The sequence below is a fragment of the Ruegeria sp. CDSA034 genome, assembly GCF_059612275.1.
The window spans coordinates 55,722-112,654 of sequence record NZ_JBXWQH010000005.1 but is presented as its reverse complement, the minus strand read 5'-3'; the positions used below and the strand labels follow the sequence as shown (position 1 = coordinate 112,654).

General features: G+C 52.5%; 57 protein-coding genes and 1 tRNA gene (1 of these 58 only partly in view). 21 read left to right on the top strand and 37 right to left on the bottom strand.

Translation table 11 applies throughout. The features are described 5' to 3' along the window. Positions 1–117, top strand: the 3' end of a protein-coding gene (locus AC2FLJ_RS11200; protein WP_496705834.1) for a TniQ family protein. 1,713 nt of this gene lie to the left of the window's left edge; the window shows 117 of its 1,830 coding nt (coding positions 1,714–1,830); its start codon lies off the left edge, out of view; it ends in the stop codon at positions 115–117. Here the strand turns inward: AC2FLJ_RS11200 and AC2FLJ_RS11195 are convergent. From AC2FLJ_RS11195 to AC2FLJ_RS11180, 4 genes are all read right to left on the bottom strand, one after another. Further along, positions 114–3,482, bottom strand: coding sequence for a DEAD/DEAH box helicase family protein (locus AC2FLJ_RS11195; protein WP_496705832.1), 3,369 nt, complete (start codon positions 3,480–3,482; stop codon positions 114–116). The genes AC2FLJ_RS11200 and AC2FLJ_RS11195 overlap by 4 nt on opposite strands. Before the next feature lie 408 nt (positions 3,483–3,890). Then, positions 3,891–4,838, bottom strand: coding sequence for a PhzF family phenazine biosynthesis protein (locus AC2FLJ_RS11190; protein ID WP_496699576.1), 948 nt, complete (start codon positions 4,836–4,838; stop codon positions 3,891–3,893). A gap of 18 nt (positions 4,839–4,856) precedes the next feature. Next, positions 4,857–5,837, bottom strand: coding sequence for an alpha/beta fold hydrolase (locus AC2FLJ_RS11185; protein ID WP_281995597.1), 981 nt, complete (start codon positions 5,835–5,837; stop codon positions 4,857–4,859). A gap of 60 nt (positions 5,838–5,897) precedes the next feature. After that, a complete protein-coding gene (locus tag AC2FLJ_RS11180; RefSeq protein WP_281995598.1) occupies positions 5,898–6,524 on the bottom strand; it encodes a pyridoxamine 5'-phosphate oxidase family protein in 627 nt (208 codons plus the stop codon). An 82-nt stretch (positions 6,525–6,606) separates the two neighbouring features. Between AC2FLJ_RS11180 and AC2FLJ_RS11175 the strand changes: the two genes are divergently transcribed. Further along, positions 6,607–7,572 (top strand): LysR family transcriptional regulator, encoded by a 966-nt coding sequence (locus AC2FLJ_RS11175; protein WP_496705829.1) that lies wholly within the window; start codon positions 6,607–6,609, stop codon positions 7,570–7,572. 19 nt (positions 7,573–7,591) lie between these two features. On the opposite strand, the gene AC2FLJ_RS11170 is transcribed toward AC2FLJ_RS11175, so the two are convergent. The 4 genes from AC2FLJ_RS11170 to AC2FLJ_RS11155 form a co-directional block, all read right to left on the bottom strand. After that, entirely contained in the window at positions 7,592–8,161 is a 570-nt protein-coding gene (locus AC2FLJ_RS11170) for a carboxymuconolactone decarboxylase family protein (protein ID WP_496705827.1), read from the bottom strand. A 137-nt stretch (positions 8,162–8,298) separates the two neighbouring features. After that, complete coding sequence (locus tag AC2FLJ_RS11165) at positions 8,299–8,784, bottom strand: YHS domain-containing (seleno)protein (protein ID WP_170790462.1); 486 nt, start codon at positions 8,782–8,784, stop codon at positions 8,299–8,301. Between the two features lie 48 nt (positions 8,785–8,832). Beyond that, a complete protein-coding gene (locus AC2FLJ_RS11160; protein ID WP_058282012.1) occupies positions 8,833–9,699 on the bottom strand; it encodes a cysteine hydrolase family protein in 867 nt (288 codons plus the stop codon). 161 nt (positions 9,700–9,860) lie between these two features. Then, positions 9,861–10,871: an AraC family transcriptional regulator gene (locus tag AC2FLJ_RS11155; protein WP_496705825.1), complete on the bottom strand. Its 1,011-nt coding sequence runs from the start codon at positions 10,869–10,871 to the stop codon at positions 9,861–9,863. Positions 10,872–11,065: 194 nt separating this feature from the next. Here AC2FLJ_RS11155 and AC2FLJ_RS11150 point away from each other — a divergent pair, with 194 nt between their 5' ends. The 6 genes from AC2FLJ_RS11150 (at position 11,066) to AC2FLJ_RS11125 (ending at position 17,048) form a co-directional block, all read left to right on the top strand. Then, positions 11,066–11,938: a bile acid:sodium symporter family protein gene (locus tag AC2FLJ_RS11150; RefSeq protein WP_496705823.1), complete on the top strand. Its 873-nt coding sequence runs from the start codon at positions 11,066–11,068 to the stop codon at positions 11,936–11,938. A gap of 863 nt (positions 11,939–12,801) precedes the next feature. After that, positions 12,802–13,155, top strand: a complete 354-nt coding sequence (locus AC2FLJ_RS11145) for a hypothetical protein (protein ID WP_496696262.1) — start codon at positions 12,802–12,804, stop codon at positions 13,153–13,155. Positions 13,156–14,067: 912 nt separating this feature from the next. After that, a complete protein-coding gene (locus AC2FLJ_RS11140) occupies positions 14,068–15,267 on the top strand; it encodes an N-acetyltransferase DgcN family protein (protein ID WP_282119867.1) in 1,200 nt (399 codons plus the stop codon). Further along, positions 15,264–16,385: an alanine/ornithine racemase family PLP-dependent enzyme gene (locus AC2FLJ_RS11135; RefSeq protein WP_496696258.1), complete on the top strand. Its 1,122-nt coding sequence runs from the start codon at positions 15,264–15,266 to the stop codon at positions 16,383–16,385. The genes AC2FLJ_RS11140 and AC2FLJ_RS11135 overlap by 4 nt, the downstream gene beginning before the upstream one ends. Before the next feature lie 49 nt (positions 16,386–16,434). After that, a complete protein-coding gene (locus AC2FLJ_RS11130) occupies positions 16,435–16,647 on the top strand; it encodes a hypothetical protein (RefSeq protein WP_472723088.1) in 213 nt (70 codons plus the stop codon). Between the two features lie 119 nt (positions 16,648–16,766). After that, entirely contained in the window at positions 16,767–17,048 is a 282-nt protein-coding gene (locus tag AC2FLJ_RS11125) for a hypothetical protein (protein WP_176865828.1), read from the top strand. Between the two features lie 221 nt (positions 17,049–17,269). Here AC2FLJ_RS11125 and AC2FLJ_RS11120 read toward each other — a convergent pair whose 3' ends face one another. The 9 genes from AC2FLJ_RS11120 to AC2FLJ_RS11080 all read right to left on the bottom strand — a co-directional run bounded on the left by AC2FLJ_RS11120 (position 17,270) and on the right by AC2FLJ_RS11080 (position 21,745). Continuing rightward, positions 17,270–18,214: an aminotransferase class IV gene (locus AC2FLJ_RS11120; protein WP_496705820.1), complete on the bottom strand. Its 945-nt coding sequence runs from the start codon at positions 18,212–18,214 to the stop codon at positions 17,270–17,272. Between the two features lie 243 nt (positions 18,215–18,457). Further along, positions 18,458–19,045, bottom strand: coding sequence for a hypothetical protein (locus AC2FLJ_RS11115; protein ID WP_496705818.1), 588 nt, complete (start codon positions 19,043–19,045; stop codon positions 18,458–18,460). 13 nt (positions 19,046–19,058) lie between these two features. Further along, a complete protein-coding gene (locus AC2FLJ_RS11110; protein ID WP_496705816.1) occupies positions 19,059–19,247 on the bottom strand; it encodes a hypothetical protein in 189 nt (62 codons plus the stop codon). Positions 19,248–19,249: 2 nt separating this feature from the next. Further along, on the bottom strand, positions 19,250–19,735 hold the full coding sequence (locus AC2FLJ_RS11105) for a hypothetical protein (protein WP_496705814.1): 486 nt from the start codon (positions 19,733–19,735) through the stop codon (positions 19,250–19,252). After that, positions 19,728–19,892: a hypothetical protein gene (locus AC2FLJ_RS11100; protein ID WP_496705812.1), complete on the bottom strand. Its 165-nt coding sequence runs from the start codon at positions 19,890–19,892 to the stop codon at positions 19,728–19,730. The genes AC2FLJ_RS11105 and AC2FLJ_RS11100 overlap by 8 nt, the downstream gene beginning before the upstream one ends. Beyond that, positions 19,885–20,943 (bottom strand): hypothetical protein, encoded by a 1,059-nt coding sequence (locus tag AC2FLJ_RS11095; protein ID WP_496705810.1) that lies wholly within the window; start codon positions 20,941–20,943, stop codon positions 19,885–19,887. The genes AC2FLJ_RS11100 and AC2FLJ_RS11095 overlap by 8 nt, the downstream gene beginning before the upstream one ends. 3 nt (positions 20,944–20,946) lie before the next feature. Continuing rightward, entirely contained in the window at positions 20,947–21,126 is a 180-nt protein-coding gene (locus AC2FLJ_RS11090; protein WP_170334774.1) for a hypothetical protein, read from the bottom strand. Beyond that, positions 21,126–21,632 carry a hypothetical protein gene (locus tag AC2FLJ_RS11085; RefSeq protein ID WP_170334775.1) on the bottom strand — a complete coding sequence of 169 codons (507 nt, stop codon included), beginning with the start codon at positions 21,630–21,632 and terminating at the stop codon, positions 21,126–21,128. Before AC2FLJ_RS11085 ends, AC2FLJ_RS11090 begins: the two co-directional genes overlap by 1 nt. A gap of 19 nt (positions 21,633–21,651) precedes the next feature. After that, a tRNA-OTHER gene (locus AC2FLJ_RS11080) sits at positions 21,652–21,745 on the bottom strand. 465 nt (positions 21,746–22,210) lie between these two features. On the opposite strand from AC2FLJ_RS11080, the gene AC2FLJ_RS11075 reads away from it, so the two are divergent. Beyond that, positions 22,211–23,185, top strand: a complete 975-nt coding sequence (locus AC2FLJ_RS11075; RefSeq protein WP_496705808.1) for an adenylate/guanylate cyclase domain-containing protein — start codon at positions 22,211–22,213, stop codon at positions 23,183–23,185. Between the two features lie 85 nt (positions 23,186–23,270). Here the strand turns inward: AC2FLJ_RS11075 and AC2FLJ_RS11070 are convergent, their stop codons facing one another. The 6 genes from AC2FLJ_RS11070 to AC2FLJ_RS11045 form a co-directional block, all read right to left on the bottom strand. Then, positions 23,271–24,722 (bottom strand): DUF2779 domain-containing protein, encoded by a 1,452-nt coding sequence (locus tag AC2FLJ_RS11070; protein WP_496705806.1) that lies wholly within the window; start codon positions 24,720–24,722, stop codon positions 23,271–23,273. A gap of 129 nt (positions 24,723–24,851) precedes the next feature. Beyond that, a complete protein-coding gene (locus AC2FLJ_RS11065; RefSeq protein ID WP_170334779.1) occupies positions 24,852–25,628 on the bottom strand; it encodes a 2-keto-4-pentenoate hydratase in 777 nt (258 codons plus the stop codon). 209 nt (positions 25,629–25,837) lie between these two features. After that, positions 25,838–26,197: a cysteine hydrolase family protein gene (locus tag AC2FLJ_RS11060; protein ID WP_496705942.1), complete on the bottom strand. Its 360-nt coding sequence runs from the start codon at positions 26,195–26,197 to the stop codon at positions 25,838–25,840. Further along, positions 26,116–26,457, bottom strand: coding sequence for an isochorismatase family protein (locus AC2FLJ_RS11055; RefSeq protein WP_496705804.1), 342 nt, complete (start codon positions 26,455–26,457; stop codon positions 26,116–26,118). The genes AC2FLJ_RS11060 and AC2FLJ_RS11055 overlap by 82 nt, the downstream gene beginning before the upstream one ends. A gap of 276 nt (positions 26,458–26,733) precedes the next feature. Further along, on the bottom strand, positions 26,734–27,591 hold the full coding sequence (locus tag AC2FLJ_RS11050; RefSeq protein WP_496705802.1) for a DUF302 domain-containing protein: 858 nt from the start codon (positions 27,589–27,591) through the stop codon (positions 26,734–26,736). A gap of 16 nt (positions 27,592–27,607) precedes the next feature. Next, positions 27,608–27,982, bottom strand: a complete 375-nt coding sequence (locus tag AC2FLJ_RS11045) for a DUF4345 domain-containing protein (RefSeq protein WP_496705800.1) — start codon at positions 27,980–27,982, stop codon at positions 27,608–27,610. Between the two features lie 1,018 nt (positions 27,983–29,000). On the opposite strand from AC2FLJ_RS11045, the gene AC2FLJ_RS11040 reads away from it, so the two are divergent. Next, positions 29,001–29,132, top strand: coding sequence for a hypothetical protein (locus AC2FLJ_RS11040; protein ID WP_496705798.1), 132 nt, complete (start codon positions 29,001–29,003; stop codon positions 29,130–29,132). 305 nt (positions 29,133–29,437) lie between these two features. On the opposite strand, the gene AC2FLJ_RS11035 is transcribed toward AC2FLJ_RS11040, so the two are convergent. Next, a complete protein-coding gene (locus tag AC2FLJ_RS11035; RefSeq protein ID WP_170334787.1) occupies positions 29,438–30,982 on the bottom strand; it encodes a ShlB/FhaC/HecB family hemolysin secretion/activation protein in 1,545 nt (514 codons plus the stop codon). Positions 30,983–31,201: 219 nt separating this feature from the next. After that, the gene (locus AC2FLJ_RS11030) at positions 31,202–32,134 is read right to left on the bottom strand and encodes an SdiA-regulated domain-containing protein (protein ID WP_170334789.1); all 933 of its coding nucleotides are present in this window, start codon (positions 32,132–32,134) and stop codon (positions 31,202–31,204) included. 181 nt (positions 32,135–32,315) lie between these two features. Between AC2FLJ_RS11030 and AC2FLJ_RS11025 the strand changes: the two genes are divergently transcribed. After that, positions 32,316–33,074: a DUF4956 domain-containing protein gene (locus tag AC2FLJ_RS11025; protein ID WP_170520100.1), complete on the top strand. Its 759-nt coding sequence runs from the start codon at positions 32,316–32,318 to the stop codon at positions 33,072–33,074. On the opposite strand, the gene AC2FLJ_RS11020 is transcribed toward AC2FLJ_RS11025, so the two are convergent. The 7 genes from AC2FLJ_RS11020 to AC2FLJ_RS10990 all read right to left on the bottom strand — a co-directional run bounded on the left by AC2FLJ_RS11020 (position 33,075) and on the right by AC2FLJ_RS10990 (position 38,430). Further along, positions 33,075–34,016, bottom strand: a complete 942-nt coding sequence (locus tag AC2FLJ_RS11020) for a metallophosphoesterase family protein (protein ID WP_480793710.1) — start codon at positions 34,014–34,016, stop codon at positions 33,075–33,077. After that, the gene (locus AC2FLJ_RS11015) at positions 34,006–35,439 is read right to left on the bottom strand and encodes a hypothetical protein (RefSeq protein WP_496705796.1); all 1,434 of its coding nucleotides are present in this window, start codon (positions 35,437–35,439) and stop codon (positions 34,006–34,008) included. Before AC2FLJ_RS11015 ends, AC2FLJ_RS11020 begins: the two co-directional genes overlap by 11 nt. Positions 35,440–36,223: 784 nt before the next feature. Next, positions 36,224–36,397: a hypothetical protein gene (locus AC2FLJ_RS11010; protein WP_480691601.1), complete on the bottom strand. Its 174-nt coding sequence runs from the start codon at positions 36,395–36,397 to the stop codon at positions 36,224–36,226. Between the two features lie 42 nt (positions 36,398–36,439). After that, entirely contained in the window at positions 36,440–36,745 is a 306-nt protein-coding gene (locus AC2FLJ_RS11005) for a hypothetical protein (RefSeq protein ID WP_170334802.1), read from the bottom strand. Between the two features lie 52 nt (positions 36,746–36,797). Further along, positions 36,798–37,412 carry a hypothetical protein gene (locus AC2FLJ_RS11000; RefSeq protein ID WP_170575347.1) on the bottom strand — a complete coding sequence of 205 codons (615 nt, stop codon included), beginning with the start codon at positions 37,410–37,412 and terminating at the stop codon, positions 36,798–36,800. 55 nt (positions 37,413–37,467) lie between these two features. After that, positions 37,468–37,887 (bottom strand): hypothetical protein, encoded by a 420-nt coding sequence (locus tag AC2FLJ_RS10995; protein WP_170334806.1) that lies wholly within the window; start codon positions 37,885–37,887, stop codon positions 37,468–37,470. A gap of 243 nt (positions 37,888–38,130) precedes the next feature. Next, complete coding sequence (locus tag AC2FLJ_RS10990) at positions 38,131–38,430, bottom strand: hypothetical protein (protein WP_480433223.1); 300 nt, start codon at positions 38,428–38,430, stop codon at positions 38,131–38,133. A gap of 570 nt (positions 38,431–39,000) precedes the next feature. On the opposite strand from AC2FLJ_RS10990, the gene AC2FLJ_RS10985 reads away from it, so the two are divergent. Together AC2FLJ_RS10985 and AC2FLJ_RS10980 are read left to right on the top strand one after the other, a co-directional pair. Continuing rightward, positions 39,001–39,516 (top strand): DUF805 domain-containing protein, encoded by a 516-nt coding sequence (locus tag AC2FLJ_RS10985; RefSeq protein WP_496705793.1) that lies wholly within the window; start codon positions 39,001–39,003, stop codon positions 39,514–39,516. A 74-nt stretch (positions 39,517–39,590) separates the two neighbouring features. Then, positions 39,591–40,361, top strand: coding sequence for a hypothetical protein (locus AC2FLJ_RS10980; protein ID WP_496679732.1), 771 nt, complete (start codon positions 39,591–39,593; stop codon positions 40,359–40,361). Positions 40,362–40,449: 88 nt separating this feature from the next. Here the strand turns inward: AC2FLJ_RS10980 and AC2FLJ_RS10975 are convergent, their stop codons facing one another. From AC2FLJ_RS10975 to AC2FLJ_RS10965, 3 genes are all read right to left on the bottom strand, one after another. Beyond that, entirely contained in the window at positions 40,450–40,605 is a 156-nt protein-coding gene (locus tag AC2FLJ_RS10975) for a hypothetical protein (protein WP_170685155.1), read from the bottom strand. Between the two features lie 761 nt (positions 40,606–41,366). Beyond that, complete coding sequence (locus AC2FLJ_RS10970) at positions 41,367–41,786, bottom strand: DoxX family protein (RefSeq protein WP_496705791.1); 420 nt, start codon at positions 41,784–41,786, stop codon at positions 41,367–41,369. Beyond that, positions 41,735–42,760, bottom strand: a complete 1,026-nt coding sequence (locus tag AC2FLJ_RS10965) for a helix-turn-helix domain-containing protein (RefSeq protein WP_496705789.1) — start codon at positions 42,758–42,760, stop codon at positions 41,735–41,737. Before AC2FLJ_RS10965 ends, AC2FLJ_RS10970 begins: the two co-directional genes overlap by 52 nt. A 180-nt stretch (positions 42,761–42,940) precedes the next feature. Here AC2FLJ_RS10965 and AC2FLJ_RS10960 point away from each other — a divergent pair, with 180 nt between their 5' ends. The 7 genes from AC2FLJ_RS10960 (at position 42,941) to AC2FLJ_RS10930 (ending at position 51,216) form a co-directional block, all read left to right on the top strand. Beyond that, positions 42,941–44,332, top strand: coding sequence for a metal-dependent hydrolase family protein (locus tag AC2FLJ_RS10960; RefSeq protein WP_496705788.1), 1,392 nt, complete (start codon positions 42,941–42,943; stop codon positions 44,330–44,332). Between the two features lie 62 nt (positions 44,333–44,394). Continuing rightward, positions 44,395–45,747, top strand: coding sequence for a metal-dependent hydrolase family protein (locus tag AC2FLJ_RS10955; protein WP_282171050.1), 1,353 nt, complete (start codon positions 44,395–44,397; stop codon positions 45,745–45,747). A gap of 72 nt (positions 45,748–45,819) precedes the next feature. After that, on the top strand, positions 45,820–46,221 hold the full coding sequence (locus tag AC2FLJ_RS10950; protein ID WP_282022548.1) for a hypothetical protein: 402 nt from the start codon (positions 45,820–45,822) through the stop codon (positions 46,219–46,221). Between the two features lie 62 nt (positions 46,222–46,283). After that, positions 46,284–47,507, top strand: coding sequence for a carbohydrate porin (locus AC2FLJ_RS10945; RefSeq protein WP_496699910.1), 1,224 nt, complete (start codon positions 46,284–46,286; stop codon positions 47,505–47,507). Positions 47,508–47,658: 151 nt separating this feature from the next. Beyond that, on the top strand, positions 47,659–48,981 hold the full coding sequence (locus tag AC2FLJ_RS10940) for a mechanosensitive ion channel family protein (protein ID WP_282171048.1): 1,323 nt from the start codon (positions 47,659–47,661) through the stop codon (positions 48,979–48,981). Continuing rightward, positions 48,978–50,591 (top strand): mechanosensitive ion channel family protein, encoded by a 1,614-nt coding sequence (locus tag AC2FLJ_RS10935; protein WP_496705785.1) that lies wholly within the window; start codon positions 48,978–48,980, stop codon positions 50,589–50,591. The genes AC2FLJ_RS10940 and AC2FLJ_RS10935 overlap by 4 nt, the downstream gene beginning before the upstream one ends. A gap of 124 nt (positions 50,592–50,715) precedes the next feature. Beyond that, on the top strand, positions 50,716–51,216 hold the full coding sequence (locus AC2FLJ_RS10930; protein WP_496699909.1) for a hypothetical protein: 501 nt from the start codon (positions 50,716–50,718) through the stop codon (positions 51,214–51,216). An 11-nt stretch (positions 51,217–51,227) separates the two neighbouring features. Here AC2FLJ_RS10930 and AC2FLJ_RS10925 read toward each other — a convergent pair whose 3' ends face one another. Beyond that, positions 51,228–53,972, bottom strand: a complete 2,745-nt coding sequence (locus AC2FLJ_RS10925) for an AsmA family protein (protein ID WP_496705771.1) — start codon at positions 53,970–53,972, stop codon at positions 51,228–51,230. 112 nt (positions 53,973–54,084) lie between these two features. Beyond that, the gene (locus AC2FLJ_RS10920; protein ID WP_496705769.1) at positions 54,085–55,557 is read right to left on the bottom strand and encodes a L,D-transpeptidase family protein; all 1,473 of its coding nucleotides are present in this window, start codon (positions 55,555–55,557) and stop codon (positions 54,085–54,087) included. A gap of 381 nt (positions 55,558–55,938) precedes the next feature. Between AC2FLJ_RS10920 and AC2FLJ_RS10915 the strand changes: the two genes are divergently transcribed. Then, the gene (locus tag AC2FLJ_RS10915; protein WP_496705767.1) at positions 55,939–56,634 is read left to right on the top strand and encodes an alpha/beta fold hydrolase; all 696 of its coding nucleotides are present in this window, start codon (positions 55,939–55,941) and stop codon (positions 56,632–56,634) included. The last annotated feature ends 299 nt before the right edge of the window (positions 56,635–56,933 follow it).

Below are 56,933 nucleotides of genomic sequence, written 5' to 3'. Positions count from 1 at the left end.
TCTGATTTTGAGAGCAAAGGGATTGAGACCCATGGTGCGCAAATGGAAGGTAAGACGACGCGAGGACACTTGGTAAAACTGAGTGATCTGGCTTCGCTGCTGTCTGAGGCCGCCTAGTGCTCACCTGCACCATCCGAAAAGAACACCACTGAAATGCGCTGTCCAATTGCCGGTTCGTGGTCGCGTGAAACCTGCTCAGCTTCCTCGATGACCCGGACCATCTTTTCATGGATCTCAGCGGACGCCTGATGATCGCTTTCGAGCTTTTCCAGGATAACCTGAAGCGCGATGTACCCCTTGGGAAGATCCTCATAGGCGAAGCTGTCACGCACTTCGTGTTTCGCTTGTTCCCAGAAGGGATCAAGCTCACGGCTCCACGCCTCGCACACCATTTCAACGGCCGGCAGTGACAGATGGCCAAACCTCTCTTGATCACTGAGTTCGACGCCACCTTTGCGTCCCATGAACTCGGCGCAAGCTTTCATGAGGCTCTCAACGCGCGCCGGGCGCAAGTCCCACTCGGTCAGCTTGCCGATCTGCTCTGAAATCGTCTCTAGCGCTTCAGAGAGATCTTCCAGTGCCATGTGGGCGTGTTCCATGCCAAGGCTTCTGGTCCGTTCGTATGCAGTCTCCAGAGATTGCACGCAGGCTAGCTGGTCGCGTTCCAATATCAGGCCTGGCGCAGTATCCTTTAGAAGCAGCAGGCGAGGCGGAAAGAAGCTATTGCTCTTGCTAAGTCCTTTGAGATGTAGGGCCGTGAATTTCTCACGGGCCGATAGGAGCGCCAACTCGGCGCCCCAGGTTCCCTGGATTTTGGCTTTGTCGATGAGTTTGTAGCGGTCTTCGGGGATTGTTTGCTTGGTGCGTTCCAGGACGTCGTGAAAGTTGTTGTCGCGAAGCCGCCGCGGGGATCGCAGATATTCAACAACACTATCGAGGATCAGTTCTGCGTCTTCGGTGCTTTCTTCTAGGACGGCGTCGATTAACGCCTCCCCAGCCAAAGTTTTATAGTTCTCTATGCGCTGGGCGATTTTTTCGTCAGATGCAAACTGACCTACTGGCACATCAACAAGATGGTAATTGACGACCCCAAACTCACTATCGATCCGGTCGATCCTACCCAGACCTTGGATGAGCTCTTTCAGATTCGAGGTCAGGCCAAGCAACACCAGCGTGTCTGACGACTGAAGGTTGATACCTTCAGCCATCTTGTAAGTCAGAAAAACCGATGCAGATCCTTTTGGTTCGTTCTTTCCTCCAGGCCGGAAGTAAGACTCAACGGACTTTCCCTGTTTGATGCGCTTGAAGCTGTCGGAGCCATCTCCAAAGATCGCCTTCACGGCGCGATCTTCGCCCTTGGTTTGGTTTCCCACGACATAGTTGGTGTGGTGGCCTCTGCGCGACAGCGCTTCTGCAAAAATCTCGAGTGTGTCCGTCCGTTCTGCGAGAAAGACGACCCTGCTTTTTTCATTTTGTATTCTCAGGCACGCCTCATACCGCTTCTCATCAAGCTCCTTGAGAACACTGAGACCCAGTTTTTGGTTAAGAGTGTCGCATTCCTTTGTGGGTTCAGGCGCTTCTATTCCCAGTGCGGCGAACATGTCGGACTGGTCGCGGTGGGATATCTTTTTCTTCGATTTTCCACCACGCTCAAAGTCGCGAAGCGATTTTCCAATAGCTCCATGTGACATCTCCCAATGGGCCTGGGCGGAACTCACGCGCAGAATGTTCAAAAGGTTGCGGATGTAGAGTTGGTCCTGCGTGCTTTGTTGCGTGCTGACGTGTCCGAAGCGGCTTTTCTCTACAGCGGTCACCCGACCGCCTGGCGCAAGTTCTTTGCAGAGGGCCACAATCTCATCCAGGCGCGTTTGCTGAGGCTTTGTCACCTTCAATTTCTTCGGGCGCCCGTGGTTTTCTAGTCTTGGGTAGCTGTGTTTCTTGGGATCTTCGTCCTCGCCAATGCATCGCCTTTGTCTGCGTGTCAAAAACGGCGAAACCAACTTAGCGAGTTCGGTGCGAGCCTCTCGCGTGAGCGTCGTGTCAGGCTCTGATAGGACGGCCAGTTGCGCATCCTGGTTGAAGATATCCTTAGGAACTTGGGTTTCGCGCTCGAACAATTCACCCATGGCCTGAATGAAGTGCGGCGTCATGAAAATGGACGCCCGCTTCTCCTGCATATGGGTCAACCAGTCGACATCGCGGTTCCCGAGCAGCGTCGCCGATAGACAGACGTTCCAGCTTGGCGGGGCAAGCTCAATAGCTGAGGCCATTTGAGATGCTTGTTCAAAGCCCGGAGTAACTGTGTGGCTCTCATCGATTATCAGAATGCCAAACTGATCGAGCCTGAGCCCAGATTTTTCTTCATCGCCAGCGCCACGGAGGTGTTGTTTGGCAAGTTTGCTATTTGCGACAGGTTGGAGCGAGTTTGTCGAGTACTTGCGCCAACTGGGAATAACTTTGGGCGGGGCAATTACAGCTGCATTTTTTCGCGCAACGCCATGGACGGGAGAGCGGGGAACGACTTCTGAGAATGTTTCTGACAACGCTTCGGCCAGGTGACAGCCGATCTCTGTCTTTCCTGAACCGGTTGGCGCTTCTACAAAGGCGATCCCATGGTCATAGACGATGGAACACGCCTCATAGGTCAGGTCCTGTTGATACCCAAACAGCGTATGGCTCGTGATATCTTTTCGGTCTCCGGTGAGCCAAGGTTCGAACCCTTTTTGCTCGGAGATCGTACGCGCCATCGCATCTTCAGCGGTCACCGGTTTGATGAGCTTTTCGAGTATCTCCAGCGCTTCGGTATTCCAATCGACAGATACATCCCAAGCCTGCTCAGCGGCTTCTGTGCGTTCGACCTGAAGTTCATGAGTGCCCGCATCCAGGTCATCGGCATACTCGATGTTTCTGTAGAGCCCTGAGTAGGAAAAGTTTGCGGATCCGGCGACGGCACCTTTTGGCGAGCTGACGATTTTTGAGTGTAGCCGCCGGTCCCCGGTTATCCCTAACTTGCGTTTGGCAAGCTCCGGATCGAAGACACGCAAGTCAATTTTGCCGGTTTTGATGGCGTGTTTTGCCAGCACCGCGATAAGATCGTGATCCTCTTCCACTTGAAGCCCGGAGCGCTCCAGCCAGTAGAGTTTCATTTCTTCGGTGACTGGTTTGGGGTTGGTCAGCCTTTTGGTATTAGCCGTGTCGATCCCGAACGATATCCGGATCCGGATATCGCTGTCGTTTTCCAGATCCCTCAGTTCAGGCAACTCCTTCATCAAAATCGACAGTGAAGACAAGAAGTCCTGATACCCGGTTACAATCAGACAATCCCCAGAGGTGATATGGGGCCGATAAAGATTGATGACCGGCCGGTCGATATTGGTGCCGACCTTCGCAACCGGTTCGGCACCAAGCTCGTCTTCGGGCTTTTGATTTGCTTCGGTGAGCTGCTTTGGCTTGGAACGCAGCCAATCAGGGAGTGAAAACAATGAACAAGACTTGGATTTAGGACGCTTAGTCTAATATTGATACTGCGGGCATCGTCCTTCAAGACATCACCGAAAGAAACATTCGTTTTCCTGAAACTGTCGAAAACGCGCACCGGTTTTGTGGCAGAAAGCCGGGATATCGAGATTTAACATAAGTCGCGATTATGCAGCGTTTTCGCTCTCGTCAGCCAACCACCTGCTGCACCCGAACAACGGTCAGTCGTGAAATCTAGATCAGTTGTAGCGTTGAGCCGAGAACACAAAGTGCTTGTCCGTGCCGTAAGGTCAGCGATGCGCAGGAATCCGGACTTTGCAAAATTCAGCGGACGGCCCAATTCGGACGTGGCCCGATGGGCGTCGTTGCTGCGGTGCGGCCCGCCAAGCCAGCCATTCGCCGCGAGCGCAACGCTAGAAACTAATTCGACGCGAGCACATGACCTTGCCGAAACCACCTGCCAAGAGGCCAGAGATTGTTCCATTGTCGATTTCCAGATCGACTTTTATCAGGCTCGGACTCGCCGGGTTCATAAACACCCCTTGTTCGATTTGAAATGATCGTTGAGATGATACGACAAAGTCGTGCAATACACATGCTAAGGGCCCCGCAGCCATCCCCGTCGCGGCTTCTTCCTCAATCGCGTATCGGGGCGCAAACATGCGGGTTGTAGCGTCTCGGTCGGTCGCCGATGGGTCTCTTGTGAAGACGTAGTAGCCGATCAAATCCAGTCGTTCGCTGATTTGCGTGATTTTGGCAAAATCTGGTTTCACATTGGCAAGACCATCGGCATCAGCGAGGCCGATGACAATGAAACTGTTACCGGTATTGACTAAAACCGGTGGTATTTCCTGATCAAGATGATGTCTGTTGATCCCAAGGGAGTTCAGTACATCGTCGATGCTTACACCTTTTTCCACCCAGTCCTCTGGTATCGCGTATTTTGGGGCCAGCTGTTCCATATAGGCGGCACCCTCTTTCATTAGTATGCGCCTTGGCCCATCAACTGTCTCCTTCGAGGTGTTGGGATTGGGAATCCGGCCCAGCGCGTCAAGGTGAGAGAAGGCGGCAATTGTTGCATGACCGCAATGAGCGATGCGCCTGTTCGGTGTGAAGAAATCCAGTTTGAAGCCCTCTGTCTTGGACTGCGACACAAAGGCCGTTTCGGACAATCCAACCCTTGCCGCGACGGTTTGCATATCCTGTTCGCCCAATTCATCAGCATCCAGGACGACGCCTGCGGGATTTCCACCGGCGCCACCGTCGACAAAGCCGTGTACGATTTCAACCGTTACCTGTCTGACAGTATTTGCTTGCGTATTCATTGGTTTTCTCCATGCGTCGGCCGCACCTTTGAGCATGGTGCGGCCAGTTTTACGTCAGTTGCTGGCGGCGGTGATGCGGTTCAGAAAGGCGGTCATTTGCGCCGCAATCTCGGGCCCATATTCTTCCAGCGCGAAGTGACCCGTATCGAGCAGATGAAACTCGAGATCATTCAGATCGCGTTCATAGGGATAGGCGCCTTCGACCGGAAAGATGTGATCATTCTTACCCCACATCAGTAGCGCCGGGGGTTGATGCTTCCGAAACAGCGCTTGCCATTTTGGGTACTCGGCAACATTGGTGCCGTAGTCTAGGAAGAGTTCAAGTTGCACCTCTTGATTACCTTCGCGGTCGAGCAGGTATTGGACATGCCAATAATTGTCGGGACTGATCAGTTCCGGTTTTTTAACGCCGTGGGTGAACTGCCATTTGGTTGCATCCAGAGTGAGGAATCCACGAAGCTGGTCGCCGTTCTCTTGCGATGGCTCGGCCCAATAGGCTTTGATTGGATCCCAGAACTCGCGCAGCCCTTCCTCGTAAGCATTCCCGTTTTGAATGATGAAGCCGGTTACCCGCTCGGGCTGTTCCGCAAACATTCGGAAACCAACCGGGGCACCATAGTCCATCAAATAGACCGAGTACTGTTCGACTCCCTTCCGGTCGAGCAGCGATGTCATCATTTCGGAGATATTCGCGAAGGAATACTCGAAGCCTTCGGCCTTTGGCATCTCCGACGCTCCAAATCCGGGAAAATCGGGTGCGATCACGTGGTAGTGCTTGGCCAGTTCAGGGATAAGGTTGCGGAACATATGTGATGAGGTCGGAAAGCCGTGAAGCAGCAGGACAGTAGGTCTGTTTGGATCTCCTGCTTCACGATAGGCGATAGCGATGTCGCCGATTTCTTCCGTGCGGAAGCTGACAGCCTGCGTAGCTTCAATTCCAGTCTCTGCGGCGATTGCTGGCGCCGGTGTAAATGGCGCAGCAATGGAAAGTGCGAGAATGCTGGCGCTCAGGACGGATTTCAGATTGCGCGACATGGATGTTTCCTTTCTTCAGGTTACGGCGTGCGTTCTTGAACGCGCGGGGCTTGATATCGGTCAGTTTTGCTGACCCAGTGCCTCTTCGAGCCTTGCGTTTCGAGCTTTCAGTGCTTCCAGCTCAGTGCGAAGCGGGACGAGGTAATCTTCAAATTCTTCAAGGGTCAGGCGTTGGGGGATGTGCTGCGGGCAGTTCCAGTCCATCGCCTCAAGCTTGATCACAATCGCCCGCTCAGGATGAGCGCGATAGCCCGGCTCACTCAGGCGTTGCATCAGCGCCGGATCGGCATTGGCATCAATGAGTTTCGCCCGACCCCAGATCTTGAGGCGTCGCTGATTGGGATAATCCATTAGGATCAGCGAGATTCGGTCATTGCCCAGCAGATTCCCAGTGCTGAGATATTGCCGGTTGCCGAGGAAATCGGCGTAGGCAAGTGTCCGTTCATCCAACACTTTCAGAAAACCCGCTGGCCCACCGCGAAATTGTACATAGGGCCAGCCGGTTTCCGAGACTGTTGCCTGATAGAAGCCGTCTCTTTGCCCGATGAACCTGGCCTCGACCGGGCTGATTGAGTCCTCCTGACGCGTGCCGTCCAGAAACTTCGCGTAGCCGTTAGCTGACCCGTTTTTGGCCTGCGTTTCGCGAACGGAGGGCGTGAAGCTGATCTCTGCAAAGGGTCGTGCCATTGAATTCTCCATCTCGGCCTGGGCGATGCCCTGGGACTGAGGTGAAGTTAATTGGAGCTTTCAAGTTGCGGAATTTGGATACTTGGCAATATATTATTCAAAAATATGGAATAATATCTTGGACAGATTTCACGCGTTAAAAGTCTTTGTGAAGGTCGCCGAACTAAAAGGTTTCGCTGCTGCGGCCCGCGACCTCAACATGTCACCACCGACAGTGACCCGAATGGTTTCTATGCTTGAGGACAGCCTCGGGCTACGTCTTTTTGTACGCACAACGCGCTCAGTGATGCTGACTGATAGCGGGCAAAGGTTTTTTGAGGATGCCAGACGTATTCTGGCTGACCTTGAAGAGGCCGAGCGCGCCGCTGTCGGTTACTATGCCGAACCGACCGGGGAAATTAGTGTTACTGCATCTGTCCTGTTTGGCCGTATGTTCGTCACTCCAATTTTGGGCGAATTTCTGGATCTGTATCCAAAGCTCTCAGCGCGCACGCTCTATGTGGACCGAGTGGTCAATCTGATTGATGAGGGTCTCGACGTCGGGATCAGAATTGGCAACCTCGCTGATTCCAGTTTGATGGCTGTCAGGTGTGGTACGGTGAGGCAGGTCGCGTTTGCTTCCCGTAAATATCTTGACCAATATGGCGAACCAGATACGCCCGATGATTTATCCTGCCATGCAATCATTAATTCAACTGCCTTGAATGCATCGGCCCAATGGCATTTTCAACGGGGCAGAAAGACTGTCACCAAACGCATGAGCCCACGCATCAGCATGAACACAAATGACGCTGTGATCGAGTTGGCCTTGCAAGGTCATGGTGTCGGGCGGCTTCTGTCCTATCAAGTCGCACCCTACATTGCAGATGGGCGGCTCAAGACTGTTCTAAAGTCGTATGAACCACCCGAAGTCCCCATCCATCTTGTGCATCAAGAGGGACGAACCGTGTCTGCGAAGGTGCGCACCTTTGTTGACTTTGCTGTCGGACGTCTAAAATCAGATCCCCTTCTTGTCGGGAATCAAACACAGGTCCAAAAGCAAGATTAACAAATGGGCGGGCGTCGCGCTATTCAGCCACTGCCGCGACCGAGGCGATCCATGCATTTGGCACAAAGGCATCATCCAACGCGGTTTCCGCCACATGGTTCGTATAGTTCGACAGGGTTTTCAACGCTGTGCCGAGGATGACTTCCAGCATAGATCGGCGTGTGTAACCAGCCGTCAGAAACGCTTCGACCTGTGCGTCGCTGGGCCAGCCTCGGCTTTCGTTGATCACGATGGCGAATTCGCGCAGTGCTTCCAATTTGGGGTCGGCGATAGGGCTGCCATCGCGTAACGCTGCGATCACGTCTTCGGGGACACCGGCCATCTGTGAAAGAGTGGTATGGGCGGCCATGCAGTACTTGCACCCGTTCAACCGGTTGTTAGTCATAAGGATGATCTGGCGCTCAGTCTCTGACAGGCTGGTCTTTCCAAAGATGTTGGAAAGTGTCGTATAGCCTTCCAAAATTGCGGGCGCTTCGGCCATGGCCGCATAAAGGTTGGGCACAAAACCATATCCTTTCAGCGATGCTTCCAGAATTGGTTTCGCGGCATCAGGGGCTGAGGCGATTGTATAGGTCTCAAAATCAGTCATGTCTGGTTTCCTTTGGGAAGAGTTTTCGACGCACGCAAATTGTCATTGCGGACAGGGCGTCTTGGAGAAATGCCGGCCTTTTGGGGAGGGGAGAGGCAGCGGTGGCTCCGACCGGCAAAAGCCACCAAATTCCTCGATCAAAGGCTGCCGACAGGCGTGTGGTGGATGTCTGCCCACTTGGCATGGGCGCCTTGGATCACGGTCTCTTTGTCCTCAAGGTACTTCTTGAAGATTTCCTCATTCACAAAGAGATAGAGCTTGTCGTCCACGATATCGGCATACCGAACATCGCCATCAAGCTTCTTGCCTACATAGACACCAAAGGCGCAGAACCCGCCGAATTGAGGCAGATGTGCCGTCGGATCCGCCTCGAATGTGGCTTTCGCTGCCTGCGACGCAAAATAGTAGTCCACTCCATCATGGGCCGATGTAAAAGTGGCGTTGCCCATTTCGGGTATTTCGGCTTCAAACATCGATACAGGATCGACGCCATGCATGCCGAGGGGCTGCCCAGTCAAGGTAAGACTGTTCGAAACGTTGTATTCATCGTCAGCCAATGCCGCCGCCGCCAGGGCGAGAGTCAACGCTGTTGTAAGCGCGGGAAATGTAAAGATGCGTGTCATGATATGTCCTTTCAGGATGCTAGGATCAAATTTGAAGATCGATTTGGGTCAGGCCGATTGGCCAATGCGCTCAACCGCGTCGTCGGTCCACCAGACGCCGTTGGCGACCATGCGGAAGTTGATGATGGCGGCGAGATACCCGTCACCTTCAGGCACCTTGGCCCCGGCTGTGGCATCGCGAACGACAGCGACTTCGTAGCCCAGCTCCAGCAGCTCGTAGAGATGCGCCTGCGTACACAGGTTCGCCGACATCCCCGCGAGGATCACCTTGTCGATCTTGCGTTTACGCAATTGCAGGTTCAGGTCATTCTGAGCAGGGCTGTAAACCTTGTGTGGCGAGCAAATGATGGTTTCGCCATCCTCGATGTACTTCTTGTATTGCGGCATCCAGTCGGCACCTGAGCCCTCGAAGTTGTCCAAATTGAGCGGTCCCAGGCGGTCAAACATGCCGATGCTGTGCATCGTCGCTTCCAGAGTGCCCTCGAACTCCCATTTGTGGTCATGTGGGTAGTAATAGTGGGGCGAGATGAAGACCGGCATCCCCGCAGCCTTGGCGGCAATGAAAAGCCGTTCGATATTGTCGACCGTGCCCTGTTCGGTCACGCTTTCGCCAACGACGCCCCACGTCACACCGTCCTCTGACAAAAAATCAATCTGGGGGTCGGTCACCACAAGCGCGGTACGCCCCGGCTCGATGGTCATGTCGATTTGGGGAAGGCCTGGATTTTCCGGGTCAGCATAGTAGGCGCGTGCTTCGTCGGTCGCGGCAAGGGCCTGCCCGCCAGCCACTATTGTTGTACCTGCCGCGGCCGCACCGGCGGCTTGTTGCAAGAGTCGCCGGCGCGCCATATCAACGCGTTCGGGCGTGACGTCGCAAGCGCAGCTTGCTCCATGTTTGTGGTCATGATTGCTCATTGCAAATTTCCTTTGTCTGAAAGGGGCAAATGGGTTTGCTTTACTCGGCAGCGCCCCAGGTGGATCTGACAAAGAAGAAGTTATGCACCACATCGATTGAGGTATCGGCCCGCCCTGCCAAGGTTTTGGCCGAACCTGCCATGTGGTCTTGAGGTGTGTGCCTAGTCGGAGGTCGCTTGCTGCCTGAATCGTGCCGGAGCCTGGCCAACCCAGCGCTTGAAGGCGCGGGTGAACGTGCTCTGTTCCGAAAACCCGGTCATAAAGGCGATCTCGGCTATGGAAGCCTTACCGTCACGGAGCAGGTCACGAGCAAGTGCAACTTGTGCCTGACCAAGAACGTCGCGATAGGTCAGCCCTTCCTCGGCCAACCTGCGGTAAAGCGTGCGCTCGCTCATTCCCATCTCTTGTGCGACATGCGCTGCTTGCGGCGCGCCGTTACTCAGGGCCGGTGTAAGCCGGTGGACAATTGCTTGGCTCAGTGAGGTGTCGTCATCGCGAGAGTTGAACTCCTCATCCAGGTGCTTCGTCATGAAATCTGACAAGCCCGGATCGCCAAGACGATTTTCGCTTTCCAGCATAGCAGGGCGCATAGCAATGGCGTTGTGGGCGCTCCCAAATCGAACCGGGCACCCGAAATATTCGGCGTAACGCTCTGGTTCTTGTCTGCATGGATGCTGAAACGTGACATATGCGAGCGACAACCCATCACCCACAAACCGATGCATGTTCCTCGCAAAGGCCGCAAGCGCGCATTCGTTGCGCAGCTCCAAGGCAGCGCGATGTGATGTTTGTCCCTCAAAAATCCAAAGGACCGGATCGCCGGTTTCATCAAGTCTGTAAACTGCGGTGTCCGTTACGAGACGAAAATAACGCTCGATCCGTTGCAAAGATTGCCGCAAGGTCGGAGCTGTCTTTACGGCTAGGCCAAGGACGCCGAGATCATCGGTCGCAATCGCGTTCGCATAGGCCTCAACCAACGCGGCCTCGTCCGCTTGTTGCGCACGAATCCAATCGATCAGATCGAAATACGCATCATCCGCCAATTGGCCGTCTTGAGCTTCTGGTAGACGCAGCACGACAGCGCCATTCGAAATCAGGGCGCCATCGTCGTTTAGCGTCATCCCGGCGGCGTTGGCCATCGCGCGGGCGAATGCGTAAGTTACACTTGCCATACAGTGAGATTAGCACTGGAAAGCTCTTTCACGCCAGATCGTCCAACCCTGTGATAGGAATAATAAATAGAGACAGCCTCGATCTTCGGGCGCTTGAGGATAAATGCGCCAAACTGATAACACTCGTCATCAGGTTTTCTGAACGGTATCGTCCGAAAGCGTGCGGAAGCATGCAGCCATAGAGGTCATGGTAGATGGGCGAAATTTTCATATCTGTGCTGCTGCCGCTCGCAGTTGTTGTCATCATGTTCTGCCTTGGCCTCGGACTCACAGCGGCTGACTTTCAACGCATCGGACGACGTCCACGGGCCTTTTGCGTCGGCGCTCTCAACCAGATCATTTTGCTGCCTTGCATCGCTTTGATGGTGACTTTTATCTTTGGGATTTCCGCTGAGGCAGCCGTTGGCATCATGATTTTAGCGGCCTGTCCGGGCGGGGCGATCAGTAACATCGTGACCAAGCTTTCGAATTGGGATGTCGCTTTGTCCGTTACTCTTACAGCAGTCTTCAGTCTGACTTGTGTCGTTACCGTACCGCTCATCCTGGGGTTTTCGATGCAGATGTTCATTGGGGCAACGGCGCCCGCTATCGACATTTCTTCGACGGCTTTAGCAATGTTTTTTTTAACAGCTTCACCGATCCTAGCCGGGGTGATCGCGCGATCCTTGGCGCCGCGAATTGTAGCTGCGGTCGAACCAATCTTTAGCAAGGTCTCTATGCTACTTTTTGCGATGGTCATCGGAGGCGCTATCATTTCAAACTGGGTGGTGGTCGCGGAAAACTACCTTAGGCTTGGACCCGCACTTTTTGTTGTAGGTGCGTCACTCACGTTTATTGGCATCATGAGTTCAGGGATGCTCGGATGCACAGACATCGAGGCGAAGACGATTTCAATTGAGACCGGCGTTCAAAACGGAGCTTTGGGAATCGCAATTGCCACTTTGCTGTTGCCTAACACCAATGGGTTAAGCGAATATGCCATACCATCCGCAATTTATAGCGTGGTCTGGATCGTAACAATGTTGCCTGTCTTCGCCCTCCTTGCGCGAAGAAGCCCAATTTCATGATCCTGACGCCTATTCTCTAGCTTTGGTTATGCGCTGAGCCAAGCCCCTTTGTTTCCATGCCAGAGCGCCGTCTGGTCAAAGAGCGATCAAGGAGCTCCAAAGCCCGTTGTGGAACGGCCGCTTTGGCGATTTTCCCTGTTGAAGGGAAGAGCTGTTGCTGCCAGTGCGGTGGATCCTGCGTCAGCGAAGGTGTAGACGCTAAGGTCAGTTTTGTCCGCAAGTCGGAATTGCAAAGTCTTGGATTAAGTGTCCGGATTGGGCTGGACCTGCCAAACATGCAAGCCGCGGAGAATGGCCGCATCGAGCCCAAACTACATGTTTCTGTGATGCAGCGAATGTCGGCTTCAGAGTGGCATACTAAGAAGGTTGCATAAGTGGCTACGGATTTGCCTATACACAAGGCGAAGGCTGGGTTGTAACCAATTCTTTCATCTGTATCGGGGCCGTGAAATAAGCGTTAAGCCCATGAACGTTGTAATACCGTCGCCAAGTGGTTATATACACCCCACTAAGGTTCTGGTTTTCTGCGGCCTAGGCGTATCGCCTGCCAGAGTAAACTAAGTTCTTCCATCATGAAAATTCAGCTGTCACGTCCTCTACTTGGATCTGATGTTTTGGGAAGGTTGCCGATGTTTTCGCGCACAACCACATCGCTTGTGACGTTTGTTGATCCGTTGTGGTGATCAGACGCACCGATGGTTTGCCAAAGAACCACAACGCAACTGTTGATCAAACGAGCTTCCGGTAGGCCCGAACTGCGCCTATCGGTCATCGCGGCTTGGGAATGGCTCAAGCGCGAGAATAAGAATGCGCAAAAAGACACAAAACAGCGCGGCGGCGCTTTCTCCGCCAGAGGATCCAAAATGACATTTCCAGAATGGACGAAACCAGGCATCTACGGTGCGTTGTGTGGTGCGATTGCGGTCTCAATCCTTGGCTTTACCTGGGGCGGTTGGACAACCAGCGGCAGCGCTCAAGAATTGGCGAAGGACCATGCAAGCGAAGAAGTGACGCTCGCGATGGTGCCGGTTTGCCTGAACAGGTCAGCGGCCGACCCCAGGCGCGAAGAAATAATCGTAACCCTCCAAGAGGCCTCTGGCTTCAATCGCCGCAAAGCTATGATGGATACGGGTTGGGCTACGCTGCCGGGGTCGGAAACGCCAAGCCGTGACCTTGCAGATGCCTGTATCGCGGGGCTTGAGCTGGATGGATCATAAATCAAAGGCGATGCCGCAACTCTGTCAGGCGATCTGGGGAGCGCATCTGTCACCAGGCATTCAGATGATTGCGGTTCTGATTGTGCTCCCAATCTGTGCTCTGCTTCTGTCTTCAACGCCTGCATATGCTCAATCCACATCGCAACCTGTGCCTGAAAATGCCACTGCAAAGAGCTACGGTGACGGCTGGAAATGTAACGCCGGGTATAGGCTGAGAGGCGATGTCTGCGCCGTTGTCATAGTGCCAGCAAATGCGTATCCGACCAACCGCACCTATGGCTCTGGTTGGGAATGTCTTCATGGTTTTCGCAAGACCGATGATACGGCCTGTGTTGCGGTGATTGTACCTGATGGCGGATTTCTTGGCCCATCAGGTGAGCGCTGGCATTGCTCGCGGGGTTTTCACAAAGTTGACGACGCGTGCCTAGAAATTGTCGTGCCCGCAAACGCTTATCTGGCCGCTACTACCTATGGGCCAGCATGGAAATGCAAACGGGGGTTCGAAGCATCGGACGACCTTTGCGTCGCCATTGAAGTCCCGGCCAACGCGTATCTGAATTCATCAGGATACGGCCGACCCTGGACATGCGAACGTGGATACTTTGTACAGGATGGATCGTGCGCGCCCGTTGTGATCCCTAAACATGCCTACTTTGACGATTCAGACTACGGCACGGGATGGAAGTGCGAGCGGGGATACGCAGCCTCAGGTGCGATCTGCGAAATAATAGACCTTCCTGCGAATGCCCATCTAGGAAGGTCCGGAAACCGTTGGGAATGCAATAAGAATTTCAAGCTGTCTAAAGGTCTGTGCGTTCTCAATAACTGAGCGCGCGGCACGACAATTTCGACTTAAATACCCGATGGTAACGGCAGCGTTGCCTTCGGCGTCGACCACAAAAAGGAAACATCATGAAAACCGACTTTAGCGCGGCTAACACTATCCGTCGCCCCGTCAGCGGTGCACAAGCGCCGCCATCGACCAGCGATAAACCCGTAAGATCGACCTCTGCCACTCAGATCGTCTTGCCGCCAACTGCGATTATCTATTGCCAAGGTAACTTCGCCAACATTGATGGCAAAACTGCAAATGGCCTTGTTCGTCATTCACAGGCCTACAGGATCCTGTCTGTCATTGATGGCAACCACGACGGCGAAGACAGTGGGCGGGTTCTTGACGATGCAGTAAACCACATTCCGATCTTCAAAAGCTTGGACGCTGCTGTCGCCCATGAAACCGTCATCCCAGATACCCTCATTTACGGGATGGCACCCTCTACGGGGAGACTCTCATCGACAGATCGCGACGTTGTTCTCGACGCGATTTCACTTGGTATGAACATCGTCAGTGGATTGCATGAGTATTTGAGCGATGATCTCGAAATCGCGTCTTTTGCAGTCGAACGCAAAGTCACCATTCGAGATATTCGAAAACCTAAACCCAGCAAGGATATGCGTCTGTTCGATGGAAGTATTGCAGGTGTGAAGGCACTGCGCATAGCGATTCTTGGAACCGATTGCGCCATTGGAAAACGGACAACAGCGACCGTATTGGCCCGCGCCTTGAATGCAAGGGGCATCAAGACTGTTCTTGTTGGTACGGGCCAAACGGGTTTGATGCAGGGCGCAAAATTTGGAGTGGCAATGGATGCCGTGCCGCCGCAGTTCTGTTGCGGCGAGCTTGAAGGTGCGATTGTTGACGCTTCCGAGGCTGAACAACCCGATGTCATTTTGATTGAAGGTCAAGGAGCGTTGAGCCATCCGGCGTTCTGCACATCCGCCTTTATCCTGCGGGGCAGCCAGCCGGACGCCGTGATCCTTCAACACGCTCCAAAGCGCGCGCATCGCTGTGATTTTCCCAATATGTCAATGCCCAAGCCTGCAAGTGAGATTGCCCTCATCGAAGCGTTTGCTGACACAAAAGTCATCGGCGTCACGCTCAATCACGAGGGGATGTCTGAGGCCGAGATTACCGACACTATCGCCGCACAGTCACAAATGCTCGGGTTACCCGTAACGGATGTGCTCAGCCGGCCGGCATCGCATTTGCTTGCAATGGTTGTCGCCGCCTATCCTGGGTTGCATCAACCCACGCCTGTGGCTGCGATATGAGTACACCCCGCATTGAGGTGCATCTGAGCAAGATACGCCACAATGCAAAGACTGTGATCGGGCGCCTCAAGACACGCGGCATCAGCGTCACCGGTGTGACCAAAGCGGTGTGCGGGCATCCAACCATCGCTCGGGCCATGCTGGACGGTGGCGCTGTGGGACTTGCAGAAGCGCGTCTTAGCAACGTTCGGAAGTTACGCAATGCGGGCATGACATGCCCGATCACCTTGATCCGTACACCAATGCTGAGCCAGGTCGATCAGGTCGTCCAGTACTGTGAGGCAAGCTACAACACAGAAATCCTCGTGATTACCGCTCTAGCCGCCGCCGCAATCCGGAAAGACTGCATTCACGGAATTATCCTGATGGTTGAGATGGGCGATCTGCGCGAAGGGATCATGCCAAAATACCTCGGCTCAATTGCACAGCAAGTGGTGGATATGCCAGGTGTCGCGCTGAAGGGCATCGGAGCGAATTTCGCTTGTCTGAGTGGAATTGCCCCGAATGCCGCAGACATGGGCGCCTTGTCTGCCCTGGCGAATGACACAGAGGGGCAGTGTGGTCCCTTCCTTCAGACGGTATCTGGCGGTAACTCGGCCAACCTTCCTTGGGCCCTGGGTGGACACCCAACTGGGCGCATCAACGATTTAAGGCTGGGGGAAGCAATACTTCTGGGCGTTGATCCGGTATCCGGAGATCAGATAGGTGGGATGTATACGGATGCCTTTACGCTTGTCGCCGAGGTCATTGAAACAGGGTCCAAACCTGCAACTCACCCTCAGAGCATCTGCGACCCGGTATTCAAAAGACTTCACCTTGTCCCAAAAAGTGGACAGAGCACACAATTGGTTCTCGCCATTGGCCAGCAAGATACGGACGTTTTCGGGCTTTCTATGCCCCCTGGAAATAGACTCATCGGTGCAACAAGCGATCATCTTGTCGTCGGCACTTACAATTCGACGCAGAGCGTGGGATCGGAAATGAGATTCCAAATGAACTATAGCGCGTTGATGAAAGCTATGTCCGCTCCTGACGTTAAGACAAAGCTGCTCCATCGCAGTCCTTCACGTCACGTGCGTGTCTCTCAAGGACCAGGCAATCACCTGGCATCAATATGAAATACTCAACTGATAAATGCGCCGTTGGAAACGGATAGGAGAATAACCATTGGCAAAGCCGAAAAAAGCAACCCTCTTCAATGCACACGTTCCCAAGGCGGAAACGCCGATGGAAAAAACAACGCGGGTCGTTCGGGAAATGGTCAACGAAGAAGCAGAGCAAAGACAGATTAAGAACGCCCGGCTTCGCAAAACTCGGCTCGAAAGGGATGCGAAGGCACCATCTGAAGCCAGTCCGCCGAAGCCCGCCAAAAAGCGGTGACAGGATCGTTGGCCCTTCCCTTCGCGCAACTTAATTGAGCGAAACACAAACAAAGCAGCTAGCGAGCCCTACTTTTCTCATGCATCAGTAGCGCCCGTACTCGTTTCAAGGATATTGCCATGACACTCTCAGATGAGAGCTCAGAAAAAGTTCACTACATCTGCCAAACATATGTGGAACAGAAGCCAGGACGCGGAGGGCAAGGAAGCCTGAAAATTGGCAAGCAATTTGAATACTCCACGGCAGCGGAGGCACAAAACAGAGCAGAAAGAGAAGCGCAATCCGACGATTGCGCTGGCGCCGATGCCTACATGGTCAGTGAAGATCCGAACAGTGGCGAAGTCGGGTCGCCAAGTTTCCTCATTAGGCTTGGCAACGTCCCGGAATTTGATGAGTTTTAGATATTTTGGACGTGGGTTTTGCAAAGAAACTGGGCCATGAATACCAGAAAAAACGGTCATTGGTGCAAGCGCAGCGAAAGCTACTTTTGTCCGCAGAGCGGTCATCAGTGAAAATTCTGCGAACGTCTGCACTGAGCCCATTTTGTCCGATGCCGCGCGGCGCGTAGGTGTCCGGTGTTGGCTACATTTCACCAGTGATACAATCAGATGCCAACTAACAGCTATTCATCATCTGGGTACTTTATAACAAACCTGTTGTTCTTTTCGTTGTGCATTTCCCAATAACGCTTGGTGATCTGACTTGTGATATGGCCGGGAGATCCAGCACCGATATTTTGTCCATTCACTTTGGTCACTGGCATGATCCCTCCGGCGGTTGAAGATATAAACACCTCGTCTGCACCCAGGAGATGGTCTTGGGGTATGTCGACGGCTGAGCAGTCAAATTCCAGGTCCGTGCAAATGTCGAAGACCGTCTGACGAGTGACTCCGAGAAGCACACCGAACCTTGGTGTTAGAACTCTTCCGTTGATGACGGCAAAAATATTGAACCCGGGCCCTTCAGACACGTTACCATTTGTATCAACAAGTATCGCCGTATCAGCACCGCGGTCGTAAGCCTCATAGAGGCCTTTCACCAGATCCAACCAATGATAGTTCTTCACTGTGGGGTCCACTGAATTTGGAGGAATGCGCACCAAGGATGATATTGCTGCATTGAGTCCATGCTTCATCTGCTCTGGATTGGCCACCGATCCAAACGGGATTGCGAACGCGATGAACTGATTGATGGCATCACGTGGATCCCGGCTGAATGTCGGAGACATGCCGCGAGTACAAATAAACTCGACGTACGAGTTCTTTAGTCCGGACAGTGCGACGCAATTGTGCAGTATCTCGGTAACCTGGTCTCGGTCATACTCAATCGACATATGCAGCTTTTCCAAACCTGCAAAAAACCGATCAAGGTGGCTTTCGAGTCGAAAGAAAGCTCCGCTCCAAACATGGACGACATCGTACGTCGCGTCGGAATGAAGTAGACCATAGTCCAGAACCGAAATCTTAGCTTCCGAAATCGGCAAATACTGCCCGTCCATGAAAGCCACGCCAGGAGGATATGTTTTAGGGTCAGAGTAATGCTCGGAGAGATTGGGTAAAACAGTCATGAATAGAAGCTACCGGAGTGCGGACTGAAATCGCAATGTCCGTTTTGGGCTGGTTGCGATCAACGATGCTCATCGTAGAGACTGGTGGTACATGGTTCCGCAGAGCAGTAATTGGGAAATGCTTATCCGGGGCGCTTTGCTTCCTAGCAGGAGAGGCGCTTAGAAGAAGCGCGCACTACTACAACGACAGTCGCCATAGACTTCTGATGTCAAATATTGGGCAATGGAGGCAGGTAAGCTGTACTAGCGGTCTGGGTCTGTATCGAGTTTGCCCCAGAGATCGTCAATCAGATCTGAGAAGCCATCGTTCGAGGCCTCCTTGGGCAGTAGACCAGCTCTTCGCCGGCGTTCGACCTCGGCCATTAGTTCTTCCTCTGTGACTGTCTCAAACACATCACATCGTAGAGCTTCAATCTCGTCCGCTGTCCACGACTCAAATTTGTCAGCGTAGAAGCCCAGGGAATACGGCTCGTCTTCAGAAATCTGTTTAACCACCGCATTCCAATCATCACTCTGGTTCGGTTCCTTTTCGACCCTCTCATCTAGTTCGCGGATAGACTTGCGGATCATCGGCAGCAGCTCTGCCTGAACGCTTTCTTCACCTACACCAGTCCCTGCAAGCCAAAGGTTCGCAATCTTGCGGACGAGCGCCCAAACCGTCAAATTTCGAGGGTGACCTTTAATCCGGCCGCCAAGGCCTTTTTCTTTAATGCCCAGCTGTTTAGCGGCCCGTTCGTTCATTCGGACATTGTAATCGGACACGTCCGCGAGTTCTGAATCGTTCTCAGCAATGGCTCGAGCGACCTCGTTTTCGCCGACATAGACAACCACCTTCAACATCCCGCTACCCCTTCCTTCGCCGGTTCATCACTCGGTCCAGGTGGCTGTAGTCCAGATCTCGCATGATCCTTTGCACTTGCTCTGGATCGACTTCGCGATCTTTTCCAGCGGTGTAGACGATGTGTCTGACATAGATCGCCAACGCGACAATGATCACGGCGGATAAGATCAAGCTGAAATGCTCGGCCCCCATCACTAAGTCTTCTTCCTTGGGTCTTCGATCCCGAGGTCGTCGAACACGTTGCCGCTACCATCAGTGATCTCGACATCATCGTCGTCAGTCACTAGATCCCAGCTGTTCTCCTTGACCCACTCATCCCGCCATTTGGGCGCATCGGGCGGACGCTGTGCAAAATCGGCGATTTGCTCGAAAATCATCTTGCGCAATGCTAGCCAGACTTCCGGACCCTCTTTGCGACGAGCTTGAAGCTCTGCGATCAAGTCATCCAGAGGAACATCCTGCAACGAGCGCCCGAAGATTTCTTTTACTGAATAAACTTCGCCTCTTTTGTTCTCAGCGATCCACTCGTCTGTCCACTCCGGAACCTCGTCGGGCTTTGGCACGACTTCCACCACGTGCTCTTGCACAACCTCCAGCAACGCTGGCCAAAACTCTTCATCCGCTTTCAAGCGCGCACGAATCTCGGTAATCAGGTCATCGCTAGTAAGTTTGTCACTCATCTGTCTTATCCTTCGGCACAGTAACCTTTCGTGCCCGGATCTCATCTGCGCTGATCGGCTTGGTTAGTTTCGCTCGACCGGCCGCGATTTCAGCTTCCAATAGCTTCAGCAAACGCATCGTCTCTTCGTCCACCTCAACGTCGTCGTCATCACCCATCAGACTTCTCCCGAGTACAGTAACAGTGAGAACAGAGCGCTTGAGACCTGTCGGTTGTCCGAACGACGTCACCAACGTGGCCACACTCTTCACACGTCACACCGGATCGAAATTCCATCCAGTCAGCGTACTCCTGAATGAGATCGTGGTATCGACTGAAACCGATGGAAATCTTGCCATCCTGGCCTTTCTTAATATCCGAGATCTGAATAGTTCCAGGGTCCAGTGCCCTGAAATCCTGACTGAAGGAAAGCTTGTGGAGTGCTTGCGAAATCACGACGAGCCAGCCCTTTCCGACAGCAGGAACAAGAGATGCGCAATCCCGAGAAACGAGGTCTGGATAGTTTTCCACAATGTCCAGCCTCAGGCTGTCGGGCCAGGATTCTTCGGCGCCCTCAAATCGCCGCCGCAGAGCATCATTGTAGCACCAGCTGCAAAGCGTCGTCACAAACCCAAGGATGCTCTGGCGTTGGGCAGAGTTAGAACAACCTTCACAGGTTTGCTCAATTTGATCGACACGCCATTGAATCTCTTCACTCGCAGCCTGGTTGCATCCCGGGCCCTCATAGACGCGCAAGCCTCCCCATTTCTGTTTGATCTGAACGATGGAGGGGTGTTCATCACCAAACAGGTCGGTCTGCTCGTCGATCAACCTCTTCACTTTCTCAAGTGCAAGCGTAAGCTGCTTCGCCCACCCGGCACGATGCTCACCAAGCTGCTTGAAGACGCTTCCATGAATATCGTTCCAGTCGACAACACTGCTCATCACTGACCTCCGGGCGCGCGCCTCTTTGAGATCGTGTGAAACCTCCGCCATAGCAGTCATCATACGGTCGACCACTTCGCGTTCATCACACTCGACATGCAGACCCTCGGTCGACCATGTGACGTCAGAGACGTGCGGAGCTGGGTAGTTGTGCGCCATCACCAAACGCATTTCTTCGGCGTACCAGGCGTCAAATGAGCGGAGATCATCTGGCGCTCCATGGTCCTCGATCACACCTCGGACCTTTTCCCGGAATTCCTTCCAGCTCTTTTCGATATCATCCATCAGTCACATTCTCCAGAACTTGGTCTTGTTGAGATGGAAGCCCCCTCTCGAGACTTGGCAAAGGGCAATCGGCGGGACATGACCTGTGGCCAGCGAGCCCGTATTCATGAGCTTCCGGGCGTAGTCCTCATCATCGTTGCCTTCCATAATTCTATTGAAGATCACCTGTTGTTCGGCGGTCATCACCAGTCCTTCTTCACGCACGCGGGGCACCGATTACGGTCATCCGTTCGGTCAATCTGGCCGTAATATCCGCAGACACCGCAGGTCATTCGATCTCGAATGGGCTTCTGTCGAACGCCAAAAAGCCTCTTCCTTTCAGGGTGGCGCTTGCTTGCGACTTCATGCGCGCACCAACAACACAGTGTAGTGTACCAGCCGTCCAACAGCTGGGTCTCGGCAGCGTTTGAGCATCGCTCACAGGTACGATTTGCTCGTGCAATCGTCGCAGCAATCATCGACTGGATGCATCGATCATCACACCTGTGGTAGATGCGGAGCTCTCCCAGCTTTTCCTTGATCTGGAGGATGAAGGGGTAGGTGGCATCCTTTAGATCGCAGTGTTCTTTGATCTCTGTGAAGAGCGTCGTGACCAAGCCGGACCACCCTTCGGGTGTGCGGCCGAGGTTCTTCTCGACCGACTGCTTGATGTCGTTGAAATCAATTGTGTTCGTGACGTCGTTCGCCATGTCTGACGCCTCCTGAGGATGGTAGGAGGCGTCGGAATCGAACCGACTCGTGCACTCTAATCTGGAGCAATTACAAGGATATAAGCCTCGCCCGCATACCAATGCTGCCTCCCACGGATTTCGCGTGGGTTATCGACCTCAGGCCGATATTCGATGGCAGTGGATGCGTGTGAACGTCATGTCCGCAAGCTGAACCAGTTCGTATAACCATGTCAAGACGGAGCGTGCGGCACTTAGAAATTCACCGCGTAGTTCTGGGAACCTTCTAGCATAGCGTGTGCCCGATACACTGATGCATCTTATTTTGCGGGTCAGTACAGCGTCGAGTAGCTCTCTGACGGCGAAACAATTCGATACCCTGTGATCCGGACTCGAACTCAGAAACTCCGTCGATAGTTCGCTCTGAACCGGCGCGCGCCTTTTGATCTGCGTCTGATGGGCTCTGTTCTGGAGAAATACAAAAGTCTTGATCTGACCAAACCTCAGCGGCAGCATTGACCTGCATATTTCGAAAAATGGAGATACCGATTGCAAGACCTTGCAAGTTTCAATCCATTTAGCGTCTCGAGTAATTTGTGATGATACGTTCCTCACCTGAATTGCTGGCGGTTTCGAGGCGTTGGTATGAAATACTCAGAACCAAGAAGAATACTGACGAGTTGCAGGATTTTCTGTCGCAAGCAGATGAACTAAGGTTCGTTGGCACAGGCGAAGGTGAGTTTTGGAGCGGGCAAGCAGTTCGCGATGGGGTTAGCGGATTTTTTGCGGAGATCCCGGCACCCGTGGTTTTCGAAGAAGTTGAAGCTGAGGCCTTCGAAAACGGAGAAACGGGATGGTCATCCTTCGTCCATAAGATTCAGTTTGTCGGCTTTGATGAAGCCGTCTTTTATCGCTCCGTCCTGATTTTTGTCCTTGAGGGAGCGGCCTGGAAGATCATCAATCGCCACGCTTCAGTGCCCACTCCAAATATTGAACTCGTGGGTAAAGAGCAGCTGGCCATCCAAAAACTGGTTGATGCTGCGCGTGAAGATGGACCCGAGCTGGTCCAAACCGAAGGTTTGGCTTCGGTACTTTTCACTGATGTGGAGGGCAGCACAACGTTGGCGGAGGCGTTGGGCGATCAGCGTTGGTCGGTGCTGATCGAAAACCACTTCCAAGTCTTGGCGGCGATCATTGAAAAGTATCATGGCCAGTTCGTGAAATCCCTTGGAGACGGAACGTTGTCCGTCTTTCCGTCCGCGAAAGAAGCACTAACGGCCGCTATCAAGATTCAGGGGGCCATTGCATCGGCTTCCGAGGAGCCATCTTTCGGTGTCCGGATTGGGATTCATACTGGTGATGTCGTGCAATCTCGTGGAGATTTTTTCGGTACGGTGGTCAATAAAGCGTCACGCATAACGACCGTTGGTGCGGCGGGCGAGATACTCGTTTCAGATGCGACTCGCGCCATGGTCGGAGGACGAACCGATTTCTCATTTTCTGAAATAGAACCAAGACTCCTGAAAGGTCTACGCGGCCACCACGTTTTGTATCGGCTGGATTGGCAAGATTAAGTGTTGGGGGCGCCGTAACTCCGGTAAATCGCCTAGTCTACTTGGGGAGCAGCACCGCAAGTTGTTTTGAGGTTCGCGGCACACCTCACATCGCCAGCAATTCGCGATGAATGGCGACCATTGCCCAAGTGTCGCGCGTACAATACGCAACGAGATCAGAATAGACCTTCTCGCGCGCTGGATCATCCGGTTCGGTCAGTGTAACGTCCTTCCAAAGGCGAGACGCGCTCGCCCCCTCTTTGATGTCCAGATCATCGTATGAAAGTTCTGGCAAAAACGCTGGAAGAACGGCCTTGATAGAGGCGCTTCCCTTGAACGCGGGATCGTTGATCACTTCATCCGCAAACGGCTTCATCAAATCTACAACACGAGCATTTAGGCCTTCCAGAAACTCAGCGTGCTCTGGATAAGTTTCCGCCATTTCCGTATTGCGCGATTTTTCGAACGGCGCATACCAAACCACTATTGAGCCGACGTCTCCCATGTCCTCACGAAGTCTGTTAAGTAAGGCTGGCATCGGATTACTGGCGTTTCGGTGGAGATACTCCCTGTGCTCTATTTCTCCGCCAGGCTGATGCTGGATATGCAAGGAATACTGGAAAGCGACTTGCTGATAGGGGCGCGTTCCGTTCCAAGGTGACAGCAAACTTTGAGACGTCTCGTAGTCAAAGTAATAAACCGGATAGACAATCTCGCTCAGAAACCTGCTCAACTCCTGATGATCGATAGTGCGTGCACCGTTCGCCAGAGCTCTCAAGTAGCGTTGCGTCGACTTGCCCAACACAGATGGATCACTGATCTCGTCAATCTTTGTGATCCCGTCTGCGATGAGTTCCGAGGCTTTTTCCGCATTCATGAACGGAAGGCGGTGGATACTGTCATGCGCGAGAGGTGGGTCGAGTTTTTCGCGGATCTCCAGCCATTCACCATAGGATTTAAGGCGCGCACTTTCAGGGGACGGATCAGGCATCGTACCGCTGGCAACGACGCTCAATGCCTGATCGATACGCGTGCGTGTTTTTTCGAGCTGCTCAGTCACCGCATCCGTGATGTCAGTGATGCTGACAAGCTCTTGCGGATTGATTTCGCCGTTTCTGACGTAATCACGGTTCACATGTGCCACTTCGCAGCGCGCAATGGGGAACCCCGCTGCCTCAAGCACGACACGCTGGAATGCGAGATCAAAAGTGTGTTCGGGCTTTGCAGATGTCCCGCTCTTGATCTCTGTCAGAACGTACCCATCGCCACTGCGGCTCACGATGTCGGAGATGCAAGTTATGGTTCCATCTTCATAGCGTCCCTGCGCCACTGCGTTTGCACCGTTTCTCCAAGCCTCCAAAGTACGCGCGGGCAGAGCCTGGTATTCTGAAAAATCTGAAAAACCGAGGCGAACGAGATCACCAAATAGCTCCTCAGCATATGGCTCAAACGCGTGCCCCTCGTCAAAACGCGCTTGCAATGAAGGGTCAATCGGCGGCAGCAGATGCCTGGCGTGTTTCTTGATCCATAGCCAGGCGGGGTGCCTGAGAAACATCATGTAATCTGATTTGGATAGCATCGTATAATTTGCATTCCAGAATTGATGAAATCAGTGGAAGACTATCGCGCCCAGCTATTGAGAGTAACTTTTCTTTGGTGAAGTAGGCGTCACAACTCTATTACAGCCTCATGTAAATCGCACCGACAGCTCGGTGTCCATGACACCACCAAAGCCCGCTGACCATTGTTCGCCCGGAAACACTGGCCATGCGTCTGTCAAAGTACCAGTTGTGACTAGCTCGCCTCCTTGAAGCTGGTCGGCGTCTGAGAGCAGAGAAATAAGATGAGCCAGGACTTCAATTGGGCCACCGAGCGCGTTTTCACCCTTGCCGGACTCGATGGCCTCGGTGCCCTTGAACAATGCTAGAGGCACTTCGGCCAAGCCGGTCAAGACATCATGCGTCGCCTCGATTTTGTCGCCAAGAACAAGGCAGCCGTGCAATCCTTGTGCTGCGATTGAGTCTTCGACCGAGAATTTCCAGTTGGGATAAATCGATTGAACAATTTCAAATCCCGGGGCAACCCAATCCACGCAACCTGCCAACTGCTCATTGTTCATTTCAGCCGTCGGCGCATCGCCGAGGCCAAGTACGATTTCTGGCTCGATTCTCGGTTCTGAATACCTTGCCAAGTTTACCGGCTGATCAGTCGAAAACAGCCCATCTGAGTGAACCTCTCCCCAAATGGGTTGATCTACGCCATAAACAGGCCAAATCGCGCGGTTCGTGAAGCCGACCTTCCGGCCAACTCTCTTTTTGCCCTGAAGCTCTCGGACGCGACTTGCAATCGAATAAGCATCATCCAGCGTTAGCTGTTCGGTCTCTGAAGACAGTTTAGATATCTGCTGGGCAGAGGTCAGGGCATCAGCGATTTTCTGAGCGTTAGCTTCAATATCTCTTGTCATATTCGCATTATACGGACCAAGGGCTGGATTACGATGCAATCCAGATTTTGAAGGTCTATAATCGAAAACTCAAAGGTTAGCACTGAAAGTGTTGATACCTTCTGCATCAAATGGGCTAGTCCAAGGCGTTCTGGCGACAAAAAAACTCCACCCGTTGCTGCACCCTAAAAATTATGCTCCCCAACTGGTACTAACAGTTCAATTGCAACTTAGAGCGACGAGATGGCATTGATCACTGCTTCTCGGTTCTGAACAGCGCCGGTTTGTAGATACTCCATAGCTTTGAGAGCAGCTTCATGGGCTTGGAAAGATGACCCGCCAACGCAATCTTCTACAACGCGGCAGAAGTAGTCTGATTGGTGGCCATCGACGAATGTGTAGTGTACACAAACATCTGTCAGCCCGCCGCACAACAAAAGTGTGTCCACCTTTAAACCGCGCAGCAGGATTTCGAAATCGGTTCCAAAAAACGCAGAATACCGTCGCTTCAGGACGATGTAATCACCTTTGCGATATCCCATCTCATCTTTTGCAACTTCCGTTCTTGGATCACCTTCGAGACAGTGTATGTCTTCGTCACCATCCAGCCACGGCCGAAGTCTATCCTATCGGGACGATGGATTTCCTGAACGAAGATGACGGGCACATTGTTGTCATGCGCGGCGTCAACCAAATCGCGCGCAGCGATCATGCGCTCTTTGTAACCCGGCATGTTGTCAATGGAGCGCACTTCGCTGTCATCAATAAACGTGCTCTTTTGAATGTCGATTAAGATCAGGGCAGGTCTACCCTCGATCAGTTTCTTGGCTGGTTTGGTTTTGGTTGTCACGTTCGACCTCTAATCTGCCAGGTCGTCCTGAAGATACGCCGGTAATTAGCCGGGTCGTCCCAGCGGGCAGATCAATTTTGACTAAATGTGCAACTGAGTATGGTCAAGGCCGTGCTGCGTTGTTTTGGAATGAAAACTGTATACTCGCGCCCAGGGCAACATTGCCCGCAAATTGCCGTTAGGGGTTAAGTGTAGCGATGGTCTGTACCCAGCCCAGAATGGGCAGCTAAATACGGAATATAGCAATTCAGAAAAATTGTGACTTCCGACCAGCGGCTACTCAATTGCAGTGCGAAATGTTGAGGTAAGCCGTTTGTTCAAACCGTAATGAGGTTCGGCTGAAGAACCGTAGTGCAATTCCGCCAATGCAGCGATGTCATTGAAAATCACTACGGAGCCGCCTTCTTCATTCGCGTAAACTAGTAGTTTTTGGCAAAAGGCATCCAAACCAATTGCCGGAAAGCCCGCCATTGCCACGCCACCGGGTGCTGGTCCGCCGAACAGTAAAAGTACCGCCTCTGGCAGCTCCACCCCCAGCTGGGACGCTTCGGTCGTAAAATCGATTTCGGCAAACCAGACTGTATCGTCCTGTCCCATCACAGCTGTCCTGAGACGTTCCACTGCCTTGGACACACTGAGCTCAGATCGCAATTCGATGATGCCATAGTTCGCAATTAATCCTTTGGTCGGCGCCGGTGCTGCATCCAAGTCGTTCAGGACTTCGAGCAACTTGTTCTCAAATGCATTCAACGCTTGGGTGTTACCTAGATCATGCCGAACTTTGAGAAACTGAGAGTCTGTGTATGCGATCTGCGGACGGCCATCCTGATCGAATGAAAGAACTCGAAAAGGAAGGTCCAGCCCTGCACGCACGTTCTCTTCCAGAATTGGTGTGTTTATCTCTGGATCAGAGAAAATGAGCACGCGAGATGCTGGCATTTCTACGCCTTCGGCTTTGGCCAGGCGCGCGTGATCTATCGATGCGATTGGAGTAGTTCCCGCTTCGGCAACGGCAGTCTCAAGCCTTAAGAAGTTTTCGTCCACCGCAGTCTGGGCAGATGAAGATTGTGCAAAAGCGGATGTCGAAACTGATAGAGTTGCAATCATCGAGAAAACAAAGTCAAACCTCACCATTTTACCACTTCCTATTTCACCGTACTTTTTTCAGGGAAACCGCCGCCAGAGCCACAAAAGCTACCTCGGCCGCAAGGAAAAAGAGAAGTATCCCGTTCGGAACTCCATCAATAAGAATGCTTAGTATGCGTCCAACGGCTAGTCCTGACATAAACAAAAATAGAACCCACAGCGCAGGGCGCTGTAATTCTGGTTTCGAAGCGGCCACCAACCAGAACAACGCGTTTGCCAGATAAAGACCCATAATCGCTCGGAACACGTGGGTTTGGTTCGTCCCTTCCACCGGAAATCCCAGCAAAACTGGAATCGAACTGCCGGGCATCAGACCGTAAGATAACGCAATTGGCACGAGGCCGACGGCAGCAAGCAGAAGGACCAATCTAGCACTCATGGAGGACTCCTTCTCGTAGAGGTTTCGCTTTTTTGCGAAATTCCTAGTCGGTTTTTTGGGGCATCCGATGATCCGTGCCGGATGCCCAAACAGCACTCAGAAAGGCATATTGTATGTCTCATTAACCTTCTGAGAGATGACACCTTCGGTTGATGTCTATTCTTCAACTTAACCTTGGTTGGAAACCAGCTTCCCACTCGGAAGAATTCCTCTAAGGCTTCAAGATGTGCCTGGCGCTACTGCTGCTTTCGTTTGACCGAAATAATGCAGCCAGAGTGTTTTGGATGCCGAGCAGGTACATCCCGTGCCATTGCGTCCACGTTTCCGAGGTGCCGCAACGCTCCGTTGTTCAGCAACACGCCTCGTCCAGCATCATACCGGCGCTGTCCAAATCCGCTGGCTACGCATTCCCAGTCTTCCTTGGCTGCCGCGTCGCGGAATCTCGGTAGGTCGTGCGGGTCATGTCGTCCAGGTGTTGCTGCGACGTGATCGTGTTTCTTCGCATTGCTTTGGTGGGTTAAATGGTGGGTCACTTGTGTTGTGCCAGGTTGCTGGACAGTACCGGTTGTCGGCCTCGGCTTAGGGCGCATGATTGTCACGACGCCTTGTGGTTTCGGATGTCCTGGGACTGCCACGTGAGTTGCCGTAGGTTTTGGTGTCAACTGTGGAACCTGACCAGGAACCGCCGTGGGAACCTGATTGGGGGTTGCGGTTGGGACAAGCGGTGGTGTCGCCGTAGTACCGCTGGGTTGCGGAACACGGCCGGGCACTGCGACCGGAATCTGGTTTGGTGTTGCAGTCGGGACGAGCGGTGGCACAGCAGTTTGTCCAGTGGGCTGAGGTGGGACCTGACCAGGAACTGCGACTGGTATTTGGTTTGGTGTTGCGGTGGGCACAAGTGGCGGCACCGCTGTTGGGCCGGTGGGTTGAGGCGGAACCTGGCCAGGGGTAGCGACCGGAACTTGATTGGGAGTTGCAGTCGGAACTTGCGGGGGCACCGCGGTGGGACCAGTAGCCAATGGCGGAACCTGATTTGGAACAGCTGTCGGAACCCGGTTTGGTGTCGCGTTTGGTGCCAGAGGCGGAGTTAGGGTCGGCGCTACTACCGGCGTGGGAACCTGACCAGGAACCGCTATTGGTGTCGCAATAGGAACCTGACCGGGAATTGCGTTCGGGACCGCGCCCGGCGCAAGGACTGGAACAGTAACGGACGTGGGCGTTTGCTGCGTTCCCTTAGGCGGCAACTGATTTGCCACCGGCTGAGTTGGGCCAGTAACTTGATTACCTGCCCCTTGCCCACCAGCCTGCCCGCATCCTTGGCTCGACTGGTGTGGGTTCCCTACGCCTCGGCACCACCCGTAGTGATTTCCGCGGGCAAAGACCTGAGTAGCGGCCAGTTCTGCAATTAGACAAGTTGCGGTAAGTACAGCAATTCGGTTCAGTTTCATAACATCCTCACCAACTTGTTGTCAGAGCAAGATACGCGCCAGGATCGCCAGAGTCGGTCAAAGGGCCGTCTCTCAAAGGGACACCGACATATCCGGACAGGAATAGATTTTGCTTAAACTCAATGTCCAACCCGAGACCTGTCGATGCCAGTGTAGCATTGTCAACTTCAAAACTCGCAGGGTCATTGTTCGAGATGTAACCCACGTCGAAAAAGGCAAAGGGTGTTAAGCGATGGATGCTCTGGGAACTGGGGAAGTAGGAATGAGACACTTCGAAAATCGCGGAAATCCCGGAATCACCATCCACTTCGTCAAAACGATATCCGCGCAAAGCGTAGCGATCACCAAGGAAGTACTCTTCGACAGAGGGCAGCCGGTCTGTTGTGTACTGCCCCCAGATCTCGGTGCGCCAAGCTGTGTTGGGCGACAAGCCCGTTAGTGGGCTTTCGTATCCGATGCCGCCTCGTAGATGCCAGAACGAAGAGTCCCCGTCGTCAAAATTCGCGTCTGTCGTTTCATTGTCATTATCGCCAAAAGATAAGGTTAGCCCCGCTTCCAGAGCTTGTCCCTTTGGATAGTTTTGCCCGTAAAGATAAGTAAGGCCAACGACACTCGCGTCACTGGATAATGGAACGCCGCCACTGACTGAGTCCGCTTTTGAAAGGCGATAATCCAGCAGAAAGTATCCATATCGGGCTACATCTCGGATTACGGGGTAACCCATCGCGACGGTGAAGTTTTCGCCGTCAATATCTGTTCTAGCAAAATTTCCTGAGAGGTCACGTTTTGCGTTTATGTTCCCGTAGAAGATCTCACCGTACAGACCATTGCTGTTCAGCGGGGTGCGATAGGTAAGAGCGCCCCATAAAGAGTGTTCATCGTCTTTGTCCCAATTGTAATTGCCTGAACCCTCAAATCGCAGCAGATCCCCAACGGTCAGTGTCGAATAAAACTCTTGTACGACATAGAAACTGAGCGCCTCCCCAAGCTCACGCGGAGGGTTGTCTAGTGTCGCACTACCGGCTTGTTTGCGCAGAGGTTCTCCCAATACTCTCAGCCGAGCACCAGCCTGATCCGGGTAATCAAGTTCGGTCGACACGTCCAAATCGGGTATGTCCTCGGCTAGCATAACCGCCCGCTCAAATCGTTTGAGAGTTATTGGATATGCGGTGGTGAGGGGCTGAAAAATCTTCTCTAGTGTTTGGAACGTGCGAGTATCTACGCCTTCAATTTCGATGGTTTGAATGCGCCCTTCATCAACAATTATGCTCTGCCCATCGGGACCGGGCCAGGCCTCAGCCAAAAAGTAACCGTCTTCTCGGTAGATCTGAGTAATCGTTGATGCGACCTCCACCGCTGTGATGCGCCCAGACCGATTGAAGGCCAATTGACCGGCAAAAGTTAACAGCTCATCCGCATCATACACCGTTACGCCGCTGACCGAGTGCTGGGACGCGATGTCCCAGGTTTGGGCAATGCTACTTCTTGGAACTGATGCAGTGGCCACAAGAGTGCAAATGATCGCAAAAACAACTGAGCTGAATACGCGCATTTTTGACAACCTTAAAGTGACTGAGCATGTTGAAGTCCAATGTTATTATGTGGTTCGCATGTGTGAACCTGACGCTACTCGAATATATTGATGGGTGATGTTTTTAAGAAACACAGTGAACAGAACGCAGATTTACTTAATATGCCGCACATACGACGGCGCTCAATTACACAACCCGGCTTTTCAACAAGTTAGAGTAGAGAACTAGTAGAACAGTCCTCACAATTCCGGTTGCTCAAAAACATAAAGCCGCGATTTCTTGGCATCGTCTGTCAGGATATAGAGAAGCCCTCTGGTTTCATCGAGGGCGATCCCTTCGGGATGTTTAACTTCTTTTTGTTTTCCATCTTCTGTGAACGTCAAACTGATAGACTTTACGGACTTGGACTCTGGATTGTAGACGAAGATCTGACGGCTTTTGTCACTCACAATCCAAAGAGAACGCGAGGACCGGGACCATGTCAGGCCACTCAAATCCAGTTCATCATCATCTACACGCTCGGAGATAAAACCTGCATCGCGGGCTAAAGGAATGATCTCAATAATTTCGTCTAGCTCTGGCGATAACACCATTAACAACCTTGGTTGTCCCTCAATGCCAACGAAGACCCGCCCGGATTCCGGGTCAACGGCGATGCCTTCGGGTCCCTTGTTCAATGGGTTGCCGACGAGTGATGCAGCGGCGGTCGGGTAACCTTTAAGAGATGCGAGAGGTATTGTCGTCAGTTGAATGGGGTCAGTTGGGTGAACGACTAGGATTGATCGGTCAGTTTCTTGAAGCACCAAAACAGACCCATCTTTTCGAGGTGCAACACCCTCCAAATCTGATCCTGCCAATGCTGGTAACTTGAAAGAGTTTCCTAATACCCCGTCGACTCCGAGTAGGTGCAGTTTAGGTTCGGCATCACTTACAGACCACAAGAAGCCTTCAGCGTTAGACATTGCCAAACCGGAAGGCTCTGAAAATCCCTCTGATTTGTCTGCCACCTTGAATTTATCGACCAGAACCAAACCAGCACTTTCAGCGTAGGCAAAATCGGTCCAAGGCAAGAAGGCTGCCGCAACCAAGCTGGCCGTAAAAGCGAGTCGTCTAAGTTTGCAGAAACACCGTGAAATTTCAGCTTTTGACGAAAACACTCTGTTTTCTGTCATTGGATTCTCTCGCGCTTGGACCACATCCCTGTATCAGCGTTCGTATCACAGTCCGGATACGATGTCCGAAGAATGCACTGTAATCTCTTTACCTGATCCCGCCTGTTGCGATTGAATTGAATAGGGCACGATGTGCTTTTGTTAAGCTTAAGCCTTTGGCTTGAGCAGGAAGGAAGACAAGTTGAATACGACCCTCACACTTGTGACCGTGTTGTTGATGCTGCTGTTGCCAGGTGCTGCGGTGTCACAAGTCGACCCTGCGACGATGCTGGCCGGGGCTTCGGGGTCAGAAATCGTTATCGAACGCCGGTGGACGCAGTTTCGTGGCAAACAGGAACTGTATTTCTTTACTCTCGATGTGATCGTCACGATCATTCTGGCTGGCTTGATCGTCTATCATCCGGTGAGACGTAAAGCCCGTAGAAGCGTCCGCGACATAGTTATGCCAAGGCTTTTCTTCCTGTATGCGCTTATCGGCATGGCGGTTGGTTTTCTGGTGGTTCAGCACGGGTCAATGATCGGTTTTGTCATATTTGGAATCGGAGCGTTGCTCAGGTTCCGCTCCAATCTCGATGATCCGGTGGACACTGTCGAAATGATAATCGTGACTGTTCTTGGTCTTGCGGTCGGTTTGGGCTTGCCGCTGATGGCCACACTGGTGGCGGTTGTATGTTGGTGTTTCATTTGGCTCGGTGGACGAAACAAGGGTGTGGAAATTTCGCTCAAAGCTTCAGACGAAGAACACTCATTGAACGTCAGCGGTGCCATTGAAGCTATGGCCGCAGACGCTGGCTGGAAGCTGGTCAGAAAACACCACGTCCCCGGAAAGTCTCGCGTCTCATTGCTTTTCATCACCTCGGGAGGGCTTTCAGAAGCCCGGATAGAAGAGATGATAAACGATCTGGTCCCTGATAAAGTTGAGCTGAAACTCAACCTCTAGTCATTTCACAAGGTCTAAGCGTTTCAACACCGCATTCGGGGATCTGATCTCTTTCGGGAGCGACTTGAAGTTTACCGACCTTTCGAAGTCAGGGCCTCGATATACTGCTATCCCAAACTCTCCGTTCGGCTGGAACGTAACATGAGTGAAGCTGTGAGGTGATCTGGCGCTATCGCCAATAAGCCGCCGCGGACCACCTCCCAAACAAGCTTGAGAGACATAAGCCACACCGTCTTTCCAACCGGGGTAGAAGGCATGATGGTGGCCTGACAGATGCAAAACAACACCGCTTTCCAGATAGATTTTTTCAAGTGTAGGGTCACCGATGATTTCGCGTTCGCGCTGGATCGCGAACGGCCAAAGTGGGAGGTGACTGAAAGTGACAATCGGGTCCCCGTCTGCACCCAATTCCTGTAGCCGGTCCTGCTGGTCACCGGATAGCGGACCAAGGGTCGTTGCATCCAGAGACGCAAACACAATGCCCTGCATCTCAAACGCGTAGAAGAACGGGTAGTCATCTGAAACTAGGAAATCAACGTCTGGTTTTCTCGGAGCCCATTCCTCTGCGTATATTTTTCTTTCACGCTCGAACCCACGGTAAGCAGAGGCATCATGGTTTCCTGGCGTGACCGCAAATGGAATGCCGGCAGCCTCTAAAGGATCTGATACGGCCTCGTGAAACGCCTTCCACATCTCCCTGACCTGTTTGTCGGACAAGTTGGGAATGCGCTGTCCCGCGACCATATCTCCGGTCGAAATAACCAGATCTGGATCAATCTCGACTATCCGCTTAATCGCCTTGTCGACGCGCGCATCGTATTTTACCGAGCCATAGCTTCCGTTCAGATCCGATATTACGATGACATCCAAAGCCACGGCTTTGCAGGCGAGCAGCGCGGTCCAAATGAATGCCGCAAAGAGCGTAGAAAGCTTACGGGTCACTACAGTTCACCGCCTTTACTTCTGTGTCGCCTCTCAAAAAGAGTGCGACAGGATCCAAGTCGAACATCAAATCACCATTAGAACAATTGTCCTGGAGGATGGATGTTGCCAGCGCGGTGTTTTTTACAACTTGTGCAATCTGCCTATCTGACAACCCAAGGCTCTGCGACAACCATTCATAAACCGGGCCTTGCGATTGAAGGTCATTATTCAATGCAACCAAGCGCCGATACGTACTTGGAGAGAAGTGCCGCATTTTCTCTAGCATTTGAGTAGATTTTGCGAAATTGGCATACTCTACCCGCCCACCAGCATCGTTGTCGCTTAGATTGCTGCGACGGATCAATAATGCGTCGGCGGGAACATCTCCATCGTTTGGCTCATGGTGCTTGGCCTTCCTATGCTTCAGGCCTCCGTCTTCGACCCAATACCAATAAGGTGTGAAGTCTATGTTTCCTACGCGGTCCTGCTGGCTAAAGATGAAGTCGAGTAGAACAATCTCGGTGAGTTCTTGCATCCAAAATGCCATCTGTTGGTCACTGACATCGGGGCCGAGATCCTTGTTGATCATCCGGTCTTTTCGTCCTTCTCTGACGCCCTCTGCGATTGCCTCTGACAATGGTTTTGAAGAACGCAAAGCCAAGAAAGCGGGCGTTTCCTGAAAATCGCGGTTCTGACCTTTCCCCCAACCGGATTTACGGGTGCCGTTGATTTCCGAGCCGTATCGATGGCCAGGGCTATCAAGCAGCACACCGTATATTTGCGTGCGATCCGATGTGAATAGATCATCTGTCGGTTGGTATGAGTTCGGGTCGGTATCCGCAGCTGCGAAGACCCGCCAGCCTTCGTGGTTCATGCGCCCGCCATGAGAACCACCGGAAATCGCAAGGCCAGGCTCGGCGACCTCGGAGAAATGCGCCTGGGCGTCCATGCTACGCCAAACGGCTACTGGAACTTTGACAGTCGCGTCGAAATATCTGGAGAAATGATAGTAAAGCAGTGAAGACGTGGAAAACGTGCCACTGGTGCCTTTTTGGTTCATGGTGGACTTGAATTTAGCCACCCTGTCCTTGGCCAGATCTTTTGCCGCCTTTCCCTCCTTGCAAGCGTTTCTCTCGAATTCAGAACGGTTCCCCACGTAAGGTCCTTCCGAAATATCGTAGACGGCCATTCCTGGGCTGGTGCTCCAGGTTTTCGGGCAAATAGCAATTTCGGAGGCATAGAAATCGATCTCGCAATAGGCAGTTTCTTCTTCAAGATCGCTGTTCCTGTACTCGCCCGTTGGAACTTTTTCGATCCGAATACAGCGTTCCGTAACACCATTGGGACTATCAAATGTCGTGGCTTCACCTAGAACATCGTCGTTCGCCCACAAGACAGTGGGTGCAATGAGAGCAAGTGACCCCAGAAGATTGAACTTCATTTGGATAGTCCTCCCGGTATCATTTAGGGCAAATCGCTGCCTGTTGTTCGGTGGAGATTTTCAACTTGGGGTCGACACTAAAGTTGGAGAATTTTGAGTCGATCCACTGGTCGCACCCGCCTGAACATGGGGCCCCGTTTCGGGCATCATTCCAATATTCCTTGGCCCTTTCTTCTGTCCAACCGCAAAACTGAACGAGCGCCATCGCCGACAATGCACCTGAGGAATGAACCCCCCACATACAGTGCACCAGAACAGGGCCCTTTCCAGGGTTTTCAATCACCTCGTGTATGGACGCCATGACAGCACCGGGTCGGGAGGATCTGGCGCTTTGATAGTCAAAGGATCCGTTTCCACAACTGGTGCGACCGTATTCAGTGTTTTTGCCAAAGTCGGCATAAAACCCGGTTGAAAACCCTTCACCGCACAGAGTTTCGCGTTGACCCTCACTTAGGCCCGTTCGATCCTTGTCGCCGCCCTTGAAACCGGATCGATACAGGACACCGCTTAAGACCGGGCGAAAAAAAGCGACACCATCAACACCGCCGTTGCTACCCTTTGAAAGCAATTGACTGTCGCTTGGGCCACCGTTTCGACTGGTCACGTCAGAATTGGCAGCGGTTGCGAGAACACCAATGAATATGAGGGACATCAAAAACCGCATGCCAGCTCCTTCCTATTCTTGAGCACTTGATGGTTACACTCTTCCGACCTGATAATCTCTCGGAAGGGCTAGTTCACGATAACCATTTCAAGTGGGCGATTAGCTTTCCGCTGTGAAACTTTAGATGGGCCACACCAGATTGATGATAACAACGACTACGAAGTAGGCTAGAACAACTTTCCAGTTCCATTGTTGCTTGTTTTCTTCATTGATCACCCCCGCCGATTTCAATGCCATGTTTGTGATAACTAGAGCGGCGATGATGACCGCCGCATGTGCCAGGTCGAAATGCAAGTGTGAGCTCCTTCTTTCAGATTTGGGATTGATGGAATTTTGTCAGCAGTCACTTGATGGCAGCATTGCTACATCTGAGTACCTTCCCTCGGATGTCGTGATCCGAGCACATGCACCAGTATCCTTGTTAAACCAGTACGAGGTCAGACCTTCGCTTCGGATGAGTTCAAACCCGAGACTTTGAATGCCCATTTCAGCTTGGCCCGCTCTTGCCCCTTCAAATGAAGAAAGATCGCTAGAGCTGCCCACAGTAGGTGCACTTGCATCCACCGAACCGCTGCTCTCATCGCATGCTGCAAGCGCAGAAATGCACATCGTGCCTATCACCAATAGTACTTTGGATTTCATCTGTTTTTCCTAGCATTTTGGGGGTTACGTTTCGGGGTTTCTAGTCGATCACCTATTCAATTCCGAAAATTACGTTGTAGCTGACGGAAGAGTTGCTGCGATTGATAACCTCCACAACATGATCACCAGATTGCCAAAGCTGTCCTCGATACTCCTTGTCCGCCGACATCAATCCCAACAGTTCAGAACCATCGGGGTTACGAATAACGTAGTCCAAGGAGCCATTTCGCGGAGCAACGCGGACGTAGAGGAACTGTTCGTTTTTGGCACCCAGAACATATTGCTGAGAGGCGCCGGGCGCGAGTTCACCAACGAGTTCTGCGCCGGTGGAGCCAGCATCGAATTTGACACGTTGGCTACCGGTAGAACCGGCGGCGCCTGCCATTGCTCCACCGCCATCATCCATCGCTTCGACAACCGACATCTCGCCGATGCTTCCATCCTTGTACGCGATGCAGCGCCAAAGTGTTCCACCTGCGTCTCGCAGCATGACGAGCGTACCAGCTTCCGAGAACTGAGAGCTTTCAATTGTACCTGATTGACCGTCTGGTCCACCAACCTGCCGCAAATGGTCGATACACGCGTCGTCGGCTTCTGACATTGCAAAAGCAGCTGTGCCCGCGATTGCGAACATGGGTGCGAGGAGCTTGAGTAAAACGAGTTTCATCAGATGGTTCCCTGTTGGCTTGTCCTTACTGTTTTGTTCCGTGCAAAGCGGAACCTCACTTCGCGTCTCTTAACTTTGACAGAAATTCATCGCATGCCTGTGCGCTGCCGACGATCTCGCCCGTCGTTTCCATTCCTTGCAGTGACGCCATTTCGGAATTTACGCGGTTGAGGATCTGATCCGCTTGCTCGGCGGTGATCAGGTTCTCGGCTTGTGCTCCTTTCAATGTGGTGCAGACACCGGCGGACAAGCCTGTCGCAACGCCGACACCCACCGCGGCCCCGCCACCCAAGGTCATAGCCCCAACCACGCCGAGGACGAGCCCGATCACAATTCCCAAGATCACTTTTCCCATGCTTTCCTCCCTTTTGGTGAGACAGAAGTCCGCCTTCATTTCTGGTGTAAACTGCGAGCCCACCTGCAAATGAAAACCAGCGCCAAAATGTTGAGCACCGGTGCAATCGCCGCGAACCATGGCTTGGCGGACTCCGAAACTAAGTCCGCTACAAGTATCCAAGGTAGTCCCAACGGCAGTAGGAACGCTCCGGACAAAGGGTCTCGCTCCTGTCCCAACCAGCCAAATGTGCCCGTCAAGAATGCAACCAACGCCAACAGGTACAGGACCGAGAATACGATGATGGTGGTTCTACAAACCAAGTCGAGCCTCAGAAGACCAAGCCTGTGCTGCGCAGCCGATTTCAGCTACGCAGCAGACAGGTCACAATGCGCCTTCGTCGCCCAGGAACTCGATTCCAGCCGTTGCGCCATCACTGTAAGCAATGCAATTCCAAGGAGCACGATCCTCGCCTACGCCGACTGTGACCTGTGTTCCCGCCTCGCTAAACGCGGATGAGAGCACCACGACTTGCGAATTGTTCGTCGTGTTGGCTACATCTCGCAAACACGCCTGCTGAGCCGGCGTGAGTTCGGCGGACGCACTTGATGTACTCGTATCGTCGCAGGCCGCAAGCAGTGCGAAACATGTCGCGCCCGCAATCATCACAATCTTGTTGGTCATCTTCTTCTCCCTCTGGTTCCCTTGAAATTAGTGAAATTGGATGCGCTTGTTTGAAGCTCTCGCGTCTGTGCAGCCAATTGAACATACCTTGATCCTGTGACTACCTTTCCCAAAACTTGCCGCGGTGGGCTTGGTCGGCGGGACGATATTTCGTTGACTATCGGGGCCGACGTTAACGTGTGAAGGCCGAATGAAGTCACTAGCAAATGCTAGAGCAAACTCTGGAAAGAGGGCGAGTACGTTAAGTCTGAGCATCGCGTCCTCCCAGCGCTCAATCATTGTAAAGTGCCTTCCGACCGCCGGTACTCACTCCAGCAGTCGAAAGGGCTCGGCACAGCGAGCAGCAACGACAACAACCGAGGTAAAATAAAGTTGTGTCGAATTCGCATGTTTGAATCTAATTTTTAATAAATCAATATTTTTTCCGCGCGCAAAATTCACTACGCTCCCGTACGATAGGCTTCTGCTTTCAAACAAAAAGGTAAGTGGGAGCGTCCATAAGGGCGAATGTGATCTTTTGGCTCGGCGAGGCGTTCTGAGGCCGCACAGAAACTGAAAAAGGATTGAAAGATGGGATTTGGTGAAGCCGTTAAAACGTGTTTCTCGAAGTACTTCCAGTTCTCCGGCCGGGCTTTACGCTCAGAATACTGGTGGTTCTTCTTGTTTGTGGTTCTCGCGAGCGCTGCTTTAGCTGTGCTGGATACGATCATATTCGGGACCAACCCCGAAACAGGGCAGGGATCTCGGGTTCTGTCCTCTGTTTTCCAACTGGCTGTTCTCATACCCATGCTGGCCGCCGGTTGGCGGAGGCTGCATGATACAGGACGACCTGGCTGGTATTTGCTGCTGCCGATGGTGCTCAGCATTACAACGCTCTTTGTTATGCTGGGTGGGGTGGCGTTCTTCTCGGTTTTGGAGCAAGGGACCGAGAACCCTGACGCATTACGAGGACCCGCGGCAGTCCTGGGCGTGACCGGTATTGTTGTTGTCTCAATCCTTCAATTGGTTCTGTCCATTCTGATGATCTGGTGGCTGACACGACCTTCCCAAGAAGGCGCAAACGAATACGGCGAACCTGTTTCCTGATCTGGCTGTCCGGGCAATTGGCTGGAACTTCTGCTGAACGACAGTGCGAACCGTAACTCAATGGAGAGAAAAAAATGAGCTGCAAAACCATTTCCATTGGAATGCTACTGATGGCAGTGGCGACCACAGCATCAGCGGAGTGGTCGTTCAGCTCCGGGCCCAACCCCAATGCGTTTATTCAGACAGGAAACATGACGCTGGAACTTCAGTGTGACCGTATTCGCTTTGCTCCGGCTGGATACGAGGACAGCCAGGACATTGCGGACAAGCAGGGGCTTTCCATTCGTTTCTTGAAGAACGGCACCACCGAAGTTGGAGCATTTCAGGTTGGCGCAGAAAACGCTGCCGTGCAGATCGTCGACAACTATCCCGTCGAGGTCAGTTTCAATAGTCAGCCGGACTATGGTTTTGTTCTGGACCAGCTTGCGGCCAATGCATCGGTTAATCTGTCGATGATTGATCAAGATGTCAGCTACGGAATTTTTGACTTGAAAGGTTCCAGCGCAGCAATTCGGTCCCTTCGTTCTGCGTGCGATTTAGAAGTTAGCCAAGAGACCTCCTACGAAGCGCCCGAAGGCATCGTCTATTGTGGTGGCGGAGCGAAAAAACGCGTGATCGAACCCGTAATTTTGGACAATTCGGAGGGGGAGTGGGACGCAAGAGTAACAGTCAACGGCGAGTCGATTAGAGCCATGACAGCCTACAGTTACTTCGGAAACTCTGAGCCGCCGGCGGGATTTGTTGTCGCCCTGCTTGGGGAAGACAGGTCCGAATTTCTGATTTTTAAAGAAGGCTCGGCAAACTGGCTGGAATACGGGGACTACAGGTATGAACAATGCAACTGAAGCCACCTTCCAACCGGCTTCCCAATTGGCAAGCTACTTGAAACGTTTGGTATCTGCGATCCTGCTTGGTTCGGGCCTGGTTTGGACCTCACCAGTTGTCGCGGCTGACGTTTCGCAACTTCCAACCGGTTTGCGAGCAAAGGTTGATCTGGCGGCGCAGGCATGCGCGGAGTTCAACAACGGTCAGTTTGACATAGCCTGGGGCGCGGTTGAAAGGGTCGATCTCGACGGAGATCTTCAACACGACTGGGTTCTGAATGAGTCTGGTTTCGCGTGTTCAAGCGCCGCATCTCTTTATTGCGGAACTGGCGGATGCATGTCGCACTTTTGGGTTAGTGAAGAGGTGCACTCTTTGCTTAACCAAGGTTGGACGGTCGTTGATTTTGGGCGTCAACGCGTTGTCGTCGCAGATATTCATGGATCCAATTGCGACGGAATAAACCCAACGCCTTGCGTCACGGCCAGTGTTTGGGATGCGGAAGCTAAGACGTGGCGCTCGTCTGCTGGCGAGTGGGAATAAGTTGCATATGAGAATTGCAGATAAGCCATACGATCTGGTTTGTTCGATGGGTTCTCTGTGGCACGCAAACTTATGGGCAAATCGTGCAAAGTTATGCGCAAATACCGCGCAGAGTTATGGGCAAGCTTCCAAGATTTTCTTCAATGAAATCAATGTTGGGAATGTAGCGTTATGAGCGTCCCTACAGATTTTTGTAGGTTTGCGCATAGCACTTCGCACACCCCATAAGTTTGCGTAGTTCGCCCATAGTTTTGCGCTGCGCGTTTCTCTGCATTAGGACGAATTCAATCAGTGTATGGCTTAGTCGTTGCGGTTATGGCCCTTTGCATTGCTCAATCCCGCAAAGGGCCTCCTTAAGGAACCTGGGATTCTCGCGAAGGTCTGCGATGCGCAGAAAGCGGACTTTGCAAAGTCGAGAATAAAGGTCCGTTATGGACGTTCCATCGCTGTCCTGGGATTTCCTGGTATCGGTCGGGTGGCCGTTGTTACAGTAAGTTTAGAAGCTTCGAATTCCCAGCGTTCAAAACAAGAGCCGCAAGTGTCCCTGTTATCGTCGCCGGTATACCCTGCTTCCAGGTATCGAACACTAGATGGCAGAATATCGCTCCGACAGATGTGCAGAGCAACGCAAGTGCGCCTAGCGGCCCGATCCACGACGATTGAAACCAGATGGCAATTGCCCCGAAAAGTTCCCCGCATCCGACGATGAACATGATCTGCCTGTTAAGGCCGTAGCTTTCGAACATGCCCAACTGGATTTCAAAGACCTTCTCTTGCCACCCAAAAATCTTGATGGATGAAGCAAAGAGAAAAAATGCAGATAGAAGACCGACGGCGATGTTCAAGAGCAATGCTAGTCCTTCCGGTTTGATTTCTTGTAGGCTGCCGGAGATACGCCCGTCCATTTACGAAATGCTCTGGAGAAGGCGGTTGGGTCGGCATAGCCAAGCCTTTGCGCTGTCTCGCCGACGGATTTATTGTCTTTTGCCAACAGGCGTTCGGCTTCTTCCTGCTTAATGCGCGCGATCACTTGGGACGCCGTTTGACCGTAGGGTTCCAATCGGTTGTTCAGTGTTTCCTGATGAAATCCGCAAAGGTTCGCAAGCTCATCCACACCAAATCCTGAATCCGCAAGATGGACCCTGATCAGGCCTTTCAGTCCCGCAAGGAAATCCTGCGGGGCGGCCAGATCCTCATCCATAACCCTGTAGTCTGGGGGGTTTTCCAGTGCCTCTGGTCGTAATCTGTAACTTAGCCAGCTGGAGGGAAACTTGATCGAAAAACCTTGAGGATTGCACTTGATTGCCCGAACGCCGTGAAACTGACCGGGCAGCGCATCCGGGTCACTGAGGCGAAGAATGACCAGATTGGGGTCCCACCTGAAATCCAGGATACGGTGCAACAGGGATATCCATATACTTGTCAGAAACGCATCGGTTTGGCTGGGAGAAACCGAAATTTGGAAGTTCCTTTTGGCACTGAAATACGCGTGCTCTCCTTCGACAAAGAGGGATTGCGTAACGGCATTGGATTCCTTGGAAACCGCTTGTGTGAACCTGGTAAAGAAGTCTCCCAATGTAAGGGCTTCTGCCAGCATATCGCCGAGCGGGAGAAATTTGACAAGGTCAACGGATTGCCCGACCCGTGCGCAAAAATCCGTTGAAGTGGCTTCTGCCACGGCCTGATAGATCTGGTAGACGGTATCGTGGCGCAGGAAGTTCTTCGGGTCCATTACCTGCGCTTCGTTCAACCCCAGAGGATCAAGAACAAACGCGGGTTCGACCCCCACGCTGCGAAGCGCTGCGACAACCGGACCCGCAACTGAAGCCCTGACGAGTGGCAGCGACTGATCCGTGTTATTACCAAGTCTTCTTGTCATCTCTTCTCCAGAAATTCGCAATATTCCCGAGTGTAGGAAATTCCCACAATAAAGTTATGAAACCTTACAGTTTCCCAAAACTATTTTTCTCGAACCGGTAATCTGTCAGGCATCAAGTTATTCGAATTCTATAATGACTCCTAATTGCGCCTTTTGCGATTCTTGAAGATTGGAGCCCTAATGAACGGATGCCTGATGCGCATACTTGTGCCCGCAGTACTGGCTGCGAGCCATCTGTTTCCAACTCATGCCGCTTCACAGGAAGAAAGTTTCCCGATCCTTTTCACAAATGTTCATGTCTTTGACGGGGTGAACGAGGCGCGGATCGAGAACGCAAATGTTTTGGTCGTCGATAACCTGATCGCCGAGGTCTCGACTGAGCCGCTTGTCGTTGCCAATGCGCAAATCATCGAGGGCGGTGGGCGCACACTGATGCCCGGAATGCATGATCAACACGTGCATCTTACCGTGTTCAACCCTCTCAGCGATGGTTTGCGCCAGAATATCACACCCTTTCATCTTGGCGGCGTCGCGACAATTCGGTCTGAACGCATCCTGATGAATGGGTTCACCACTGTCCGGGACCTAGGCGGACCAGCAAAATCCATCGCTCGCATTATAGATTCCGGCATGTTTCCCGGGCCGCGCATTTACTCGTCTGAAGCCTTCATCACCCAGACATCCGGGCACGCGGACTTCCGTAAACTGAACGACCGGCATCCCACACTGTCTGGGCAAGGACCATCACATTGGGTCGAAAGTGAAATGAGCTTTATAGCCGATGGGCCGGATCAGATCCGGATGGCCGTACGCGAGAACCTGCGCCGCGGGGCAACCCAGATCAAAATTATGGTCAGCGGCGGTGTTACGTCCGAGTTCGACCCCCTGCATTCGCTTCAGTACCAAGCCGATGAAATCCAGATGGCAGTCAAAACCGCCGAACAGTGGGGCACATATGTGACCTGCCATGTGTTCACTGAACAGGCGATCCGAAACTGTATCGACAATGGCGCGAAGACCGTCGAACACATCCCGTTTCTGACTCCGGAAGTGGCCGAGGTCATGGTTCAAAAACAGATCATGTTTGCGACCGCCGTGGCTCCGGTCTACTCGGTCTCCACCGAGCAGGCCGAAGCATTTTACACACCAGCGTCGTTTGCGAAGTGGAAGACGGTGCGGGATGCCGCGGCCAACATGATTGAAGTAATTCAAACCACGCCAGGCATGATCGACCTCTATACCCTGGGCACTGACCTCATCAACAACTGGGACCAAACGCTAGAGCAGGACAAGAAGATGAGCGACGAGTTCAAATACCTGCTTGAAGCGAATTTCACACCCTTCGACATATTGCGCATCGCAACTTCAAACGGCGCGCGCATGAACCGTCTTACTGGTTTGAACAATCCTTATCAGGACGGCCCGCTGGGTGTGGTCGAAGTGGGTGCATACGCCGATCTTCTATTGGTCGACGGGAACCCGCTGGAGGACATCCTGCTGCTATCCGATCCCGACACCAATCTGAAGATCATCATGAAAGATGGCGTGATCTACAAGAACACACTCGACTGAGTGTCGCGTGGGGTGAACTTACCTCGGCGCCCCGCGCACTAAATTTTAAGGGAGAGAAGGACATGAGTATTTCGACAAAGACGGCTGCCGTCGCGAGCCTCGTTTTTTGCACGGCCACTGCCGCATTTGCACAGGATACCCTGCCGCAAACCCTGTTCACCAACGTCCATGTCTTTGACGGAGTAAATGAGGCGCGGATCGAGAACGCCAGCGTTCTGGTTGAAGGCAACTTGATCAAAGAAGTTTCCACCGAGGCCATCGACGCGCCTGGCGCGACGGTTGTGGATGGAGGTGGTCGCACATTGATGCCGGGGTTGATTGATGCGCATGTGCACATGGCGATCACGGAGCCGGTTGCGGATCTCAGGGACAATTTTGATTGGATGTACTGGGGGGCCGTTTCCACGATCGAAGCAGAAAAGATGCTGTTGCGCGGCTTTACTTCCGTCCGTGATGCGGGTGGGCCGGCGATGGGGCTTCAAAAAGCCATCGACCGGGGTAAAGCAATTGGCCCCCGTATTTACCCGTCCGGGCCAGTGATCTCACAGACGTCCGGGCATGGTGAACATCGGCACTACACAGAACCGCACCCAAACTTCGAAGGGGCGTCGCCGTCGTTTTTTAATCAGCACGTTGAGTTTCTAGCCGACGGTGTTCCAGAAGTTCTGCGCGCGACGCGGGAAGCACTGCGTCTGGGCGCATCGCAAATTAAGGTCATGGCTGGCGGAGGTGTGTCTTCCAGCGTAGACCCATTACACACGGTTCAATTCTTACCGGAAGAACTGGAAGCTGCTGTCAAAGCTGCGGCAGATTGGGATACCTACGTTCTGGTGCACGTCTACAACGACGAGAGCATTCTGCGGTCCATCGAGGCAGGTGTGCAGAGCATCGATCATGCACAATTGATGACCGAGGTGTCGGCGCAGGCGATCAAGGACGCAGATGTTTGGGTTGTGCCATTCTTCTCGCTTCTGGGGCTGGATGCCGAAACAGTCTCCAAGGCGCTTGGCCCGTTGGCAGCGCCCAAGTTCCTCGAGGTTCAGGGCGGAGCGAGAAACCAGATGCGGTTGCTGAAAGAATTCGGGATCGAAAAAGTCGCCTTTTCAACCGACATTATTGGGGATCCTGCGGCTCTCACCAAACAGAACGATGAGTTCAAGTACCGTCTCGAACAATGGTCATCCTACGAAGTTCTAATGCAAGCAACCTCTAAAGCCGGTGAATTGTTGGCCCTGTCAGGCAAACTCAACCCCTATCCCGAAGGCCAGCTCGGTGTGATTGCAGAAGGTGCGTATGCCGACATTCTACTGGTCGATGGAAACCCCGTCGAGGATGCCCTGATCATGACGGATTACGAGAACAACTTCGATCTGATCATGAAAAACGGCGTGATCTACAAGAACACGCTGGAATAAAAGGAAAGTGGGGTGGTCTATCTTTGATAACCCCACACGTCAGCCAAGAAACCTTCCCTGAAAGGAAAGACGGTGAAACATCTCAGCCTTGGCGTCTTTATGGCGATCTGTGGTTCAATTGCCGCTGCTGAAGACGCCGAAAGCATGCGTACGTTTTTGTTCATTGGCACGTCCAATAGCACCGCATGGGAAATGCAGATCGCCAATCCGGGGGATCGCGCAGCCTCGGTGAAGGGCGGGATCGAAGCGCTCGGCGGAGAGCTTTTGAGCTATTACTGGGGGCTTGGAAACGGGAAGAACTACATCACCGTTTCCCTGCCAGACGATCCAACCTTTATCCAGGCCTTCTATGTCAGCCGCCTCGGCGACGGCCTGTTGGATGACTACCAAATGATCGAATTGATGAGCAGCGCCGACATGGCTGTGGCACTGGAACGTGTTCCCGAAATCAAAGCTGTGGATGACGTAAAGTGATTGGAGGTTCGTCGCACCAGAGATCGTATCTTCCACCACGACCGACCCTTGCCACCGCATTATTGAGCGCCTTTGCACTATTTGGTGGTGCTGCTGATGCCCAGGAAAATGCTGCTCAGGCGAAACTTGAGGCCGCAGCCCAGGTATCGTTGGGTGGTCCGGGATCAGCCAGCGCGCAGCAGGAGCAAGACAGGTTGCGCCGGCTGGAAGATTCGCGTTGGCCCGGTTTGGACCGTGCCATTGATCCAACCGAAACCGCTTTGGGTCGATTTCGGGAAAACACCGGATTGGCGCTCAGCTTTGATTACCAAGCGCTATACCAACGCAGTTCTCACAGCCTGACCGGGCAGGACGAATCTGCATCCGGTCAGCTCAGGATGGTTGGGACGTGGGAATTGGCAAACCGGGGTGGTGAAAACCCGGGTAGCCTTGTCTTTATTCTGGAGAACCGACACCGGTTGGGCCAGTCCATTGCACCCTCAGCACTGCCTGCGCAAATTGGATATCAAGGGGCAACTGCGGTCACGTTTGGGGACACGAACACGACCTTGTCGGTAGCTTACTGGCAACAAGCCTTCGCAAACGGACGAGGAGGAGTGGTGGCGGGTCGGATCGATCCGGGCGACTACTCTGACATTCTGGGTTACGTGAACCCAAGGACGACCTTTTCGAACTATTCAATCCTGTTTAGCCCGGTGCTGCCAATCCCCGATCCCGGTTTTGGTGTCACGGTCGGCGGCTACCTGACGGATCAAATTTATGCGTTAGGGGTGGTCAGCGATGCCAATGGGTCTCTCACAGACATTGAGTGGTTTTCCGGGGGTAGCGAATTCTACAAATACGCCGAGATCGGCTGGACGCCCGAAAAATCAAAACGATTTCTGACAAACGTTCATCTGGGGATGTTTCACACGGATGCGCGCCAACAAGTTGGCGTACCGGAAACATATGGAGCCACACTTTCTGCCAACCATACATTCGACAACCAACTGATGATCTTCGGACGGCTGGGATGGTCCAATGGCGGCGGTGCGTTGGCCAAGCGTGCAGTCAACGCAGGCTTGATGTGGCGACCTGGCCCCTATGATGATCTCCTTGGCATAGCGGCCACTGTTGCCGACCTGACGACACCAGGATTGCCCAATCAAACGACACTTGAAGCTTTCTACCGTTTGGACTTGGCCGACAATCTGGCACTGACGGCAGACGTGCAATACCTGAAAAATCCCGGATCAAACTCGAACGACCCGCTGGTCTTGGGACTGAGACTGAGGGTCAATCTTTGATGAATGCCGGGTAGCAGTTTCCGTTCGGGCTTCATTTTGGCCGGAACGGGCGGGGGCGGCAAGTGAGTGGGTCGCCCCCAACTATTTTTGATGGCAGACCTTTTCGGTCTCCTTATGATCTCTTCAGTCTTTATGTGGGAGCTTTAGTGTCATGACGCGATACATCTACGGTTTGGTTATTTTGCTCTTTGCTGCGGCGGTTTCGACGTCAAACGCTGTTCCAGCGTACGCACAGAACGCGGCGAGTGAACAGGAACCTGCCGAGGTACAGCAAGAAGATCTCTTAACTCAGGTTGCCGACAAATCAATTTCTGCCGGTGACCTGGAGATACTGCTTGTTCCGCTGACGACTGATGAGCTTTCAGAAATTGCTGTTGCCTGGCAAGACCATGTTCGCAACCAACTTGAAGAAATTGCCCGTATCAATCTTAGCCTTCAGGCCGGAAACGAAGCGCAAGAAGATGACCTGAGATCACAGCTTTCTTTGATAAACGACACTGGCACTGTAATTTTGGATAATTACACTCTGGTCTTGAACGAATGGGCCCTAAAGGGTGCCGCCGAAGAAGACCTGAAACCGCATACCGATTATCTTTTAGCGCTCAAAACTGGCGTGCTTAAAACAACGGATTTACAGACTTTATTTCATAACGCTCTCCAATGGTTGGTTTCCTGGGAGGGAGGTGCTGGTCTTCTATTGGCTGGGTTGGGTGTTTTGGCTGCTGTTTGGGTTATGATGTTTGTAGCCAAAATGGTGCGTCGTTTAACTGAGCGCGGTCTTGAAAAGATACCAACAATATCGCGGATGCTTAAGAAATTCATTGCGACCGCAGTGTTTTGGGCGGTCTTTATTCTCGGCATTCTGGTTGTACTTGCCTTGTTCGGTGTGAACGTCACTCCTTTGTTTGCAATATTTGGTGGTTTGTCTTTCATTCTTGGCTTTGCGCTTCAGGAAACGCTAGGCAATCTCGCCAGCGGACTGATGATCATGGTTTTAAAGCCATTCGATACCGGAGACTATATTCAGGTTGGCGGGTCATCTGGTTTTGTTGACGAGATGTCGGTCGTTTCGACAAAAATCCGAACCTTCGACAACCAGATCATCATTGTGCCGAATAGTAAGATCTGGGGTGACGTAATCACAAATGTCAGCGCATCTGATGAGCGTCGCGTCGATCTGGTTTTTGGGATCGCGTATTCAGACAACGCTGCTCACGCAATCGATGTTCTGAAGGAATTGGTCGCAAGACATGAACTATGCCTGAAGTCGCCTGATCCAGAAATATTTGTTGGTGAACTTGGCGACAATTCAGTCAATATCTTTTGTCGACCGTGGTCCAAGTCTGACGACTATTGGACTGTCTATTGGGACCTCACAGGACAAGCCAAGGAGCGGTTTGACCAAGAGGGAATATCAATACCGTTCCCGCAGCGCGATGTTCACCTGATCCCAGTGGAAGGAGTAAAGACATGAGAGCATTAGTAATATGGATGATGTCCTTTCTGCTTCTTTGCAGTGTAGCCTCGGCTCAGTCAGAAGAAATACTGCTGCCACAGCAGGAGCGAGAAGATCCCGAATTCATAGCACCGGTTATTGTCGACGGGGATGAGCTTTTTGTCGTCCGCGGATCCAGCGCATTGCCCGCAACGGACAGGGCCGCAAAGATTGAAGAAAGAATTGCTCAAGTCGCGGATAGATCAGAGAGCAAAACGGTCGACATCCAAATCTCCCGGGCTGAATTTGGACAACTCGTACGCGTCGACGGCCATATGGTCACCATTACCACTCAGGCTGATGCCTACCACGAACAGATGGACATTGAAGTTCTGGCCGGGCTGCAAGCAGAGGCCATCGAAAATGCCATTTTAAAGTACCGGGAAGCGCGATCCAGCGAAGGCCGCGTTGACAGCGCCTTGGCCGCTGTCGCTTGGACGGCGTTGTTTGCACTGGTGTCATACTTCTTCTTTGCCAAACGGAAGAAGTTTCTGGGCTACGTCAGAAACAACTTGGAAAAGAGAGCGGAAAGCGTCGAGGAAGCTACAAAGTCAATCCTACGAAGCAGGGCAATCGCGTCTATCATCGTTTATTCAATTCATGCTTTGATGTGGGTGCTGTTTCTGTTTTTTCTCTATTACTACCTGTCCTTGGTTTTGCTGTCATTCGCGGAAACCCAGGCCATCGCTCAAGTTCTTCTAAAGTACGTTAGTGAGCCATTGATAAATGTTGTGCTGGCTGTCGTTGGGTACATCCCAAACCTGATCATGCTGGTGATTATTGCAGCCTTATGTCGATTTGCGATCCGCGGCCTTGATCTGTTCTTTGACAACCTGGAGAACGGTGCATTCGAAATCAAAGATTTCGAGGCGCACTGGATCGCGCCAACGAACATGCTGTTCAGGGCTTTGATCATCGTGATCGCACTGGTGTTCGCCTACCCATACATTCCGGGCTCAGGTTCCCGGGCGTTTCAAGGCCTGACAATTCTTGCCGGTATCATGGTCTCGTTGGGATCTAACACAGTTGTATCGAACATGATGGCAGGTCTGTTTGTCATCTATCGGCGCAGCACGAATGTTGGTGATCGAATAATGGTTGGCGACAAGATAGGGGACGTAACCGAAATCAAGCTTATGGAAACACTTATCAAATCCATCAAAAACGAAATGATCAGTATTCCAAACGCTCAGTTGTTGAACTCAGAGGTCGTGAATTATTCGCGCAAAGTCGATGGTCGAGGCCTTCTCGTACACACGACGGTCGGGATCGGGTACGAGGAGCCGCCAAAAAAAATCACGGCAATGTTGATAGAGGCGGCTCATCGCACACAGAGTTTGAAGAAAAACCCGGAGCCTTTTGTACTTTGGACACAGTTGGCTGACTATGCCATCAATTACGAAATTAACGCATACACATCTCGAGGATCGAGTTTGCCTAAGATTCTGTCTGATCTACACCAAAACATCGTGGAAGTGTTCAACGAGAACGGTACGCAAATTATGACACCGTCCTACATGGCTGACCCGCCAAGTCCTAAGATTCCCACTGAGGAATGGGATGGAAAGCTTGCTCATATAGCGGAGTAAAAGAATACCAAGTCCACTCTGGGTCCACTAAACCCCGCCCTTGCAGGTTGTCGGAATAGTTTGATTGATCCAGAGCAATGGGTAGGATTAATGCAATAGTTTTCAGAACGTTTTGGGGTTCCAGATGATCAATTGGACATTTACCGCAATAGTAACGCTTCTCGCGAGTGGCGCTGTTGCGGCTGGTATGGAGCCGTGGGGTGAGTCCGGCGACTGGAAAATTTTGATCGACCCCGAGAAAGGAAATGGCTGCCTCGCGTGGAAGCCCTTCGAAGACGACATGACAGTTGAAATTGGCGTCGCACCCAATCAGGCTGGCGGTTTCTTTGCCGCCTACAATCCGGCCTGGGTTCAGATTGAGGACGGATCAACCGGCATCGTGAGCTTCGATTTTGGTGACGCAAAGTTCGAAGGCGAAGCCATAGGTGTTTTTAAAAATGGCGTCCCCGGGGGGTACGCTTTTTTCGACAACCCTGCGTTTGTAACCGAATTCGGCAAGCGCCAAAGCGTCACGATTATTGGTGAAAGTGGAGCCGAAGTAGAACTTGATCTAAGTGGGTCCTCAAAAGCCATCGAGGCCGTTTTGGCATGCCAGGCAGAACAGCCTGAACCACTCAAGAACTAGGTCGTGACAGACTATTGAAGCTGGTTCATGTCTGGCACGCACGGTTGCCTGTCTGCTGGCATCGCATCAGCGCCCTCCGGAGCCTTGTTTCTGGATCCACCCACATCCAACTTGAACTTCGGTGACGAAAGTTGGCCAGTCACATCAAACGGCCACGCGCTACGGGATAGCGGTTTGCCAACTCGACGAGGTTCTGCCCTGATCGCAATAGTATCTTTGACCCAATCCACTTGGCCCTTGGCCACCAATTGAACAGAACCCGTTTCAACCACGATGGAGTCTGCGCTTACCCGGCCGGCTTCGATGTTAATTGGTGCCACAACGCATGTTATGTCCGTGTAACCTTGACGGAGTTCCTCTGAAAACAGCCATGGGAAAATACCAAGCCCTGCCAACTCCAGAAGGCTGGTGCTGACATAGCCTTGTGACATCGATAAAGAAGCAGTGCCGCGCATGGAATTCACAAACGCTTTGCCAGACGCGGTATTGCCTGAAACGTTGAACTCACCACTCAATCGCCCATATGCATCTATCCCGATACCCAGTTCATCGAGAATCTCTCCGAATTCCCATCCTGAGGTTGACCCCGACAAGGAGAGCCAATCAGGTGAGTCAATCAGATCCATCACTGCCCGTAGGCTGAAGTTTCCACCGCCATAAGCCATCTGGAGCGGGCCAAAATCTACGGTCCCTTCTTTTGCAGACAATTGGCTGGAAACAGAAGTTACGCCTTGTTGGCCAACAATCTCCTTAAAGTCGATCTGTACCTCGACGTCAGCCTCTCTCAGTACGCGCTGCACATCCAGAAGATCGGCTGGCTTTCCTTTCTCCTTTGGTAAAACCAGGGGCTGTACGTTGGTTTCCTTCGGTAGAACCAAGGGCTGTACGTCGGTTTCAGGATCTTTTGAAGCGTCGCCTACCAAGCTTTTAAGCTGGTCCAGCGTAGCGGTCAGGTTTTTTAGATCGTTTAAATCGAGCCTTTTACTCGCAACGTTTCCGCGAATTACAGAAGCGCCCTCGGGAAATTTTGCATCCAAAGCGGCCAGAAGGTGTGACGAACCGGCTTCAAACTCGATTGAGGCAGTGAAGTCCTCGCCCTGCTTCGACGTCACTGCATCGACGGCAAGTGCGCCAATCTCGACAGGTTGCAATTTGAGCGCAGTCAGAAAACTAGCTCCGTCGCTGACATCCAGTTCCACGTCAAAATCAAGGCCTGACAGGCCTTTCAATTCGCTGACCGATAGCGCGAGGTCAAGCGCCCAAAGATCTGTGCCATAGGTGGTTGCATTAAACCTGTTGAGCGAAACAGACCCTCCTTCATTGGACAAGCTGAAGTCGGCATTTATGCCACCGAGCTGATCGACAAAATCTTCATCCATATTTGGCAAAATCAATTTGGCCGGCCCGTTGAGTGTGCCTTCGAAGGTCACGTCCTGAAGCTGAAGCAGGTCGAGAATTTCGCCGTCGGCCTTTAGAATTGGGTCCTCTACGGGTCCTGCCTGTAAGGCGATGCCCAGCATCGCAAGCCGACCATCGGGCATGCGGCGAATGCGTTCGATAGAGGCTGGCCCGATCACGTCCAGGCCTTGGTCAAATGCGTTAGTTTGGAACAGAATTTTCTCGAACTCGAAAGACGCAAGGGATCCTACCATGTGCATTTCAAAGGCTGTGAACTTCAGCTCCTGGAAACTCTTTGCTGCGTTCGGCGGCCGCCCCTCAGGATAAAGCCGCGCGTCGAATAACAGATCAACGCCACGAGCTGTGTAGAGGTCTTCTATCGACCCTTCAGCAGTAAGTTGCTGTCCGTCCTCAAGGTTTACGGTGGTCGTAAAGGTCTCGATTTTCAGAGCATCCTGAGAAACAAGCTCTGCTTGCAACTGGCCATTCCCTTCCAGAACTCGCTCCAGCCCAATGACTTCAAGAAAGTCACCGAATTCACCAGTGTCCATCTGCAAGACAGCACGATAGCCACCTCCCTCGCTTTCCGAAAAAGGTTCGCCGTCGTAGCTTACCGTCATTTCGCCAAAATTGGCGCGCGTCGTAAACGGCGCACTATGAGGATAGTCACCCTCGATTTCGAAACTTTGGCCGTTGACGGAGCCTGTCCCTGAGACCTTTGTTCTTTGCCCTTTGTCTACCTGTTCCAGAGCGAGAGACTGGAGGTCAAACACGAACGAAAAGCCAGAGGTTTGATCATCAATGTTCAACCCAATGGACGTGAAAGCTACATTCTTGTCGCTCAGGAATGAGAGGATTCCGCTACCTTCTGGGTCGCCCTCATTGGACCCGCCTGTCTCAGCTATAGCCTCTTGATTGTCCTCTTCCGCGGCGTTTTCGGGTTCAGGTTTTGTCGTCGGTCGGCCTTTTCGCCAACTTGTAGTGCCGTCAGCAGCTGTAAGGAAATTCGCCTGGAGACCGTCAACGACGAGGTTGTCAAAGTGCAGACGTCGATTGGCCAAAGCAGCAACATCCAATTCCAGTTCCAGAAGGTTCAATTCTGCAAGAGATGTTTCCGGCATAGTTTGGCTCGGGATAACCACACCACCGACGTAAATGTGGGTAATGCGTCCAAGCGCGACACTTACATCGTCATTAACCACAATCGGTTGTCCGATTTGTTCAGAAAGGACTTTTTCGACCAGGTCACGTCGCATCTCCGAGAATAGCGGCGCAGCAAGTAGCAACCAAACAAATCCGATTGTTGCAAACACAAGTAGTACGACAATCCCAATTGATCTAAGAAGCCAAGTCCTCATGCATCCCCCTGTCGTCGCCTACGCCGTTTGGTCTATCTGCAATTCGGCGTTCGCCAATCTGCTGGACTAGATGGGCACATAATTCGGTTCGCGCGCGCCGCGCATTTCGTGCTCATCGGTCCAAAGCTGCCAGGATACGGGCATCCCGTTCGTAAGGGTCCTCGCGGAAATGAACGACCCCGTCTTCGACCCACGCTGTCCAATATGTCAAAAGAACCGGCATTGGCTCAGGTAGATCAACGCGCGTTGTCTTTCCGCTATCCAAAATGGACTGCATCTTCTGTCGGCTCCAATCTGGCTCTCCCTCCATCAGAAGGCTCGCGAACTCGAACGGATACTCAAGGCGAACGCAGCCGGAACTGAGATTTCTCTCGTTTCGGTCAAAAAGGGTTTTGTCGTTTGTGTCGTGCAAGTATACAGCGTATTTGTTTGGAAACATGAACTTAACCAAACCCAGCGCATTGTCTGGGCCCGGTTGCTGAACCAGGGTCACGCCGGGGTTCTTCGCCCCCCAGTTTACAGCGTTTGCGGGGATTGTCTGGCCATCCTTGTTCCGAACGACATAGTTGTTGCGTGTCAGATAGGCTGGATCCTTGCGGATGCGCGAAAGTTTGTCTTTACGAAAAATCGAGGCGGGAACGGTCCAGGTGGGATTGAATTCAATGTACTTGATTTCGTCTCGGAACACTGGGGTCTTTCGATAGGCTGACCCTGTGATTGATCTAGTGGTCCAAAGCGTGCCATCCGATGTGACCAAATATGTGCGGGCTCCTGCAATGTTCACCAGCACGAATTCGTCGTCGACTTCCCGCATAAGCCAGCGGCCACGTTCCAAGCTGAGACGCAGCTTGTTAATGCGATCTTCCACCGGTTTGTTTAGCGATGCGAACGTCTTACCGCCAATGACCCCATCGGCTTCTAATCCATGCCGACTCTGAAAAGATTTGACTAATTTCAACAATTTATCGTCGTAAACCCAAGCTGGATTTATGCCGTTTTCGCCATCTTCAGAAGAACTGCTTGTTTCAACGTAGCCTTCTGCCGCCAGCCTTACACGCAGCTCAGCGACGGCAGGGTCCACCATCTCTGGTTTAAGAACGGTTTCATCCGAAACATTGGTCCAACCGCCCTGTAAAGCAATGGCCCTATACTTACTCAGTGCTTCGACAAGCATCATATACTGCGCATTGTTGATATCGATGCGTTCGATTAACGCGCTAAAACCTTCACCTTGAAGAAACTGATTTAGGACAACGGCTGGGTCTTCTTGAATTACCGGTTTTGAGAAGTTCCAATCGTCGTCTAGTGCATTTGGGTCGACTTTCCCAAACACCAAATGATGAACCAGTTTCACAGCAGCGTCAGTTGCCAGAATATCGAACAATGCTTGATTAGAGACATCCCCACTTTGGGCGGCCTTAAATGCGGCTTGAAGCTCCGCTAAGTCAAAATCTTCCGGTCTGAAGCCTTGTTCTATTGCACTATCCAACTCATCAAAGAGTTCGTCTGACAATTCATCGCGTGTCCACGCAGGAGTGAAGTCCCTCTCTTCGTAGAAACGCGGCACTAGGATTTCAGCATCCAAGCTCTTTCTGTCAGGTAGCGTGCTACTCACGTCCAACTTGGCACCGAGTAGAGAAGCAATCTGCTCTGATATCTCGTTTGCGACACTTGGGTTGGGGAATATTGTTACCAATGCAGTTAGCGAAATCGCGACTAACGACTTAACGTGACCCAGCAATACCTCCTGCGGCTTCGCGCTATATGCTGTCTCTATGTGGGAGGATACTCGTACATAATGTATAATCAAATCGTAATTTATGATTTTAGTATGGCCATTTGATTGGAGGGTTCGAGTGCTGTGTGTATATGCAGGGGATCGGCACTGAACGTCCAAACGATGCTGTGGACGAGGCGGCCCTGTTGAATCTAATGTCATTACAGTATCGGCGGAGTTGGGCGGGTTATGGCGACATTTGTATTGGTCCATGGAGCGTGGCAAGGGGGATGGTGCTGGGCTCGCGTAGCCGCGCTTCTGCGCAGGGAGGGCCACGACGTTTTTACCCCTACACTGACAGGTCTGGGCGAGCGTGCTCATCTCGAGAGTGACGAAACCGATCTGGCCATGCATATCGAGGATGTCCTGGGGGTGATCACGTGCGAAGAACTCTCTGACATTGTTTTGTGCGGTCATAGCTATGGCGGCATGGTTGTCACCGGAGTCGCAAATAGAGCGCCCGACCACATTCGCTCACTTGTGTACCTCGATGCGCTCGTGCCGGGCGATGGGCAGGCCGCCTTGGATGTGTTGCCTGCGGATATCGCGGCAGGGCTTCGTGATAGTGCCGTCGATGGCAAAGTCGCGCCGGGCCCAGCGGAGGCTTTTTCGGTGAATGGAGCAGACTGTGCGTGGGTAGACCGCCGAAATGTCGCGCAACCACTCAAGACATTTGAGCAACCGATTCAACTGGTGAGCGGCGGAACCAAGGTGTTAAAGCGGACCTACATCTATGCCACTGGCTGGGTCCCAGGGCTTGGCCAACCGTTTTTTGAGCGATACCAGCATCAGTCGGGGTGGACAGCGGTTTCGGTGCCATTCGGGCACTACGTGATGATCGATAGGCCTGACGACTTGGCCCGAATGCTAATGTCCGCGATTTGAATTTGGCCGCCGGATCCTGCACGAGCGCGCGGACAGCGAAATCGCCCGCATAGGAATAGTTATTGCTTCTATCCCGATTGTCCTACTTCAATCAGCGCTTCGGGCGAGATGCGCCGTAGCTCCGCAAGTGAATCCGCGTCTCGACTGATCAGCTGGCATTGATCTCAAACCGAAGCTTCAGCTTCAATGGCAGGCAACCGATCTCGGCGCCGTCACTTTCGGATGCTCGATAATGAGTATGCGGTACTAGCTAGGAAAATAAGATCGGCTCAGACAAGGCGCTCGACGTTATCTTGGCC

Excerpts from the sequence above, each read along its gene's own strand:
- AC2FLJ_RS11190 (WP_496699576.1), bottom strand. The coding sequence starts at position 4,838 with ATGCTCAAAGGTGCGGCCGACGCATGGAGAAAACCAATGAATACGCAA.
- AC2FLJ_RS11185 (WP_281995597.1), bottom strand. The coding sequence starts at position 5,837 with ATGTCGCGCAATCTGAAATCCGTCCTGAGCGCCAGCATTCTCGCACTT.
- AC2FLJ_RS11180 (WP_281995598.1), bottom strand. The coding sequence starts at position 6,524 with ATGGCACGACCCTTTGCAGAGATCAGCTTCACGCCCTCCGTTCGCGAA.
- AC2FLJ_RS11170 (WP_496705827.1), bottom strand. The coding sequence starts at position 8,161 with ATGACTGATTTTGAGACCTATACAATCGCCTCAGCCCCTGATGCCGCG.
- AC2FLJ_RS11165 (WP_170790462.1), bottom strand. The coding sequence starts at position 8,784 with ATGACACGCATCTTTACATTTCCCGCGCTTACAACAGCGTTGACTCTC.
- AC2FLJ_RS11160 (WP_058282012.1), bottom strand. The coding sequence starts at position 9,699 with ATGAGCAATCATGACCACAAACATGGAGCAAGCTGCGCTTGCGACGTC.
- AC2FLJ_RS11155 (WP_496705825.1), bottom strand. The coding sequence starts at position 10,871 with ATGGCAAGTGTAACTTACGCATTCGCCCGCGCGATGGCCAACGCCGCC.
- AC2FLJ_RS11150 (WP_496705823.1), top strand. The coding sequence starts at position 11,066 with ATGGGCGAAATTTTCATATCTGTGCTGCTGCCGCTCGCAGTTGTTGTC.
- AC2FLJ_RS11145 (WP_496696262.1), top strand. The coding sequence starts at position 12,802 with ATGACATTTCCAGAATGGACGAAACCAGGCATCTACGGTGCGTTGTGT.
- AC2FLJ_RS11140 (WP_282119867.1), top strand. The coding sequence starts at position 14,068 with ATGAAAACCGACTTTAGCGCGGCTAACACTATCCGTCGCCCCGTCAGC.
- AC2FLJ_RS11135 (WP_496696258.1), top strand. The coding sequence starts at position 15,264 with ATGAGTACACCCCGCATTGAGGTGCATCTGAGCAAGATACGCCACAAT.
- AC2FLJ_RS11125 (WP_176865828.1), top strand. The coding sequence starts at position 16,767 with ATGACACTCTCAGATGAGAGCTCAGAAAAAGTTCACTACATCTGCCAA.
- AC2FLJ_RS11120 (WP_496705820.1), bottom strand. The coding sequence starts at position 18,214 with ATGACTGTTTTACCCAATCTCTCCGAGCATTACTCTGACCCTAAAACA.
- AC2FLJ_RS11110 (WP_496705816.1), bottom strand. The coding sequence starts at position 19,247 with ATGGGGGCCGAGCATTTCAGCTTGATCTTATCCGCCGTGATCATTGTC.
- AC2FLJ_RS11105 (WP_496705814.1), bottom strand. The coding sequence starts at position 19,735 with ATGAGTGACAAACTTACTAGCGATGACCTGATTACCGAGATTCGTGCG.
- AC2FLJ_RS11100 (WP_496705812.1), bottom strand. The coding sequence starts at position 19,892 with ATGGGTGATGACGACGACGTTGAGGTGGACGAAGAGACGATGCGTTTG.
- AC2FLJ_RS11095 (WP_496705810.1), bottom strand. The coding sequence starts at position 20,943 with ATGGATGATATCGAAAAGAGCTGGAAGGAATTCCGGGAAAAGGTCCGA.
- AC2FLJ_RS11090 (WP_170334774.1), bottom strand. The coding sequence starts at position 21,126 with ATGACCGCCGAACAACAGGTGATCTTCAATAGAATTATGGAAGGCAAC.
- AC2FLJ_RS11085 (WP_170334775.1), bottom strand. The coding sequence starts at position 21,632 with ATGGCGAACGACGTCACGAACACAATTGATTTCAACGACATCAAGCAG.
- AC2FLJ_RS11075 (WP_496705808.1), top strand. The coding sequence starts at position 22,211 with ATGATACGTTCCTCACCTGAATTGCTGGCGGTTTCGAGGCGTTGGTAT.
- AC2FLJ_RS11070 (WP_496705806.1), bottom strand. The coding sequence starts at position 24,722 with ATGATGTTTCTCAGGCACCCCGCCTGGCTATGGATCAAGAAACACGCC.
- AC2FLJ_RS11065 (WP_170334779.1), bottom strand. The coding sequence starts at position 25,628 with ATGACAAGAGATATTGAAGCTAACGCTCAGAAAATCGCTGATGCCCTG.
- AC2FLJ_RS11050 (WP_496705802.1), bottom strand. The coding sequence starts at position 27,591 with ATGGTGAGGTTTGACTTTGTTTTCTCGATGATTGCAACTCTATCAGTT.
- AC2FLJ_RS11045 (WP_496705800.1), bottom strand. The coding sequence starts at position 27,982 with ATGAGTGCTAGATTGGTCCTTCTGCTTGCTGCCGTCGGCCTCGTGCCA.
- AC2FLJ_RS11040 (WP_496705798.1), top strand. The coding sequence starts at position 29,001 with ATGGCGGAACCTGATTTGGAACAGCTGTCGGAACCCGGTTTGGTGTCG.
- AC2FLJ_RS11035 (WP_170334787.1), bottom strand. The coding sequence starts at position 30,982 with ATGCGCGTATTCAGCTCAGTTGTTTTTGCGATCATTTGCACTCTTGTG.
- AC2FLJ_RS11030 (WP_170334789.1), bottom strand. The coding sequence starts at position 32,134 with ATGACAGAAAACAGAGTGTTTTCGTCAAAAGCTGAAATTTCACGGTGT.
- AC2FLJ_RS11015 (WP_496705796.1), bottom strand. The coding sequence starts at position 35,439 with ATGAAGTTCAATCTTCTGGGGTCACTTGCTCTCATTGCACCCACTGTC.
- AC2FLJ_RS11005 (WP_170334802.1), bottom strand. The coding sequence starts at position 36,745 with ATGAAATCCAAAGTACTATTGGTGATAGGCACGATGTGCATTTCTGCG.
- AC2FLJ_RS11000 (WP_170575347.1), bottom strand. The coding sequence starts at position 37,412 with ATGAAACTCGTTTTACTCAAGCTCCTCGCACCCATGTTCGCAATCGCG.
- AC2FLJ_RS10995 (WP_170334806.1), bottom strand. The coding sequence starts at position 37,887 with ATGGTTCGCGGCGATTGCACCGGTGCTCAACATTTTGGCGCTGGTTTT.
- AC2FLJ_RS10990 (WP_480433223.1), bottom strand. The coding sequence starts at position 38,430 with ATGACCAACAAGATTGTGATGATTGCGGGCGCGACATGTTTCGCACTG.
- AC2FLJ_RS10985 (WP_496705793.1), top strand. The coding sequence starts at position 39,001 with ATGGGATTTGGTGAAGCCGTTAAAACGTGTTTCTCGAAGTACTTCCAG.
- AC2FLJ_RS10980 (WP_496679732.1), top strand. The coding sequence starts at position 39,591 with ATGAGCTGCAAAACCATTTCCATTGGAATGCTACTGATGGCAGTGGCG.
- AC2FLJ_RS10970 (WP_496705791.1), bottom strand. The coding sequence starts at position 41,786 with ATGGACGGGCGTATCTCCGGCAGCCTACAAGAAATCAAACCGGAAGGA.
- AC2FLJ_RS10965 (WP_496705789.1), bottom strand. The coding sequence starts at position 42,760 with ATGACAAGAAGACTTGGTAATAACACGGATCAGTCGCTGCCACTCGTC.
- AC2FLJ_RS10960 (WP_496705788.1), top strand. The coding sequence starts at position 42,941 with ATGAACGGATGCCTGATGCGCATACTTGTGCCCGCAGTACTGGCTGCG.
- AC2FLJ_RS10955 (WP_282171050.1), top strand. The coding sequence starts at position 44,395 with ATGAGTATTTCGACAAAGACGGCTGCCGTCGCGAGCCTCGTTTTTTGC.
- AC2FLJ_RS10940 (WP_282171048.1), top strand. The coding sequence starts at position 47,659 with ATGACGCGATACATCTACGGTTTGGTTATTTTGCTCTTTGCTGCGGCG.
- AC2FLJ_RS10935 (WP_496705785.1), top strand. The coding sequence starts at position 48,978 with ATGAGAGCATTAGTAATATGGATGATGTCCTTTCTGCTTCTTTGCAGT.
- AC2FLJ_RS10930 (WP_496699909.1), top strand. The coding sequence starts at position 50,716 with ATGATCAATTGGACATTTACCGCAATAGTAACGCTTCTCGCGAGTGGC.
- AC2FLJ_RS10925 (WP_496705771.1), bottom strand. The coding sequence starts at position 53,972 with ATGAGGACTTGGCTTCTTAGATCAATTGGGATTGTCGTACTACTTGTG.
- AC2FLJ_RS10915 (WP_496705767.1), top strand. The coding sequence starts at position 55,939 with ATGGCGACATTTGTATTGGTCCATGGAGCGTGGCAAGGGGGATGGTGC.